The organism is Nocardiopsis rhodophaea (genome assembly GCF_039530945.1).
GTDB classification, from domain to species: Bacteria; Actinomycetota; Actinomycetes; order Streptosporangiales; family Streptosporangiaceae; genus Nocardiopsis_C; species Nocardiopsis_C rhodophaea.
In genome coordinates this window covers 1-57,671 of the sequence record NZ_BAAAPC010000021.1, presented here as the reverse complement: position 1 = coordinate 57,671, position 57,671 = coordinate 1, and the positions used below count along the sequence as shown (strand labels likewise).

Genomic DNA, 57,671 nt, shown 5'->3' with positions numbered 1-57,671 from the left:
GCTCCCTGCAGCCGCCAGCCACACGAGCCCGCCTCAAAATCCTTTCTGACCTGGAATTTTGAAATACTCCTCCCGGTTCGCCCACAGGACGGGACTGCGAACATACTTACTACACAAATGACTAAGACGTATGTATACTCACCACCGCAATCCAACCACGCCCCGTGGCCGTTAAGGCCAAAGCGAACAGCACGGCCGGACGTGCACAGCGGCCCGATTCGCCCAACCGGGCGCGCCCACATCGGAAATTGCACGCGCCCGATCCCCCAACTGATATTCTCCCGCGGTGCGAACAGAGATCATAAAACTCACGACATGGTCGACATTCTGCACCATATCCGTTCCATTGCGGGAACTTCAGGACAAGCACATACCCTGTCATAATCATCGAAGGTGGGATCTCTCGCGCGATCGTCGGTAGAACTGAGCGCCCCCGGTGTCCATGAGTTCCGCAATGAACAGGACCGTCTCATACCCCACACGGAGGCACGCCAGCCTTTCGCCCTGCAGCTGAGCGGTCTGTGCAAGCAGTTCAGCGACAAACTGGTGATGGACCACGCCGAACTTCGCGTCCCGGATCGCTGCGTCTTCGGGCTCGTCGGCCCCGAAGGGGCCGGGAAAACGACCCTGTGGTCGATGTCGGTCGGTCTACCGCCCGACCAGGGCGATGTCCGGATCTTCGGAATGGACATGTGGTCGGAACCCTCGCGTGCCAAGGCGGTGCTCGGGGCGTTGCCCGATGAGCCGTCGATTCCCGACCACTGGACCGGCCGGGACTGGCTGACCTCCGTCGCGATATGGAACGGGCTGGACCCGGTCAAGCTCGCGGTCCGCGCCGAGCAGCTGCTGGGCCTGTGGGACCTCACCGAGGCCGAGAGCACGCTCGTCCGGAAGTACTCCACCAGCCTGCGCAAGAAGATGGGGGCTGGTCGTCGCACTGCTGCCCAGTCCCCGACTGCTGATGCTCGACGACCCGTTCGTCGGCGTCGATGACGAGTCCGCCGAAATGATGCGGGACATCCTGCGCGCCTACGTGGCCGATGGCGGCACCGTGGTCCTGTCGACCGAGGCGGAGGACCTGGCCGAGGAGGCGTGCGACGACGCCGCGGTGATCGTCGACGGGCGGTTGGTCCCCGGCCGACCCTGACGAAGGGCGTGCCCACCGGCTGATGAGCACGCCCTGGTGTCGCGCGTGTGCGATCTCTTACGCGCCGATCGATCGTGTGTGAACGTCGTGCCTCGTGCGGCCGGAGGGACGCCGCACGACGGCCCCGTCTCAACTCGCGCAGTCGGCCATGAGCAGGGGGAGCTCGGTCGGCAGATCAGTGCGCCGGTTGACGTTGAGCTTGCGGTAGACCCGGGTCAGGTGCTGTTCGACGGTGCTCACCGTTATGAACAGCCTTCCCCCGATCTCCCTGTTGGTGTGGCCCAACGCCGCCAGGGCGGCCACCCGCCGCTCGGCGTCGCTCAGTATCGCGAACACCTCGGCCTCGGGCGACGACGCCTTGTCGCCGCCGACACCCTCGGGCCCCTCACTGGGGAGCAACCGCTGGCACAGTGCCTCGGCGTTGCAGCTCTTGGCGATCTGCTTGGCACGGCGCGCCATCAGCTGGGCGCGGGCGAACTCGCCGAGCTTGTGGTGAGCGTCGCTGAGGTCCGCGAGGGCCAGCGCGAGTTCGAGCCGGTCACCGCTCTCCTGAAGGCGCTCCACCGCCTCCTTGAGCATCGGCGCCCGCTTCTTGACGTCACTGGTGGCCGCGAGGACCCGCAGCGACATGCCCCGCACCCGCGGGTTCCCGGCCCCGGGCCGCCCCAGCTGCTCGACGACGAGTTTCCGCGCCGTGTCCGGCCGACCGAGGCGCAGGTACACCTTGGCGGACGCGCTTCGCCACGGCAGCAGTCCGGGGAGGTCGAGCTCCCACTCCCTGACCAGCGATCCGCAGGTCTGGAAGTCACCGAGCGCGGCGTGCAGCCGGTTGGAGGCCAGGTAGTAGTGGCCCCGAGCGTAGAGGTAGCGGGGCCAGAACCAGGTCTGCGTCATGTTCTCCGGCACGACCCGCCTGGTCAGCTCCTCAGCCTCGGTAAGCCGACCCATTGCGGTGGTCGCCTGGAGCAGGTGGGCCATCGGCGAGCCGACGACCACCCCCCAGCTCTGCGGAGACATGTCGGTCAGCGCCTGGCGGGCGTACCGCTCGGCCGCCGAGAGGTCTCCCTGGCGCAGCGCGATCCGCGCCCGCATGTCGGCGAGGACCGCTGACCACGCGTGCAGACCGCGGACCTTGGCCTCGTCCCCGAGCGTGACGCACCACTGCACGGCCTTGTCCAGCCGGTCGGCGTGGATGAAGACGAGCAGCGCCCCCAGAACGGATTCGAGAACGGTCTCGGACAGGCGGCAGCTCTGCAGCACCTGCTCGGCCCGGCCGATGGCGTCGTCGCTCCGTCCGTTGTTCATCACATCGGTGAGCGTGGCCTCCGTGCGCACTCCCCGATACCGTCCGACCGTCGTGCCGCCTCTCCCCTGGGCCAGGCGGTCCCGCGGTCCGGGCACCGCCCCCTGCTGCGCCGGACCGTTCGCCATGCAGAAGGGGGTGCCGTCGGCAGCCGGAAGCCGCGGGTGGCACAGCCGCAGCCAGTGCCGGGTGAGGTTGAGTTCCGCCTCCGTGCAGGTGTCGGCCTCGTGCTGTGCTCCCTGGAACCAGTCGAGCGTCTTGGCCGCCTCCACGCCCCGACCGTGCCAGAGCAGGTACCTGCCGAGCGCCATGACGTCGGCGCTCTCCAGGTGCCCTTGCTCGAACGCGGTGGTCAGAGGCTGGATCAGGCGGGCGACCGCCGAGGGGTTGACCCCCCACTGAACGCGTGCGAGCAGCGCCGTGATGACGGCCCGCCTGCGCTCGTCCCCGCAGGCCTGCGCGGCCAGGTCGAGACACCCGATAGCACGCTCCACCGCCCCCATGGCGAGCGCGTGCTTGGCGGCGTCGCGCAGCATCTCCGCCATCCAGTCCTCATCGACGCCACCCCCTGCGGTGATGAGGTGGTCGGCGATGTCGGCCGGATTCTCCCCTTCCTGGTACATCAGCCGCGCCGCACGCAGGTGCATGACCGCCCGGCCCTCGGGCGCCACGTCGCCGAGCACGGCGTCGCGGACCGCTGGGTGCCGAAACCGGACATCGTCGAGCAGGCCCGTCATGTTCAGCGCGGCCATGACCGGCTCGACCGAGGCCGCCTTCACCTTGAGCAGGCGGGCGACCGCGAACGTCGACGCCGACGGGCCGAGCAGCGCCACGGCCTGCGCGACTTCGAGCAGCCGCGGCTCCCAGCGGTGCAGGCAGGACAGGACCGCCTGGCGAAAGGACTCGCCTGTCACGAGGTCCGCCGCGCCGGCGCCACTGTCGGGCGCGGTGTTGTTGTGGTGGTCCTCGATCAGCCCGTGCAGAAGGACAAGGTTGCCGCCGCTGACCGCGTGGTAGACGGGGCACAGCCGTCGGGCGTCCTCGCCGCCCATGTGCTGCCGCAGCAGATCCTCGACGCCAGCGGGGGAGAGCGGCGCCAGCCGGATGCGGCCACAGTTGGGCTGCCGGGTGAGTTCCGCGTGGAACAACGGGTAGGCGGGTCGCGGCTGCTGCCATTCGCTGAGCACCATCATGGCTCGGCTCGATGTCAGCCGCCGTTGGATGTAGAGGAGGGCCTGCAAGCTCGGGCCATCCGCGTGGTGGACGTCGTCGACGCTCAGCACCACGGAACGCTCACGTGCGAAGTCGAGCAGCAGCGCGCACAGCCCGTGGGCGACGTGGGCGTGCCGCTGGCCCAGGGTGACCGGATCCGGTTCGTCAGCGGTGAAGCCCATCGGCTCCGGGCGCAGCAGGTGCTCCACCCGCTCTGCCATCCCGTGGGGAAGGACGGCGGAACGGAACAGCTGGCCCATCACGCCGAGCGGCAGAACGCGCTCCGCGCGTGAACCGGCTGCGCGGAGGACCAGGGCTCCCTGATCGGCGGCCTGCTCCTGAAAGGCGCTCACGAGTTCGCTCTTGCCGCTCGCCCCAGGACCGGTGACCAGCACGACCTGCCCTTTGCCGTTCACACTCTCGGTGAACAGTCGATTCAATGTCTCTAATTCACGTCTCCGCTCCGCCATCTGCATCCGCGTCACCGTCCTCTATTTGCGTCTCTGTATAAAAGGGTGAGTCGGTGAGACCCGGACCCCTCTCTGCCCCACGCCAACCTACCCGCGAGAGAAAGTGAAGTACAAGCGTCTAACTTTGCGACTCTCCGCATGCGGGTGTACACTATTCGGCACTATCGCCGTACCGGTCGGGTGTTTTCCGGTGGTATCGACTAAAGGGCAGCGGGAGCGCGACGAATGGCCACCCGAAGGACAGGCCACAGACTTCCCCCGGTCAACAAATCGCCCACTGAGGGCCGAAGCCGGATAACTGGCGGCCCCCTGAAACACGCGCTTCACACCACGTTCAGGGGCGCTTAATGATGTGAATCCATGGTACTCGAACAGCACACAGTCAGGGCAGCCGCCCCCGACCCGGACGCTGATCACCGGGGCGACCGACGTCTGGGCTGGCGAGGTGGCACGTAGGGCCAGGGCAGCGAGCGACCGGATTCACCCTGGCGTCACGCGATGGACCACGCAGCGTCCTTGACGGAACTCCACTCCTCCTCCAGCGCGCCGGATCCCGCGCTTTTCCATGATCATTTATGCTCGACGAGCCAGAAATGATCTTGGCGCCGCAGAATGTCAAAACGGACCGTTCACTGGAGGATGTGAACCCACGGTCAATGCTAAACGTCGTTCGACTCCACTCCGCCCCGCCCACGCGAGAAGAGGACGTAGGCGGCCCGAACACCGCCGCAGCCACATTCTGCAAGATGTTGAACCTGGGATAATGTCCGGACACGGCCATCCCGCAGACACGGCTACAGGAATTACACGAGTTCACCCCTCGGGGTTTTCGCTTTCGACGAAACGATCATTCCCCGTGAACTCAGGTCCCCATCAGAGCGTCGCACCAAAATCACCACCGGTGACCATTCCGCGCAGCGGTGGGCCGACCTCGCGCCCCGTTCCCGGTCAGCGCCTATTGCAGACCTTTCACCAGCACACCGTCTCAGTCCCGCACCGGTGACCGGCTCTCGATGTGATCGGTCATCACCTTCATCACCGCCGCGGCATGCGCGTTCAGGAAGAAGTGCCCACCCGGGTAGACGTGCAGGTCGAATCCGCCAGTGGTGTGGTCCGCCCACATGCGCGCCTCGTCAAGGGTCACCTGGGCGTCGTCATCGCCGGTCATGGCGATGATCGGGCAGCTCACATCCGGGCCCGGGGTGTAGCGGTAGGTCTCGGCGGCCCGGTAGTCGGCGCGAATGGCCGGCAGGATCATCCGCAGGATCTCCTCGTCCCCCAGCACCGCGGCGTCCGTCCCGCTCATCCGCTTCAACTCGGCGATGATCCGCTCATCGTCCGCGAGGTGGATCCGCTCATCCCGGAACGCCGTTGGCGCCCGCCGCCCCGACACGAACAGGGCGGTCGACCTGACGTCCTCCCGCTCCAGCCGCCGGGCGACCTCGAAGGCCAGCGATGCCCCCATACTGTGGCCGAACATGGCCACAGGGCGGTCGATCCAGGCGCGCAGTTCCGGCACGATCACGTCGGCCAGCTTCTCGATGTCATCGACACACGGCTCGGAACGCCGGTCCTGGCGCCCGGGGTACTGGATCGCGAGCACGTCGACCGCCGGGGACATCGCCTGGGAGACCGGGTGGAAGAACGTGGCCGATCCCCCCGCGTGCGGAAAGCAGATCAAACGCGTGCGGGCCTCCGGCGCCGGGTGGAATCTGCGGATCCACGCGCCGCTGCCTCCGCGTTCTCCTGACTGTGCCGCCTTCACTCCGGTTCCCTTCTGGCCGTGACCGGCCGTCGTCCGGCGTGCGCCACCGGATGTTCCTCCGCCCAGGCCCCGGGCGGGCAGTATCCGCGCCACTGGGTCCACCGCGCCGGCCGCGGAGCCGAATGCTGTGTGCTGGGCGTCCCGCCCCTGCTCCGCATGAGGGCCATAACCGCCACCGTGATCGCGGCGATCTCCTCGTCGTCCGGGGAGCCCCGGACGATCCGCATGAACGGGGCCTCCCGGCCCTCCTGTTCCGCGCCCATCAGACGGGCGGGTTGCCGTGCTTGCGGGCGGGCAGCGGTGCGTGCTTGGTGCGCAGCATCTCCAGGGCGTCGATGAGGGTCGCCCTGGTCAGCGCTGGGTCGATAACGTCGTCAACCAGACCGCGCTCGGCGGCGTAATAGGGGTGCATGAGCTCCTCGCGGTACTCCTTGATCCGCTGTTCCCGCGCCGTCTCGGGGTCGGGGGCGGCGGCGATCTCGCGGCGGAAGACGACGTTGGCCGCGCCGTCGGCGCCCATCACCGCGATCTCGTTGGTCGGCCAGGCGAACGACAGGTCGGACCCGATCGAGCGGGAGTCCATCACGATGTAGGCGCCGCCGTAGGCCTTGCGGACGATGAGCTGGATCCGCGGCACGGTGGCCGCGCAGTAGGCGTGCAGCAGCTTGGCGCCATGCCGGATGATGCCGCCGTGCTCCTGGTCCTTGCCGGGCATGAACCCGGGGACGTCGACCAGCGTCAGCAGGGGGATATTGAAGGCGTCGCAGACCTGGACGAAGCGCGCCCCCTTCTCCGAGGAGTGGATGTCGAGCACACCGGCCAGGGAGGCCGGCTGGTTGGCGACGATGCCCACCACGTGCCCGTCCATCCGGGCGAAGCCGCAGATGATGTTGGTGGCCCAGGACGCGTGCACCTCGAACAGGTCGCCGTCGTCGACGATCTCCTCGATCACCGCGCGCATGTCGTAGGAGCGGTTGGGGTCGGCCGGGACCAGGTCGAGCAGGGTGTCATTGCGCCGGTCGGCGGGATCGTCGCAGTGCACGGCGGGCGGAAGCTCGCGGTTGTTCTGCGGCAGCAGCGACAGCAGGTAGCGGACTTCCTCGATGCACTCCTTCTCGTCGTCGTAGATGAAGCCGCTCGCGCCCGAGACCGAGGCGTGCACCCGGGCGCCGCCGAGGTCCTCGTGGCTGATCTCCTCACCGGTCACCGACTGGACGACGTCGGGGCCGGTGATGTACATCTGCGCGGTGCCCTCGACCATGAACACAAAGTCGGTGAGTGACGGCGAGTAGGTGGCGCCGCCGGCGCACGGCCCGAGCATGACGCTGATCTGCGGGATGACGCCGGAGGCCTGGACATTGCGGCGGAAGATGCCGCCGTAGCCGGCCAGAGCGGTGACGCCCTCCTGGATCCGCGCCCCGGCGCCGTCGCTCAGGGCGACGAGGGGTGCCCCCGCCGACTCGGCCAGGTCCATGAGCTTGTGGATCTTCTCCGCGTGCGCCTCGCCCAGGGAGCCGCCGAAAATTCGGAAGTCGTGGGCATAGACGAAGACCTTGCGGCCGTGGACCAGTCCCCAGCCCGTCACGACACCGTCGGTGTAGGGGCGGCGGGCCTCCAGACCGAAGCCGGAGGCACGGTGGCGGCGGAACCGTTCGATCTCGCGGAAGGTGCCCTCGTCGAAGAGGAGATCGATCCGCTCGCGCACGGTCAGCTTGCCCTTGGCCCACTGTGCCTCGGTGGCCCGCAGTCCGGGGCCCTGGCGGGCAGCGTCGGCGAACTCGCTCAGTTCGGCCACACGCGCCCGCAGGTCAGGGGGTGACGCCGCGCTGTCCGTGGTCCCCGTTCCCCCGATGTCGTCAGCTTCTGTCAGGGTCATCCGCATCCTTCCGTTCGGTCAGGCGATTTCCACGCGACCCGGCCCGGCCGCGGCCGGCGCCTGCCCCCGCGCACCCGTACTCCGGGCCCCGTCCTGGGGGCGGACCGGGCCCGGACATACGTTCGGATAATCAAGCCAACATTCATTAAATCGAGAACTGGTCGAATGTCGCTACAGTTCTCATCCCCTAAGCTCGATGCACTTCCCCCTACTCGCGGCGCCGAGGCGACGACCTCGTGGATCATGCTCTCCCGAAAACGCGCCACTACTCCGCGTGCGTGGTTTCGGCGCGCAGCAATCCCGTCCGCAGCGCCGACTTATGGCCCGCGTCGGATGGCGCGAGCGGAGATGGGCGCTCATAGCGGAAGGCCGCCGGGCACCCATCGAACCGCTCCGGGGTCTGCGCGCCGATGAGGCCGTTGAGGGTGTCCAGTTTTCGTGTCACGACTTAACCATCGGGCACCCCCTTCGCCCTGTCCGCTACCTCCTCAGACACCGGACTCCATCATCTAGCGACGACACGCGAGGAATTCACGATTCTTCCTGGTGCACGGGGACGGTCACCCCCGTGTAGGCGTCGGCCTGTAGGGAGAACAACTGCCGATAGTGCCCGTTGGGGAGGGCCATGAGCTGCCAGTGCGTTCCCTCTTCGACCACCCGGCCGTGGTCGAGGACGTAAATGCGGTCGGCCATCCGCACCGAGGCGAGCCGGTGGGTGATGAGCAGGACGGTGCGCTCGGCCGCCGCGGAGTGCAGGGTGTCGAAGAGCCGATGCTCGGCGCGCGCGTCCAGGGCGGCGGTCGGTTCGTCGGCCACCACCAGGTCGGCATCCCGGTACAGGCCCCGGGCCGCGGCGATGCGCTGCTTCTGCCCGCCGGAGAGGTCGGCACCGTCGACGAACCGCTTGTCCAACAGCGTGTCCAGGCCGTGGGGAAGTTCGGCGACGACCTCGTCGGCGCCGCTCAGCTTCAACGCCCGTTGCAGCCGGGTGTCGTCGGACGATTCCTCCATGGTGATGTTGCGCCGCGCCGACAGCGGCCACTGTGTGTAGTCCTGGCTGATCAAACCGACGCGTGCGCGGTACTCCTCCGGAACGACGGTCGCCAGGTCGACCCCGTTCCACAGCACCGCGCCGCTCTGAGGCGTGTAGAGGCCGGACAGCAGCCGCGCCAGCGTGCTCTTGCCTGAACCGTTCTCCCCCACCAACGCGACCACCTCGCCCCGGCGGATCTCGATGTCCACGCCGCGCAGGGCCGGCTCGTCCGCCCCCGGGTAGGCGAACACGAGACCACGTGTGGACAGCACCTCCAGCGGCCCGGGTAGGGCGCGGCTGGCGGGCTCGGGGAAGCGGGTGCGCGCCTGTTCGCAGAACTCCAGGAAGTCGTAGAAGAACAGCCCGGACTCGTAACAGGCGTTGACGCTGGACAGCAGCTGGCTGAGTGAGGTCTGGCCCTGCCGGATGGCCAGGACCGCGGTTCCGGCGACCGACAACGGCGTAGCGCCGGTCACCAGCAGGCCGCCCAGAGCGGTGTAGGTGAGGCCCGTGGCCGCGCCGGAGACGGCGTCGCCGGTGGAGCGCACCAGGGCCTGGCGGCGGGCCACTCCGAGCAGGGCGTCGCGCACGTGGTCGGCGGTGGCCTTGTACTGGTCCAGGAGGAACGGGCGCATGTTGTAAGCGCGCAGTTCCGCGGCCGAGGAGCGGTCGGCGAGCAGGTCACCGATGATGACCTCGCGGCGCCGGGTGGTCGTCATCTCGCGCAGCTTGGCGTAGCGGATACGCGCCGCGCGCACCGCCGCCCAGCCGTCGGGCAGCACCGTCAGTATCAGCAGCGGGAGCAGGACGATGTGCAGAACGGACAGCACCCCGGCGACCGCGACCAGGCCGATCAGCGCCGTCAGGACGTCGACGGTGTGGATGACCATCCGCGCGACCTCGCGCGTGCCGCGGTCACGCGCGCGGTACATCGTGTCGGCGAAGTCCGAGTCGTCGAACGCCTCCAGCCGGATGCGGGAGGTCAGCCGGAAGAGTTCCAGCTCGACCGCGCGCTCGACCTGGGGCGCCAGCCGCGCCTGTGCCCACCCTCCGCCGGCGGCCAGCGCCCCGCGCGTCACCGCGGCCCCGGCCACCAGCAGCAGGGACGGCAGGGCCGCCCGCACCCGATCCGGGGTCGGCCCCGCGCTGAACAGCGACTCCAGCACCCCGGCCACCGCGATCAGCCCGAACGCGGTGAACACCCCGGCCGCCACGTTCAACCCCAGCGTCGCCGCGGTGTCGCGGGAGCTGGCCCGCCACGACCACCGCAGCGCCGTCACCACCAAGGCGGGCAGCCGTGCCGCGATCTGCCAGATCGAGGTGGATTCCAGTTCCTGGGCCCAGGGGCTGTAGCGGCTGGCCTTCACCTCCGGCAACGGTTCAGCGAAAGGCCGCGGTGCGGCGGCCGGACGGCGTCGGCGCCAGGGTCGCATCAAGCGCTCATCACCTCACAGGACTGACAGGGAGTTATGCGCCCCAGCTTGCGGGAGGATCCCATGACCGCGCCGTGGTTTCCCGAAATTTCGGGCACAGGGCCACGACCGCAATGCCGGTCGAATGCCGCCAGCACACGCGGCGTCCACCGAGTGGTCCCCAGGCGGCGCCGGGAAAGCGGATGACCCGGGCACGGGCAGCGGAGGGGGTTGACCGTCTCGCGCTCCCCGCCCGACGCGCTTTCGGCCACCGGAGAGTGTTCGATTTCGCCTGGAAGGATGGGGCGTCGCACACCTGGTCCCGGATGTCCTCGACGCGTGTGTCGCCTGGGAGGCCGTCGCGGTGACGGCGCGCCGCGACCGGCCGCCCGCCTTCCACCACCATCGCGACCGGGAACCGTTGGCAATCTGCCCGGGGAGTACGGCTAGGGCAGGGGATCGTCCTCAGGGGGGTCGTGGGTGGCATAGACCCAGGTCGACAGGGCCATCAGGCCAGCGACCGGCAGCCAGGCCGCGACGGTGGGCCAGAACGGGTCGTGCCCGTCGTCGGCCAGCGCCATCGCGCAGAAGACCCCGGCGAACGGCAGGGCCTCACTCAGCCCCAGCGTGGCCACCATCGCCCTGGTCGGCTCCCGGCGCCGCAGCAGCCGCCACAGGCACACGGCGGCCGCCATCAGCCCCGAGGGGGCGATGATGAGCGCGAAGGTCAGGGTCCGGTTGCGCATGTCGACCGGGAAATGCTCGGTGCGCTGGGACACGCCCTCGGTCGCGATCTCGGTCAGACGGCCCCGCCACACGGTGCCGGTGACCTTCTGGCCCCACTCCAGGCGCCTCAGCACTGGGCCGGGCTCGGAGGAGCGCGCCCTCCACCAGGAGCCGTCCTCGGCGGTGAGCGTCACACCCCCGGTTTCCCTCCTACCGCGGCCGACGACGATATCGGAGGCGGTGAACTCCTGGCGCCACAGGCAGTCGGCCGCCTCCTGGGGCGGGGAAGGGCAGGGGCGGGCCTGCTGGTAGGCGCGGTAGGCCCGGTCCCCGTCGGGCACATATGCGATCAGGAAGGAGGCGGTCAAGGCCAGCACTGCGAGGCAGAAGAGCAGGGCGAGGAGGGTGCCTGCGGTGCTGCGCAGGATCCGACTGGGCATAAGGGCGTGCATGTCGCGATTGTCCCAATTCGCGGGCGCTGTGGAGCGGCCTCCCGCCATCGCCCCGCAACGACAGGCCCGCCCCGGGCGACGGCCCGCGGGCGGGCCGGGACCCGGCCGCTCGGGTGGAGCTGCCCGCCTCCCCGTGGGATGACGAGGCTGCCGCCCGTGGTGAGGACCAACCCATCAGGGCCGACGGCCGCGGCGCCGACGCGTCCCGGTACGCTCCACATTTTCCGCCTGGCAGTGGCGGCCCTGCTCCGCGCCCCGCTGTCCGCCGCCGCCAAGATCGACGATGGGATGCGCTCAGGGCCGGATCGCCGACTTCAGTCGTAACGGAAAGTGGTTCTACCGGCCGACGCGGGGGCCGGTGGCGGTTTCTAGCGTGGAAGGGACGCTGAAATCGACTGAATGGGACTAAGTACCATGTTCACCGACGAGACCACCCTGCTCGCCAACACCGACCCGTGGGGGTCTGTGGCCGTTCTGACCCTGGTCGGTCTCGTCGTGGTGGCGTACTTCGCGTTCATCATCGCGGCTTTCCTCGGCAGCCTGACGTCGCGGCTTGAGGGCGGGATGAAGCTGGTGTGGGCGATCTTCATCATCTGCGCGCCGTTCCTCGGCGCCCTGTGCTGGTTCGCGATCGGCAGGAGGAACGCGGCCAACGTGGCGCGGCGGTGATGCCGCCTCGACCCGCCGCACCCCGGACGGCTCCGTCTTTCAACCGCCGACGCTGCAGTGCCGAGGGGCGTGCCACCTTCTTCGCAGCCATATGCAGCGACCGCGATCTGGCCCACGACGTCTGTGCCGTGCTTCAACCGCGTCGGGGCCGACGCCGTGGGCGCCCTACTTCACGCGCCGCCAACGCCTGAATCGCCGGGCACGCGGTCAGCGACGACGAAGGCGGACCGCGTGGAGGGCCCGCCAGCTAGCGTCGACCGCCCGCCCCTGACACAGGGGGCGCTGCGCGCGGAGGCTACTCGCCGCTGATATCGACGACCACGAGCCCCGTCTCGTCATACGTCCCGGTCAGCAGCGCCTTATCCATCTTCTGACCGGCCGGGACCTCGAACGGGATACGTAGCTCGAACGACTGCTGGGGGTTGGGCTCCTCATAGAGGGCGTCCTCTTCATCCAACGCATAGGCGGCATCCGAGTGGTAGGCGTACCGCGACCCGTCCGCGTCCATCACCTCTGAGGTATCAATGTCCACCGTCTGCGGTGCGTCCGAGGCGTTGGTGAACTCGACGTCCAGGATGAGGAACTCCCAGTCCTCATCGGCTTTCGCGTTGCTGTACGACCCGCTCACCGCGTCCTTGCGCTCGACGCCGGTGACCTTGATATCCCAGAACCCGTCCGAGGCGCTCTTACCGATCGCCACGGCCTCGGGCAGGTCTTCCTCGGTCGGTTCGTCCGCGAATTCCTCCGCGGGGACCTCCTCGTCCAGGCCCGCCTCGATATCGGCCGCGGCGTCGTTGAGACTGGCCGCCAGGTTGGCTTGGAACGCGTACCAGCCAACAGCGAACCCGGCGCCGAAGAACACGATGGCTCCCGCCACAGCGCCGATGATGAGCCTGCCGGTCCCTGTCATGGAGGTCTCCTAAATTCGGGGGATGAGGGGCGACGGTATCTCGGGAAGGCCGCGGTTGGCCCAAGCTCGGGTGAGGTGGCCGATGTCGGTCACCAGCGCAGCAGTGCTCCCGGTGGCGCGTCACGCCGTGATCGCCAGCTAGGAGGAGAAGGGGCGAGGCGGCCCACCATTCTTCGACTTCGCGTCGCTGGACCATTCGCTCGCGCCCAGGTCGTCGGAGGAGCCCACGTCCCCCCGGGGCACGGCAGGCCATGCCCGCGATGGCGACCGGTTCGCGGTCCCGCTGTTCAGCTTCGGCAATACGCTTGCGCGCCTCGCGCAGATCGGCTGTCGCCCGCTTCAGGTAATCGAGAAGTTTCTTCTTGTTATTGACCCACGCCACCGCACTGAATCAATCAGGTAAACCACGCGCCGATGTGTCGGAGCCGCGCCGCACACGAGGGCGGGGCGACCCCACCCACGGACCGAGTTCGCCTCTCGAATTCCCTGGTTCGGTTTCGCCCCAGCACCGTCGAGAAGATTCTGCGACCGTTGCCGTCATCACTGGCCTCCGCTTATCGAGCCACGCTGGAGAATTCACGGAAATCCACATCGAGGCACCGGAATATCCACTTGCACGCTACTGAGCGCCCCCGAGGGGTAGCCGCCCCGAGCTCGTCCCTCCTCCCCCTAGCGGCGGAACACCCCCGCGCCCGCTGCCGTGTTCACCCCGAATCATCCCCGTGACCTGATTGTTACCGTTGAGTAGCAGTGAAAACTCTACGTCGTGACTCGATCACTCGAAGCACGTACCGCCAGGTGGCGGCTTTCGGTTGTGCCGCCGACGATCTTGCCCTCCCCCGCAAGCGCCAACAGCGCCCGAAAAGCCCCTAGTTTCGGACGATTCAGCGCCTCCCGGATGGGTTACGCTCAAGATGACGGTTATACGCACGGCTAAGACGTAAGTACGTATAGCGTCGAGGGAGGTTCACTCGTGCGAAAGTGCGCGCACGGCGGCGGTACCGACGGCCTACGGGCCGACGTGCGGTTCCCTAGCGGACCGAACCGGCATGGACCTCCCGAGAGCCCCGGCCGGCGGTAGGAATGACGCGGCTTGCCCCCTTGCTGACACCGCGCAGGCTCTCCACTCCACCGTTCACCCGGTTTCCCCTCTCGTCTGAACGGTGCTGTGAGGGTCGCCGCCGGTCCGGTCGGTACCGGCGACTGTCCACTCGGTGAACGCGTGTGGCCGCGCAGGTCATCGACCATCGCGGGCACGCCGTCACACACCGGAGGCGTCCGTGCGGACTCCCTGCCCCAGAGCCCGACCGGGCGCCTCCGGCCCCTGATTCACTGTCCGCGGGGGGTCTCGCGAACCGGGCCCATGCCGACCCCGATTCTGCGCAGGCCGTTGGCCAGGTCACGCCCGCTGGGCGCCGATTGCGGGTCGATGAGCCACTGCGCCATCACGCCCATCAGCAGCGCTTGGAGAAGGGCACCGACCTCGGGCGGCGGCTTCCTCTCGCCGCCGGAATCCTGGTCGGGGAACCACGAGGCCATCGCCTCACGCACCGCCTGCTGGGAAGCAGCGAGAATTCTGCGGACTTCCGGGGCCCGTTCGATCTGCGCGAGCGCCTCGAAGTTGGCGATCCACAGCGACCTGTGCTCGTCGAACAGCTCGACGACGCGGCTCCACACCGTTTCGAAGCGATCCAAGGCGCCGGCCGCCGGGGCGAGTTCGACGAGCAGAGCCCGCTCCAACTCCTCATACCACTCTGTGCACGCTTGAATAAGCGCTTCGTTAAGTAACGCCTCTTTCGAGCCGAAGTGGTAGCCGATTGACGCCAGATTCGTGTCCGAAGCCGCCACGATGTCCCGCGCCGTTGTGCGCGCGTAGCCCTTTTCGTACAGGCAGTGTTTAGCGCCCGCGAGCAAGTCCCCACGATGTCCCATTTCAACATCGTATCCCGCTGGCTAGACAAACGTCTATTTTAAGTTCAACGATTCCACCGGCAACTTTGTGACCAGTTTCCGTCCGTTACCGGTAGGAGCGCTTAGCGTGACAGATCCCTGTTGCTCGCTGGCCTTCCCCGTTCGCTACGCGCACCCCTTGGGCACCGCGATTCCGGTGACGACCACGCCGTTGTCGATCATCCAGCGGCCTTCGAACCCGCCCAGCCGGCGGCCATCGACCACCGGCCCCTCCACCAGCAGGCGCGCCGAGAAGGTCCGCCCCTCGGGGGCGATGGCGATGTCGGCCTCCTCGAAACCCAGCCACATGCGCGCCAGTGGGAACCAGGCCTTGTACACCGACTCCTTGGCACTGAAGAGCAGCCGGTCCCAGAACACGCCCGGGTCTCCGGCGGCCAGATTCTTCAGCCGTACCCGCTCCTCCGGAAGGGCGATGGCCTCCAGGACACCGTCCGGAAGAGCGTCGTGCGGTTCGGCGTCGATCCCGATCGTTTCCACGTCGGCCGCGCGGGCGACCGCGGCGGCCCGGTATCCGGCACAGTGCGTCATACTGCCCACCGCGCCCTGCGGCCACCCGGGCGCGCCACGCTCGCCGGGCAGCAGGGGCGCGGGCGGAAAGCCGAGTGCGGCCAGGGCGTCGCGGGCACAGGCGCGGACCGTGGTGAACTCCCGGCGCCGCTTGTCCACGGCCCGGGTCAGCAGCGCCTCCTCCTCCGGAAAGAGGCGGGCGTCGACCCGGTCGTCGAAGGCCTCGACCCCGACCGCCCCGGAGGGCAGCAGCTCCCCGATCACGCGGTGCCCTCCTCCACCGGCAGGATCCGGCGCAGCCCGCCGTGGCCGCCCCGCGGCTTCCACTCGCGCGGGTAGCCGATCGAGACCTCTTCGAAGCGCACGCCGTCATGGACGGTCGTGCGCGGGATGTGCAGGTGTCCGTAGACCGCCGCCTCGGCGCGGAAGCGCACGTGCCAGTCGGCGGTGCGCTCGGTGCCGCACCACTGCGCGAACTCCGGGTAGCGCAGGATGCGCGTGGGTTCGCGGACCAGCGGCCAGTGGTTCACCAGGACGGTCCGCAGCTGTGGGTCGACCTGGCTGAGGCGCTGCTCGGTCGACTCGACCCGAGCGGCAGACCACGCCGTCCGGGTCGGGTAGGGGTCGGGGTGCAGCATCACCTCGTCCGTGCACACCACACCGGCGTCGTAGGCCTTGGCGAGGCTCTCCTCGGAGTTCGAGGTCCCCGGGGCGAGGAAGCTGTAGTCGTAGAGCACGAACAGGGGCGCGACCACGACCGGGCCGCCCGCGCCCTCCCAGACCGGGTAGGGGTCCTCCGGAGTGACGACGCCGAGGGAGCGGCAGATCTCCACCAGGTGCCGATAGCGGTGCTCTCCGCGCAGCCGGACGGCGTCCTCCCGGTGCGTCCACAGCTCGTGGTTTCCGGGGACCCAGATGACCTTGGCGAACCGTTCGCTGAGGGTCGCCAGCCCCCATTCGATATCGGCGCTGAGTTCACCCACGTCGCCGGCGACGATCAGCCAGTCCTCCGATGTCCGCGGGCGGAGCTCTTCCAGGACCTTTCGATTCTCCGGGTGCGCCACGTGCAGATCGCTGACCGCGAGCAGATTTCCGGAGTGCAAACGCGCTGAATTCACCCGATCCACCCTACGGAAGGGGTGATCGCGACGTCACCCCTATCTCCCGCTGATCCGCACCGAAAAACACCCGAAACCCCTCCAAAGTCCCTCCCGTAACATGGACCTCTCTGCCACAGTGGGGAGACAGGTCCGCGTGCGCTCGCGAACCCATCGCTGCGAGGGAAGTCGTCATGGAATTTCGGATGGTGGTGGAGATCCCGCAGGGATCGCGCAACAAGTACGAGATGGACCACGAGCGGGGCCGGATCCGGCTGGACCGCACCCTGTTCACCGCGACGCAGTACCCGGCCGACTACGGCTACATCCCCGACACGCTCGCCGAGGACGGCGACCCGCTGGACGCGATGGTCCCCCTGGACAAGCCGTCGTTCCCCGGGTGCGAGGTGCTGGTGCGGCCCGTGGCGGTGTTCTGGATGCGGGACGAGGGCGGTCCGGACGCCAAGATCCTGTGCATGCCGGCCCGCGACCCGCGCCTGGAGCACGTCCGCGACCTGCGCAACATCCCCGAGTTCCAGCTCAACGAGATCACCCACTTCTTCGAGATCTACAAGCTGCTGGAGCCCGGCAAGAGCTCGGAGGTCCGCGGTTGGCAGGATCGGGCGGCGGCGGAGGCCACGGTGCTCGACGCACAGCAGCGCGCGGCGCAGACCGCCTGAGGGCGTGCGTGGGGCGGGGGCGCCGCCTCGAAACCGAACACGGCTCGGTACCGTGGGCGGCAGCACACCGTACTCTGCGGTCGGTGAACCATTGCGCGGAACGGAGCTCTCCCATGCCTTCGTCGACCCCACCCGCCACACCCGACCTCGCCCGCGCCGCGTGGGCGGAAGTCGAGCCGATCCACACGCAGATCTACTTCACTCCCGAGGCGGCGCCCGCCTTCCACGGTGTCGGCCTGGAGTCGCTCCCCAGCATGTACTTCGCGTCGCGCGCGGCTCCGCTGGGGCCCGTCGGCCCGGAGGTGGTCGCCGCCACCTTCTACAACTTCAACCCCGAGGTGGTTCGCGGCTTCATCCCCGACGCCTGGTCGGTGGCCTCGCCGCAGACGGTGCTGCGCACCCGGCTGAAGGTCGCGGACGAGGCGTTGCGCCGGATGCTCGGCGCGCAGACGGTGGAGTCGCCGGAGCTCCGGGAGGCCGCGGACCTCGCCCGTACCGCGGCGGAGGCAGCCGCGCGGCACCTGCACGGCCGTCCGCTCTTCGCCGCCCACGCCGGGCTGCCCTGGCCCGACGAGCCGCACCTGGTGCTCTGGCACGCCGCGACGCTGATCCGCGAGTTCCGCGGCGACGGCCACATCGCCCTCCTGCTCGACGCCGAACTGGACGCCGTTGAGGCGCTGGTGAGCTACGCGGCGACGGGGATCTACCGGGCGCGCAGCCTGCGCAAGGGCCGGGGGTGGAGCGAGGAGACGTGGGACGCCGCCGTGGACCGGCTGGTCGACCGCGGCGTCGTCGCCGTCGGTGGCGAGGGCGCGCTGTCCCTGACCAAGGCCGGCCAGCGCCTGCGCGACGACCTGGAAGCGCGGACCGACGCCCTGTCGCTTCCCGCCTTCGAAACGCTCGGCGCCGACGGCTGCCGCCGCCTGGTCGAGCTGGCCTCCCCCTTCGCCGCGGCCATCCGCGCGGAGGGCATCCTGCCCGGTACCAGGAAGCGCGACTGAGCGGGCCCGCGGCCGACCGGAGGCGACCAGGGCGTCGGGGCGGCCGCGGCGACCGTACCTCAGCCCTGGTCCAGGGCCTCCTCGTCCAGGGCTTCCTCGGCCGCGGCTGCGGCGGCGGCGCGGTCCTCGGGGACCAGGCCGATGCGGGTGCGGCGGTCCAGGAGATCGGAGACGTCCAGCGCGCCCTCATGGCGGACCGCGAAGCGCAGCTCGGCCCGGCTGACCCCGTTGACGACCGGGGCGAGCAGGGCGGGGTCGCCCGCGGCCTCGTCGATGACGGCCGAGGCCTCCGTCCCGTAGCGGGCGATCAGGCGGCGCGACACCGGAATCCCGTCCAACGTGTTGCGGTCCGCGGCGCCGACCAGCGGAAGCTCCCTCGTTGTGCATGTTCCGGCCGCCAGAGCCGCGGTCCGCACGGCAGTGTCCACGGCCTCCTCGGCCATGTGCCGGTAGGTGGTGAGTTTGCCGCCGACGACGCTGATGACACCGTTATCGGAGGTCAGCACGGCGTGCTTGCGGGAGAGGTCGGCGCTGGAGTGGTCGCCGGTGTCGAGGAGGGGGCGCAGCCCGGCGTAGGCACCGATCACGTCGGAGCGCGAAAGCGGGGACGCGGCGACGCTGTTGACGACGTCGAGCAGGAACGCGATGTCGGATTCCGGCGGCTCGGGCACGTCGGGGAGGGGTCCCTCCACCGGCTCGTCGGTGAGTCCGACGAACGCCCGGCCGTCGCCTTGCGGGAGGACGAGGACGAACCGGTTGAAGCTGCCCGGCACCGGGATGGTGATGGCGGTTCGCGGGTGGCCCAGCGCTTCCTCGGGCACCACCAGGTGCGTGCCCCTGCTGGGGCGCATCCGGAGGCCGGGGACCACCTCGCCCGCATACACACCCGTCGCGTTGATCACCGCGCGTGCGCGCAGGTGCAGCCGCTCGCCGGTGAGGGTGTCGCGGAGAACCGCCCCGTCGCCCGCGGCCTCGTCGGCCGCGCAGCGGGTGATCACGCGGGCGCCGAGGCCGGCCGCCGTGCGGGCTAGGGCCACGACCAGTCGGGCGTCGTCGGTGAGCTGGCCGTCGAAGGAGAGGATGCCGCCGCGCAGCCCGGTCCCGCGTACGCCGGGCAGCAGCCGGGCCGTCTGGACGCGGCTGAGCCGCCGGGAGCGGGGCAGGGTGCGCTTGTCCGTCCCGGCCGCCACCCGCAGCAGGTCACCCATCCCCACCCCGGCACGGGTCACGGCGGCGTGGGCGGTGTCCAGGCCCTTATGCAGCGGCACCACCATGGGCATGGTCCGGACCAGGTGCGGGGCGGTCGCGCGCATCAGCACGTCGCGCTCGCGCGCGCTCTCGTAGGCGACACCGAACTGGGCCTTGGCGAGGTAGCGCAGCCCGCCGTGGACGAGCTTGGAGCTCCACCGGCTGGTGCCGAACGCGAGGTCGTGCCGGTCGACGAGGGCGACGCTGAGCCCGCGGGCGGCGGCGTCCAGTGCGGCCCCGGCACCGGTCACCCCGGCGCCGATAACCAGTACGTCCACGTTCGGAGCAGCGGCGAGCTCGTTGAGCTCGCGGGCACGCCGGGCCGCGTTGAGCGACGTCGATCGGATCATCGGTACAGCACCTCACCCTTCCTCATTGGCTGGTGGGTCGCCCCGGGGGGTCACTCGCGGGGCGGAGCGGAGGCGGTCGACGTCGCTGTCGCCGCGCCTTCTTCGGCAGTGGTGGTGGACATTGGCGCCAAGTAGCTGTTCAGCATCACGCGCACCTCGTTGACCAGCTGCTCCTCGGTCATCACGTCGGAGGTGAGACGGCGCGAGGTCGCCGTGTTCTGCACCGTCAGCAGGACTATGCGGGCCATGGCGTCGGGGTCGCCGCGGCGGATCGAGCCGTCGCGCTGGCCCGCCTCGACCTCCGGGCGCAGCAGTTCGAGCGCCGCCGACTGACCGGTGCCGAGGCGCTGGAAGGTGTAGGTGGCGAGGAGTTCCGGCTCGTTGTCGACGATCCGGGTGAACAGGGGGTGCGTCAGGAGGGCGCGAAGCACGCCCGCCGCCTGGATGACGACGTTGTCGCGGGCGGAGAGTTCGGCGCGGCCGACCTTGTGGGCGAGCAGTATCGCGCGCAGTTCCCGCGTGAGGAGGTCGGCGACGAGCGAGGTGACGTCGGGCCAGCGGCGATAGACGGTGGGGCGGCTCACGCCGGCTCGGCGGGCGACGTCGGTGAGCGTCGTACGGCGGATCCCGAACGCCTCCACGCAGGCGCGGGTCGCGTCGAGGACCTCATCCTGAACGTTACGTCTTGACGTCATGTGTAAAATTGTACTTCATGAGTACGAACCGCGCCGCAGAGATGTCCTGGTTCGCGTGGGGCGACCCCAAGCAGGCCGCACCGCTGTCTGAGCCCCTCCGGGACCTCATCGCGCAGACACTCGGGGCCGAACTGCGGGACCTGCCGCCCGTTGACGAGGCGGACGTGCGCCTGCCCTCCTCGGCCCTGGACGCCAGCGCGCGTGCCGCGTTGGAGGCCGCGGTGGGCGCGGAACACGTGCGGACCGACGCCCCGGCGCGGCTTCGGCACAGCGGCGGCAAGAGCACACCCGACCTGCTGCGCCGCCGCGCGGGTGACGCCGACCCCGCGCCCGACGCGGTGGTGCTGCCCGCCGACCACGACGAGGTCGTGGCCGTGTTGCGGGCCTGCGCCGAGCACCGCGTCGCCGTGGTCCCCTTCGGCGGCGGGACCAGCGTCGTCGGCGGGGTCGACGCGCTCCGCGGCGGCTTCGCGTCCGTGGTCTCACTCGACCTGCGCCGGCTGGACCAGCTGGTGTCCGTCGACGACGAGTCGATGACCGCGACGCTCCGGGCGGGCCTGCGCACACCCGCGGCCGAGGAGCTGCTGTCCGCGCACGGCTACACGCTCGGCCACCTGCCGCAGAGCTTCGAGTACGCCACGATCGGCGGGTACGCGGCGACGCGCTCCAGCGGCCAGGCGTCGGCGGGGTACGGGCGGTTCGACGACATGGTGATGGCGCTGAAGGCGGCCACGCCCCGCGGCACCCTGGACCTGGGCCGCGCCCCGGCGTCGGCCGCCGGGCCGGACCTTCGCCAGCTGCTGGTCGGCTCTGAGGGCACGTTCGGCGTGATCACGGAGGTGACGCTCCGGGTGCGCCCCCTCCCCGACGTCCAACACGACGAGGCGTGGTCCTTCCCCGACTACGCGACGGGCGCCGCCGCCCTCCAGCGACTCGCGCAGTCCACCCTCCGCCCCACCACCGCACGGCTGTCGGACGAGACCGAGACCTTCGTCAACGCCGCTCTGTCCGGCAAGGAGGCGGCCACCGGCTGCCTGGCGGTCGTGGGCTTCGACGGCACCGACGCCGGCGAGGTCGAGGCCCGCCGGGCGACGGTGACCCGGGTCCTCACCGACTGCGGTGGCACCCCGCTGGGCACAGAGCCGGTCGCCGACTGGCGGCACTCCCGCTTCCACGGCCCCTACCTGCGCGACACACTGCTGTCCGCGGGCGTCCTCAGCGAGACCCTGGAGACCGCCACCACCTGGTCGGGTGTGCTCCCGCTCTACAAGGCGGTCAACGCGGCCCTGAAGGAGGCGCTGGAGGGCCCCGAGGGCGGCGTGGTGACCATGTGCCACATCTCCCACACCTACCCGGCCGGGGCGTCCCTGTACTTCACCGTGGTGACGGCCGCTGGCGCCGACCCGCTGTCGCGCTGGGCCCGCGCCAAGCGGGCGGCCAGCAACGCGATCGCCGAGCACGGCGCGACGATCAGCCACCACCACGCGGTCGGCGCCGACCACCGCCCGTGGATGACGTCCGAGATCGGCCCGCTCGGCGCCGACATCCTCCGCGCGGTCAAGTCGGCTCTCGACCCGGTGGGCATCCTGAACCCCGGCAAGCTCATCCCGGACGCGGCAGGCGAGACCGGCGAAGACCCCAGGACCTGACGGGCTCCCCCACCATCACCTCACACCACCCGGCCGCTGCCGCCTCCGCCCTTCTCCTCTCCCCCTCTCCCGGCGGTGGCGGCCGGGGCCGTCTGTCTGCCGGGGCGTGTGCGGGGGCAGATGGTCGCGGGTCTGCCTGAGCGGCATCGGGACCGACGGCCCGGACGGCGGGGGCGACCGGGCCGTTCCGCCTACGCTTGCCTACCGTGCGCATCGAATACGCGAGTGAACAGGGCCAGGGTGCGGCCAATGAGGACCGGGTCGCCGCGGGGATGGACTGGGCGTTCGTCCTCGACGGGGCGACGGCGGCCCCGGGGGTCGACAGCGGGTGCCGGCACGGCGTCGGCTGGCTGGTCGACCGGCTGGCCTCGGCGCTCGCGGCGGAGTTGGGCGCCGAGCGCCGCGCTCCCCTGACCGACGTGCTCGCGGCGGCGATCGAGCGCACGCGGGCCGCCCACGGGGGCGACTGCGATCTGGAGAACCCCGACAGCCCGTCGAGCACCGTCGCCCTCGTGCGCCGTGGTGAGGCCGACACGCGCTCCGGTGGTTTCAGCCCGACGGACGTTCGCCTCGAATACCTGGTCCTCGCCGATTCCGCGGTGATCTTCGAGACCGAGGACGGTGGGGTGGCCGCCGTGTCCGACGACCGCCTCGACCATCTTCCCGGCGGGCGCCCCTACACGCGCGAACTGGTCCGCGCGTCGCGCAACGCGCGGGGTGGGTTCTGGGTGGCCGGGGCCCGGGTGGAGGCCGCCTCCGAGGCCGTCACCGGCACCGTCGCCACTGCCGGCGGCCGCTTCGCGCTGATGACCGACGGCTGCACCCGACTGGTGGAGTACTACGGCCACTCCTGGGAGCAGGTCTGGCTGTGCCTTCGCAAGGAGGGTCCCCACGCCCTTATCTCGTGGGTGCGGAACGAGGAGCGCCGCCACGGTGTGCCGCGCGGGAAGCGCCATGATGACGCCACGGCCCTGGTGGGCGGTTTCGGTGCCCCACGAGCGCGCCCCGGGTGACGGGCGTCATGCTACTGGCGGGTAGGATCGCTCTCGCCGCGTACCCCCTGACAAGGAGGCGACATGGCCGAGACGCCCGAGTGGGCCCGTGATCCCCAGAGCCAGGTACTGCGGGAGGAGCGGGACGGCGTCCTGCTGCTCACTCTGAATCGGCCTGCCAAGCTCAACGCCTGGAACCCCGTGATGGAGCAGCGGCTCTTCGACCTGATGGCGGAGGCCGACGACGACTCCGCCGTGCGCGTCATCGTGGTCACCGGGGCGGGGCGCGGGTTCTGCGCGGGGGCCGACATGGAGGCGCTGGCCTCCGTCGACACGGAGACCTTCAGGCACGGAGCGCGCCCACTGTCGTTTCCCACCGCACTGCGCAAGCCGGTGATCGCCGCCATCAACGGGCCGGTAGCCGGTGTCGGCCTGGTGGTGGCGCTCTTCGCCGATCTTCGTTTCGCCGCCGATGACGCCAAGTTCACCACGGCGTTCAGCCAACGGGGCCTGATCGCCGAGTACGGCATCGCCTGGCAGCTCCCCCAGCTCGTCGGGACGAGCCGCGCCCTGGACCTGCTGCTCTCGTCGCGCGTGGTGCGCGGCGCCGAGGCCGAGCGGATGGGGATGGTGGACCGGGCGCTGCCGAGCGATCAGGTGCTGGACGCCGCCCTGGAGTATGCCCGCGTTCTCGCCGCCACCTGCTCGCCCGCTTCGATGGCGTCGATCAAGGGGCAGGTCTACCGAGCGCTGGAGAGTAGTCTCGACGCGGCGACGGCTGAGGCCGACGCGCTTATGCCCCCGGTCTTCGACACCCCCGACTTCGCGGAGGGAGTCGCGAGCTACCAGGAGAAGCGCCCGCCAGAGTTCCGCGGCCTGCCGCCGCGCGGCTGACCACCCGACCCCATTCGTTGGCCGTGGGGATAATCGACCGAATACCGACGTCGATTATTCGGTCGATTATCCCCACGGCCAAGGACGACGTGCGCGACGGCCGGAGGCGGGGAGCGGCGGAGCGGGTGCCGACTCTTCCCACCCCTCGATAACCGCCCGTATATCACCCCCGTACAGCGCCCCTCCACTTGTTAAGGGGCCGTCAAGGTCGCCCCCTGCGCCCATAAGAGGTGCGTCAAGACCGCGAGACACGCCCGGTATGCCCGGTTCAATCGCTTCTGGCCCTACCAGTGGAGGCCCGAGGCGAAGAGCTTCCGCGGGAGATCAGCGAGCGCAGGGGCGAGGCCGCCGATGGGGTGAGCCTCAGCGGGGACGAGGCCCCTTCGTCACCGCGGGCGGCTGGGGAGGTGGACCCGCACATCCCGCCAACGTGCGCGGGGGCGCAGACACCGCGCGGCGCCGAGAACCGGGGAATGTCTGTGGAGGAGGCCGAAGAACGCGTCGCCGAGTACCGAGTACACCGTCGGCCGCGCCCTCGGCTTCATCGGCGCGCCGGGCGCGAAGGTGATCGGGATCAACATCAAGGTCAACACGGCCCTTGGAGGAGGCGAGCGGATGGCTTCCCGGGCAAGCCAGGCGCGTGAGCGCGGAGATGGACGCATGTCGGGGCATCCCCGCGCGCGCTCGGGCCCATGGCACCCATCGGACGCTGCGTCGGGGGAGCATCCATTTCCCCCGCGCCGTTCCGGCCTTTTGCGCAGAAAAGTCGGAAGATCGGACCAAAAGCCGCACAATGGAGATGTGCCACGTGGAAAACTGCGCATCTACCTGGGAGCCGCGCCCGGGGTCGGCAAGACCTATGCCGCCCTGAGCGAGGCCCGGCGGCGTGCCGGACGCGGCACCGACATCGTGGTCGGGTTCATCGAGGCGCACGGGCGGCAGAAGACCGCCGACCTGCTCGACGGCCTGGAGGTGCTGCCCCGGCGCACGATCAGCCACCGCGGGTCCACGTTCGATGAGCTCGATATCGACGCGCTTCTGGCCCGCGCCCCGAAGGTCGCGGTCGTCGACGAGCTGGCCCACACCAATGTCCCCGGCACGCGCAACCCCAAGCGCTGGCAGGACATCGACGAGCTGCTCGACGCCGGGATCGACGTCATCTCCACGGTGAATATCCAGCACCTGGAGTCGCTCAACGACGTCGTCGAGCAGATCACGGGTGTGCGGCAGCGCGAGACCATCCCCGACGAGATCGCCCGACGTGCCGACCAGATCGAGCTGTGCGACATGTCGCCGCACTCACTGCGCCGCCGCATGTCGCACGGCAACATCTACCCGGCGGAGAAGGTCGACGCCGCGCTGTCCAACTACTTCCGCGAGGGCAACCTCACCGCGCTGCGCGAACTGGCACTGCTGTGGGTCGCCGACCGGGTCGACGAGGGCCTCGCCCGCTACCGGGGCGAACACAAGATCCGGCAGACGTGGGAGGCGCGCGAGCGCGTCGTGGTCGCCCTGACCGGCGGGCCCGAGGGCGAGACGCTGATCCGCCGCGCCGCCCGGGTCGCCGCGCGCTCGCGCGGCGGGCAGCCGCAGCCGAGCCACCTGATGGCGGTCCACGTGGTGGGCAGCGACGGCCTCACCCAGATCCGGCCCGAGGCGCTGGCCTACCAGAAGCAGTTGCTCGCCCAGCTCGGGGGCACCTACCACCAGGTCATCGGGGACGACATCCCCACGGCGCTGCTGGAGTTCGCCCACGGGGTCAACGCCACCCAGATCGTGCTCGGCTCATCCCGCCGACGCAACTGGCAGTACATCTTCGGCCCCGGTGTGGGTGCGACGGTCGCGCGGGAGTCCGGCGACATCGACGTGCACATCGTGACTCACGAGGAGGTGGGGCGCGGCCGGGGACTGCTGCCGCCGCTGGCCGGGAGCCTGGGACGGCTCCGCCGGTTCTGGGGGTGGGTGGCCGGCGTGCTGGGCCCGGTGGTGCTCGCCGGGCTGCTGCACCTGCCGTTCCTCTCCGGGGTCGGTCTGCCCACCGAGATCCTGCTCTTCCTGTGCCTGACCGTGATCGCGGCGATGATCGGCGGCCTGTGGCCCGCGCTCGCCGCGGCGCTGTGGGGCAGCTTCCTCCTCAACGTCCTGTTCACGCCGCCGCTGTACCGGCTGACGATCACCGAGCCCGACAACATCATCGCGCTGATCATCTTCGTGGTGGTGGGGGCGCTCGTCGCGATCGTCGTCGACCTGGCCAAACGCCGCTCCTTCCAGGCCGCGCGCGCCCGGGCGGAGGCGAGCACGCTGAGCCTGCTCGCCGGGAGTGTCCTGGGTGGCCAGGAACCGCTGCCCGCGCTGCTGCAGCGGATCCGTGAAACCTTCGGGCAGCAGTCCGTGGCCCTGCTGGAGCAGTTGGACAGCAGCAGATGGCGGTGCGTGGAATCGGTGGGCGACACACCCTGCACGTCGCCCGACGACGCCGACGCGCTGGTGTCGGTCAGCGACTCTCTCGCACTGGCGCTGCGCGGGCACATGCTGCCCGCCGCCGACCGGAGGGTCCTGGGCGCCTTCGCCACCCACATCGGGATCGCGCTGGAACGCCAGCAGCTGGTCGGAGACGCGGCCGAGGCCCGGCGGCAGGCCGCCGGGAACAAGATCCGCACCGCGCTGCTCGCCGCCGTCTCCCACGACCTGCGGACGCCTCTGACCTCGATCAAGGCCAGCGTCTCCAGCCTGCGCTCGACCGATATCGAGCTGGACGAGGAGGACCGGTCGGAGCTGCTGGAGACCATCGAGGACTCCACCGACCGACTCAACGGCCTGGTCGGAAACCTGCTGGACATGAGCCGCCTGCAGACCGACACCGTGCGCCCCAAGATCCGCGCGGTCGGCCTGGAGGAGGTGGTCCCGGCGGCCCTGATCGGCCTGCCGTCCAACAGCGTGCGGGTGGACGTGCCCGACCACCTGCCGCGCGTGCGCGTCGACTCCGGTCTGCTGGAGCGGGCCGTGGCCAACGTCGTGCAGAACGCGGTGCGGTACAACCCCGCCGGGAAGGATCCCGTGCGGGTCGCCGCCAGCGCCCTGGGCGACAAGGTCGAGCTGCGGGTCGCCGACCACGGGCCAGGGGTCCCCGACGACTCCAAGGACCGGATCTTCGAGGCGTTCCAGCGCCTCGGCGACGCGCCCCGGGGCACGGGGGTCGGCCTCGGCCTCGCCGTGGCCAAGGGGTTCACCGAGGCCATGGACGGCACCCTGGTCGCCGAGGACACCCCCGGCGGCGGACTCACCATGGTCTTGACCTTCGCCAGCGCCGCGGCGGAGCCGGGGGGTAGCACCGCGGAGACGGGGGACGCTGCCTCCGGAGGACCGCCCGCGAATTCGAGGACGCCGTCCGGCACCGACACGAACAGAGTCACGGAAACCGAGGATGTGTGATGCGAATACTCGTCGTCGATGACGACGCGCAGATCATCCGGGCCATGCGGATCAACCTGCGGGCACGGGGCTATGAGGTGGAGACGGCCGGTGACGGGGCGTCGGCCCTGCGCATCGCGGCCAAGCAGCCGCCGGACGTCGTCCTGCTCGACCTGGGCCTGCCCGATATGGAGGGCGGGGACGTCATCGAGGGGCTGCGCGGGTGGACCTCGGTTCCGATCATCGTCCTCTCGGCGCGGCACTCGGCCAGTGAGAAGGTGCGTTCGCTCGACCAGGGCGCCGACGACTACGTCACCAAGCCGTTCGGGATGGACGAGCTCCTCGCCCGTATCCGCGCGGCCCAGCGCCGGTCGGTCCACGTCGAGGAGGCGCCGGTGGTCACCACTCCGGCGTTCACCGTGGACCTCGGCGCCAAGCGGGTGACGCGCGATGGCCGCGAGGTGCGGCTCACCCCCACCGAGTGGCACATCCTGGAGATCCTCGCCCGCAACGCGGGACGGCTGGTGAGCCAGCGCCAGCTCCTCCACGACGTGTGGGGGCCCGCTTACCAGAGCGAGACCAACTACCTGCGCGTCTACTTGGCCCAGCTCCGCCGCAAACTGGAGAAGGACCCCGCCCATCCTGAGCACCTCATCACCGAGGCGGGCATGGGGTACCGGTTCGAGAAGGACGGCTGACCGGCGCTGTCGTCCTCGGGGCCCGGGGGAGGGGTCCACCCGGCGGCCGTGTGCCTTCGCGTTCCCCCGATGGCCGGGGTGCTGGCGAGCGGACACGCCCGCCGGACGACCATTGCCAGGCGGGGCCGTCGGCAGCGCCGGGTGACGCGACGCGGGCGTCCCCTTACCTCTGCTCCCTCAGGAACTCCCGGCGGACTTTGTAGAGGTGGTCGGGGCTGTCGGTGAAGACACCGTCCACGCCCGTGCGCAGGACCGCGAGGTAGTAGCTGCGGTAGTCGCCGTAGGCCGTCGGGTTGTCGCCCTTCCGGTATCCGGCGGGGAGGAACGCGTTTTCGCTGCGCAGGGTCCAGGGCGTGACCAGCAGGTCGCGGTCGTGGGCGTCGGCGACCAGGGAGGTGGGCTCCCCGGCCCGGCCGTCGTCGCCGATCGGCAGCACCCAGCGCATGGTCGGGCCGATGGCGTCGGCGTAGGTGGCGATGTCGTCGAGCCCCTCCGGCGTGGTCAGGTGCCGCTGGTGGCCGCCGATGAGCTGGACGACCGGGATGTCCACCCGGTCGTTCAACTCGCGGGCGCTGTCCGGCTCGAAGGACTGGACGACGACCGGGGCGTCCTCGTCGCTGAGGCCACGCTCGTCGAGGACCTCGGCGAACATGCGCTCGGCGTCGATACCGATGGAGTCGAAGTACGCGCCGTGCTTGATCTCGGGGATGACCATGAGGTCGCGGCCGGTCGTCGCGGCGACGGCGTCGCGCAGGTCGAGAACCTCCTCGAAGGTGGGGATGTCGTACTTGCCGTCGTGGCGGGCGCTGCGCGGGCGGATGTCCGGGAGGCGTTCGACGGCGCGCAGGGTCTTGATCTCGGCGAGCGTGAAGTCCTCGGAGAACCATCCGGTGACCTGCTGACCGTCGATGGTCTTGGTGGTGCGGCGGTCGGCGAACTCCGGGTGGTCGGCGACGTCGGTGGTGTCGCTGAGCTCGTTCTCGTGCCGGGAGATCAGGTGGCCGTCGGAGGTGGGCACGAGGTCGGGTTCGATGACATCGGCGCGCATCCGCACAGCGAGGAGGTAGGAGGCCAGGGTGTGCTCGGGCCGGTAGGCGGAGGCGCCGCGGTGCGCGATGATCCAGGGAACCTCGACGATGGAATCCACCGGTCTCTCCTGCCGCGTCGCGTCGTGGGTTCCGGGTTCGGCGGCCGCGGGGGCGGCACCCGCCAGCAGGCCGAGAACGATCAGGGGTGTGGTCAGGGCGATCCGGCGCGAAGCCGACGCGTTGTGCCGCATGGGTCTCCTTGGGTCTCCGTTGTCGTCTCCGACGGTGCCCCGGGGGGCACGGCGCGCCCCCCGGGTGAACGGCAATGGCGTCGCAGTCTGGCGATCGACCGCGTCATGTCGATTCACCGGGTCTGAACGAAAACCCACGCGCCGTGGAAATGTCCACGCGGCGTCCGCTTGTGGACGGGTGCCGTGACACAGGTGCGGCACCCGTGATAAGCGACGGCCCGCCGTCCACGCGGGGGCGGCGAACCGCAGGCCGGGGGCGGACCGGCGCTGCTGGGGCCTTTTGGCACGTCAGCAGGCGCACAGGTCCATAAGCATCCGGAACTCGTCGGTGTCGGCGCGGCCCCGGTTGGCCAGGGCGACCGCGAAGATGGGGGCGCACGCCCTGCACCAGTCGAGAAGGCGGTCGGAGGGCACGCCGATGGCCGGAGCGAGGACGGCGATCCTGCGATCGACCTCCTCCAGGCTGGTGGACTTCCACAGGGGCCAGTCGATGGCGTCAGCGGCGGCGTCGCCGACGCAGGCGCGGGGGTCGACGGCGACGAGTCCGCGTTCGGCTCCACCGTCGAGGACGTTGCCGGGGTGCAGATCCCCGTGGAGCGGGACGACGTCGTCCTCGCCGTGGGCCAGGGCCCGCGCGCGGGCGTGACCGTGGTGGACCTGTGCGGCGGACACGACGTCGGCGGCGGCTCCCTCCTGGCGATACCGCTCCCACATGTCGAAGACGAAGTTGATCCGGCCGATGAGCGGGTGCAGCTCGCCCAGTTCGTCGCAGGAGACATCGGCCGAGTGCAGGTCGCTGATGAGCTTGCCGATGGTCTCCATGGACGGCACCACGCCGTTGAGAGCCACGGTGCGGCCCGTACCGATCGCCTCCAGCAGGACGGCGCCGCGCCCGGAGTCGACCTCCCAGACCGCCGGAACCCGGCCCGTGTGCTCCCAGAGCCGGAGGATGCGCGCCTCGGAGGAACCGAGCCGAGGGTCGGGAGAGATCTTCAATATGGCGGCACTGCCGTCGATGCGACGGCAGTGCACGACGACCGAGGTTCTGCCGTGCGGTGCTGGGCCCAGCACCGTCAGCTTCCATTCCGCCGCGAGGTCGTCCACCAGGTCGGGGAGGCCGGACAGCCAATCATCGGCCCTGCTACCGAATCTGCGCACCAGCCGCTCTCGCTGTTTGGCGTCGACTAGTTGCGCTGTGACGTCACTCATGCGTCCACCTTACGAATCGGCCCCGCCTGTGCCCCGGGAATCATGTTGCCTCTCTGCTACCACCGGGAAAACCCCGCACCCAGCCCTCACCGGCGGGGGGACATCACAGGGATCCCTACCCCGGTGGCCGTGGGTCATATACCCACCGGGGGCATTACCATGGCGACATGATCGCAACGGGGGACGACGATTCCGCGGGTTCGGGGTGGGCACGCCTCCTGTTGCTGACGCTCATCGTGCTGGGTGTGGGGGCCATGCACACGCTCGGCCACGTCCAGCTGGAGCGTTCCTCCTCCGCCCCGCAGGCGCCGTTTCTGTCCGCCGCGGCGTCCGGTCCGCTCTCCCCGGCCACCCCCGCCTCTGGCGACACCGCCGGGCGCGCCGACAGCAGTAGGCGCGCGGAGGTTAGCACGGTAACAGCGGGACCCCAGGTCACGACCGTCAACGGAGTCGACCACGACACCTCGCCGCGGTTGGATCCCACTGGCGTATGCGTGGGGGTCGAGGTACTCGTCCTCACGTTGGCGTGGGTCGCCATCGGCGCCTTCACCCGATGGCCCGGCCTGCACCCTCCCGCGAGGCCGTGGCCGTCGCGGACCATCGCGCAGGTCGACCCGCCCGCCGCTCCCCCATCGCTCGCGGCGCTCCAGGTGCTGCGGATCTAGATGCCCCAGGGGTGGGGGGCTTTTCCACGGCTCGCCACCCGGTATCGGACCGCCCACCTGGAGGACGACGCGATGGCTCGAATTCGCCATCGGCGTCAGCGTTGACGAGAGGACACACAATTGACCACGCCCAAGCGCGCTCTGCTCCTGCTTCCCCTGGCCCTGGCCGGGAGCGTGATCCTGGCAGCCTGCGGCGGTACCGGCGGCGATGATGACGCCGCTCCCGCCACCGCCACGGCCGCCGTCGACTACAACGACACCGACGCCCAGTTCGCGCGGATGATGATCCCGCACCACGAGCAGGCCGTGGAGATGTCGGAGCTGGCCGAGAAAAACCGGGCCGGGACCCAGGTCCGGGATCTCGCGGACAAGATCTCCGCCGCCCAGGGGCCGGAGATCGAAAAGCTCAAGGGCATGCTGAAGACCTGGGGAGAGAAGCCGCTGTCCGACGGCGAGGTGGCCGACGCCATGGACGGCATGATGACCCCGGACCAGATGGCCGATGTGAAGAAGGCCACGGGAGACGAGTTCGACAACCTGTACCTGGAGCTGATGGTCGAGCACCACGAGGGCGCGGTCGAAATGGCCCGCAAGGAGATCGACGACGGCGTCAACCCTGAGGCGATGCAGATGGCGGAGGACATCGTGGACGCCCAGGAGTCCGAGATCGCCTCGATGAAGGACATGCTCGGCGCCTCCGGCGCCAGCGGCGGCACGGCCGCCGGGGACCGCTGAGGACCACTGAGGCCCGCTGGGGGCGGCGACCGCTGACTCCCGTGGGGAAAAGGGGCACCGGCCACGCCGGTGCCCCTCCCTGCTTCTCCGCGCGTCACCCGACACCTCGGAATACCCGCGGCGATCGGGGTGTCCCGTTGACATATAGATACCCCCTAGGGGTATAAAAAGGGGGAGGAGCTACACGGAAGGAGCACGGCCGTGGCACCCGACGACGCCCAAGGGCACGCCCACCGCCGCGACACCGAGCAGCGGCGCCACCAGAGCCAGCAGGCACACCAGGGGCACGACACCCACGCGGGCCATGGCGGCAGCCACGGTGACCACGCGGCGGCCTTCCGCAACCGGTTCTGGTGGAGCCTGCTGCTCAGTGTCCCCGTGGTGCTGACCAGCCACATGATCGCCGGGTGGTTCGGTTACCACGTCCCCGATCCGCTCACGTGGATCCCGCCGGTCCTGGGCACCGTTGTGTACCTCTACGGCGGCTGGCCGTTCCTCAGCGGCGCCGTGTCCGAGCTCCGCTCCCGGCAGCCCGGGATGATGACGCTGGTGGCCATGGCCATCACGGTCGCCTTCGGGGCGAGCGCCATGAGCGCGCTCGGCTATGTCAGCGCGGAGCTCGACTTCTGGTGGGAGCTGGTGCTGCTGGTCACCATCATGCTGCTCGGGCACTGGCTGGAGATGCGGGCGCTCGGGCAGGCGTCCAGCGCGCTGGAGGCCCTTGCCTCGCTCCTGCCTGACACGGCGGAGCGCGTCGGGCCCGACGACACGATCGAGGAAGTGGACTCCGCCCGGCTCCAGCCCGGCGAGACCGTCCTGATCCGCTCCGGCAGCCGCGTCCCCGCCGACGGCACCATCACCGAGGGCACGGCGGCCATGGACGAGTCCATGATTACTGGGGAGTCGCGCACCGTCACCCGCGGAAGCGGGCACCGCGTCGTCGCCGGAACCGTCGCCACCGACTCCGCTGTGCGCGTGCGGGTGGACGCCGTCGGCGAGGACACCACCCTCGCCGGGATCCAGCGGCTGGTCGCCCAGGCCCAGGAGTCGCGCTCCCGCGCACAGGCGCTCGCCGACCGGGCGGCCGCGCTGCTGTTCTGGTTCGCGCTCGGCGTCGGTATCGCCACCTTCGCCGTCTGGTCGCTGCTCCTCGGCGACCCGAGCTCGGCCATCACCCGCACGGTCACCGTCCTGGTCATCGCCTGCCCGCACGCCCTCGGCCTCGCGATCCCGCTGGTCATCGCGATCTCCACGTCGATGTCGGCGCGGGCGGGGATCCTGGTCAAGGACCGGCTGGCGGTCGAACGCATGCGGATCGTCGACACGGTGCTGTTCGACAAGACCGGCACGCTCACCAAGGGCCGCCCGGCGGTCGCCGGTGTGGCGGCGGCCGGTGCGACCGAGGAGCGGGTGCTGGCCCTGGCCGGGGCCGCGGAGTCCGACTCCGAGCATCCGTTGGCACGGGCGATCGTGCGGGCCGCCGGAGAGCGGGGCGACCTGCCCCGCCCGACGGACTTCCGATCGCTGACCGGGCGGGGCGTCCAGGCCCACGTGGACGGCGCGTCGGTGTACGTCGGCGGCCCCGCGCTGATCACGGAGCTGGATCTGGACGAACCGGTGCCGCTGGAAGGCCCCACCAGCGGCTGGCGGGACCAGGGGGCGACCGTGCTGCACGTCATCCGCGACCACGAGGTCATCGGCGCGATCGCGCTGGCCGACGAGATCCGCCCGGAGTCGGAGGAGGCCGTGCGGCGGCTGCACGAGCAGGGGGTCCGGGTCGCGATGGTGACCGGCGACGCCCGCAACGTCGCCGATGCGGTGGCCACGCGGCTCGGGCTGGACGAGGTGTTCGCCGAAGTACTGCCGGACGAGAAGGACGGGGTCGTGCGCGACCTGCAACAGCGGGGGCACCGGGTGGCGATGGTCGGTGACGGGGTCAATGATGCCCCGGCCCTGGCCCGGTCCGACGTGGGCATCGCGATCGGGGCCGGGACCGATGTCGCGATCGAGTCGGCGGGCGTGGTGCTGGCCTCGGACGACCCGCGGGGGGTGCTGTCGGTCCGGAAGCTCTCGGGAGCCGGGTACCGGAAGATGCGGCAGAACCTGGCGTGGGCCGCGGGCTACAACGTCATCGCGGTGCCGCTGGCGGCCGGGGTACTGGCCCCGATCGGCTTCGTGCTGGCCCCCGCGGTCGGCGCGATCCTGATGAGCCTGTCCACCATCGTGGTGGCGCTCAACGCGCAGCTGCTGCGCCGTGTCGACCTCGCGGCCTGACGGCGACCGGGGCGGGCCGGGCCCCGTGTGGCCCGCCTCCCGCGTCCGCCGTCCCTCTCGCGGCCGTCCCCACACAGCGAGCGCGTCGATCACTCCCATGGGAACGACGCCGAGGGTCAAGGCACCGATGACGAGAAAGCGCCCTTCGGCCCTCAAGCCGCGTGCTGCGGCCGCGCGGCACGGACGGCGCGGCCCCCGCGGACGGGCGCTGACACGCGGGAGCGGGCCCCCTCACCTTTGGAAAAGGGGACCCGCTCCCGCGTGTCACCTGAACGTCAATCGGCCCTTCAGGCCGCCAGGCGGGCCTTGGCCGCGCGATGCTGGGCGAGCAGCGTGTCCACGACGAGCGACGAGGGCCAGAGAGGAGCTGTGAGGGAGACGTCGTCGAGGCGTCGCAGCCGGTCGCAGTCGGCGCCTTCGACCAGCCGCCAGGTGGCGATCGAGACGCGGCCGTGGCCGTTGCGCCGCAACCGCTCCACCGCGTCGGGCACCGAGGGGGCCCAGCCGTTGGTGTACCCCACCTGCACGGGGGCGCCCAGTCGGCGGCTGAGCATACGCGCCACGTCGGCCACCTCGTGGCGTTCCTCCTGGGCGCTGCCGCCGTCAGCGGCCAGCACCACACCGTCGCGCCGCGTCCACCCGGTTTCCATCAACCGGTTGGCGAGATCGGCGACGATCGACGGCACCGCTCCCAGCGGCGCGGTGGGGCACGCGTCGACGCGGTCGGCCAGGTTCAGCGTGGCCAGCTCGGCGAACATTTCCGCGCTGGCGTGGTCGCCGCCGGCGAGGAAGGCGGGAACCACAACGATCGGGCCGTCGAGAGCCCGCACGGTCTCGCTTACCTCTGGCCCGGATCCGAAAGCCGGGACCACCGGCGCCTCACCGCGATCGGCGACCGCTTCGGCAAGGTCGCAGAGGGCATCTCTTCGATGCGTGTCACGCGAGTCATCGGCAACGAGAACCATCGTTGGGACCATATCCGTCTCCTTACGAATCACCGACTATCGCCGGCCCGCTCCCCCCGACCATAGGGGCCGACGGTTTCTCATGAATAACCTCGTGTTACGCACGTGAAAACTGACGCCTGATCAGCGAAGGCAACCTCCTCGCAAAGAGGAGGGAAAGATCGCAAAGAGGGGGAGCACCAAAAGGCACTCAGGAGCGATTCGACACGGAGCACTGTCGCTCCGGCCTGCACTGACGCCCACGTGAAACCGAGGCCTCGCCACCAGGTCAGTTGATCCAGGGGGGATTTCCACCGTGATCCACACTCATTCTTCGCCGGCATCGTGATCTTCGGGAACAACAGCCGTGATCATCACCACATCCCGTAGTCACATGAATCTCGACCTCTCTGCAGAGCCCACAGAAGTACATGAATGGGCAATCAGATCTCAACATCCCTGGGAAATCAGCGATACCCGGTTCCGGAACGAATTAACGTGACGTAGGTCCCTCCCGAAAGGCGGCGGGGGAATTCCCGTGCAAATGCACTCGCGGCACGACCCCGGAAGTTTCCGGCCACCCTCGACCACACGCGACCCGCCTTTCCCCACACGCCCCCGAGAGGCGCGTGCGCACCCCTCGGGGCGCGACCATGCCGACTCCAATTAGCACCACTACCCAGCCCCTGTCAAGGGAGCAGCATCCCCATTTCATCCCACGTGACGACCTCCCTGACATGGGAAGACAGGATGCCAATCGGGGATGTTCACTTGCCATCGACTGCTCCACCTCTCAGACTTAGGGCCTGAGGAGCGGTGCTTCAACGCTCCTCCGACGGACACCGGACAGTGCCTTCCCCCGAGCACCTGTCTCCTACGGGCCGGGCAACCGGACCATTCGGGTGCCACCGGGTACCACGGCCCACAGGTGGACACACGGAGGAGCCAGCGAGAGCCAACCGGCGCGATCCGCGAGCCCCGAGCGCAATTCAGACTGGAGACCGTATGGCGATCCACCCCCGCGTGCAGGCCCTGGTGGAGGCGTTCCTCCACCACGCGGACCTTGAGGCACCCGGGCTCATCGAAGGGCTGTACCTGACCGGTTCGGTCGCCCTCGGCGACTTCCGCCCGCACGCGAGCGACGTCGACTTCGTCGCCGTGACCGCCCGCACCCTCACCGACTCCGACCGCGACGCTCTGCGCCGCGCGCACGCCCGCACCCGCACGCAGATCCGCCGCCCCCAGTTCAACGGCATCCACGTCACCTGGGACGACCTCACGGAGGACCCGATGTCGTGCGGTCCCGTCGCCTCCGTCCTCAACGGCAGATTCAGGCCCAAGGCCGCCGCCGATATCAACCCGGTCACCTGGCACGTTCTCGCCGAACGCGGCGTCACCGTGCGCGGTCCTGTCCCGGTGGAACTGGCCGTGTGGGACTCCCCCTCCAGCCTCCGCGACTGGTCCCTGGGCAACCTCGACGAGCAATGGCGCCGCTGGCGGGCCAAGGCCGGGCGCCTGGTGACACCGCGCGGCCTCGCGGTCCTGGGGTCGCTGGCCCCCTCCTGGAGCGTGCTGAGCGTCAGCCGCCTCCACTTCACCCTGAACACCGGGGAGATCACCTCCAAGTCCGGTGCCGGGATGTACGCGCTGCACGCCTTCCCCGACCGGTGGGACCGCATCGTCAACGAGTGCCTGCGGATCCGGCGCGGCAGCAGGATCCCCTCCATGTACGCCAACGCCCTGGCACGGCGGCGCGCCGCGCTCGATTACATCCAGATGGTGCTCGACGACGCGCTCGCCCCCCAGATGGCCTGACGGCAAGGGGACGCCGGGGGACACCGACCGCGCGGTGGACGGGGGAACGGCCGTGCGCCGTTCCGCCCGCTGCGCGGCTAATGTGTGACCCATGAGCAAGCGTCCCATCGTCTACTTCGGCGACCCGGTCCTCGTGACGCCGACGACCCCCATCACCACGTTCGACCGGCACACCGACGCACTCGTCCGCGACCTGCTCGACACCGTCGACGCTCCGGGACACGCGGGCGTGGCGGCCACGCAGATCGGTGTCGGGCGGCGCGCCTTCAGCTACAACGTCGAGGGCACCATCGGCTATGTGATCAACCCCGAGATCGTCGAGCTGTCGCAGGAGAGCCAGGAGGACAGCGAGGGCTGCCTGTCGGTCCCCGGGCTGTGGTTCCCGACCCGGCGCGCCACGCACGCCGTCGTCACCGGTGTCGACAAGCGCAATAACCCCGTCACCGTGCGGGGTTCCGGTCTCATGGCGCGCTGCCTCCAGCATGAGACGGATCACCTTGACGGGATGCTCTACCTCGACCGCCTGGACCGCGACACCCGCCGCGAGGCGATGCGGGAAGTCCGGCGGTCGGCCTGGTTCCTACGCGAGGAGCCGGCCGAACCCACCGCGCCGAAGCTGCCCAGCGCCTTCGGAGGAATGTCCTGATCACACGGGAATCAGCCGTCAATCCTCTACGATCACTAGGCAGCTGACAGCGGAGTCTCGTATCGTCTGCTGAAGCATCGCGTGGCCCACGGGCACCTCATCAAACCCTCGAACCGCCCACACCACAACCCCCGGGCGGGGCCACAGGTCCGTCCACGGAGCGACCCCTTGACTCGAATGCACAACAACTCCCCACGTCCTGCGCGCCGTCCGGTGCGGCTGCTCGCCGGAGTCGCCCTTACCGCGGCGGTGGCCCTCCTGACCCCCACGGCGTCCTACGCCGACCCCAAGGACGAGGAGCTCAGCCTCGAAGAGCTCAACGAGCGGGCCGAGAAGCTCGAAGACGAGTACGCGGGCGACCTCATCCAGTACGAGGACGCCAAGGACAACGCGGAAAAGGCGGAGAAGGCCCTGAAGAAGGCCGACGCCGATCTCGCGAAGGCGCGCGACGACGTCTCCGGCATCGCCGCAGCGCAGTACAAGGGCTCCGGTGTGGACCCGGTCGTGGAGGTCGTGCTGAGCCGCGAGCCCGACGGCATGCTGGACGACGCGGCGGTGATCAGCCAGATCGCGCAGACGCACAGCGGGCGCCTCAAGGACCTCAACGCGTTGAAGAAGAAGCGCGAGGAGGCGTCGAAAAAGGCCGAGAAGGAGCTCAAAGAGGCCAAGAAGGTCATCGACGGCCTGAACGAGCAGCGCGACGAGATCAAGAAGCGGATCGAGAAGTACAAGGAAGAGCGGGTCCCCAAGCCGCCGGCCGACGACAGCGCAGCAAGCGGCGGTGGCACCGGATCCGTCCCGGCGAGCGCCCGCGGCTGGGGCTTCGACGGCGCGACCCCGCGCATGGCCGCGATCCGCGACGAGATCATCGGCAGGTTCGGCGCTCCCTACCCGGTCGGCTGCCGCCGCAGCAGCAACGACGACCACGGCTCCGGCCAGGCCTGCGACTTCATGATGAGCGCCGGCGGCAGTTACCCCTCCTCTGCAAACCAGCAGAAGGGCCAGCAGATCGCCGAGTACGCCAAGAACCACGCCGGCCGCCTGGGCGTCAAATACGTCATCTGGGAGCAGAAGATCTGGGACTCCCGCAACCCGGGCGCCGGGTGGAAGCCGATGAACGACCGCGGCAGCGTCACCGAGAACCACTACGACCACGTGCACGTCTCGTCGTTCTGATCGACGGCGGGACCACCGTGGACGCTTTTGACGACACCCGCGAGGAGCGGGTGGGCCTCACAACGACGCTTTGGCGGCCCACCGGCCCCAAGGAGCTGGACCTCGTGCGCGCCTCCGGCTGGCGCACGTGGCCCCCGCGCCTTCCCGGGCAGCCGATCTTCTACCCCGTACTCACCGAGGAGTACGCGGTCCGGATCGCCCGCGACTGGAACGTGAAGCACGATGGCGCCGGATATGTGACCCGTTTCGAGATGGAGACCGAGTTTCTCCGGCGCTACCCGGTACGCCAGGCCGGCGGCCGCACGATTCTGGAACTGTGGGTCCCGGCCGACGAACTCACCGAGTTCAACGACCACATCGTGGGACGGATCGAGGTTGTTCGGGAGTTCCGCCCGCAAGAATGATGTCGGGCCGCGGCTATGCCGCGGCCCGCACGCCTGTGTGGGGTTCAGAGCCGTGTAGGGGCCAGGGTGGATCAGGGTTCCGATCCGACCCCATTCTCGGATCGGATCGGCGGCGTGTTCTCTTCGCCTCGTCTGCCGTTCCTCGCACCGTCTCAGACCAGCCCAGTCACACATACGTCTAAGTACGTGACGCTCCGCGCAGTCTTCATGACTCATTCAGCGGATCGCAATGGCCCACCTGGGCTATATCAGAAATGGGCCCAATGGGGCCTGTCGGCGCAGCTCGACGATCCGTAGTTTCGACCCCAGCGGTGAGGAGGGACACAGTAGGCCGAAATGAGCGGCCCGCGAAGTACCGGCTTCTGTTCGTGCTCCGCGAGTGGCACCGTCCGCCGAACTCTCTCCCTCCCCCGATGCCGACGACCGCGCCCGTCGGCAGTACCTACAAGACTCACATGCTGATCTTGGGAGTGGGGCAACATGTGGAATAGGGATTGGGCTGGTAGGGGTCTGTGCCGGGAGACGGACCCTGACGCCATGTTCGTCCAAGGAGCCGCCCAGAATCGGGCCAAGCTCATCTGCCGGGGGTGCCCGGTGCGCACCGAATGCCTGGCCGACGCGCTGGACAACCGCGTCGAGTTCGGTGTGTGGGGGGGCATGACCGAACGCGAGCGCCGGGCCCTGCTGCGCCGACGGCCGGATGTCGATTCGTGGCAGAACCTCCTTTCGAACGCGCGCGATGCCTACGAGCAGAACTCCGAAACGGAGCGGCAGCTTCTCGCCTAGTCGTCGTGGTGTGGAGGCCGTCCCCGGGAGTGGTGGGGACGGCCTCGCCTTATGAGCGATCCGCGCCGCCCAGCAGTTCAGATGCTACTCACACGTTCGTACGGGCCGCATGGTTTCTCGAAGAGACGGCCACACTCGGTCACGTGGCCGCCATTCCCGTGCCTCTACCGGGTCCGATTGGCGCCTCTCTGTCCGGTTACCGGCGGGCCATGGTCCGCGCTCCGACGTCAACGCCCCACGTCATCGGCCATGACGTCGGGCGAGTACCCTGGCGGGCGCCCGACCGGAAACAACGAGACGCGACACAAGAAGCCATTCATTGATCCTTGACCTCTCCGATGAATCCACGCCGCACGAGTTGCTTCACGCACTCACGCGAGGGTTCCAAACCCGCTCGATCCGTCCGCGTTCACTCGCGGAGTTCCGCGCCCTACTCGCGAAGGCCGCCGCACCGCCCCAGGAGATCCACTTCACCGGATGGGGCGAATTCCGCGCGCAATGCCCCGTTGGGGCCCGCGAACTCCGCGCGCTCATCGATGAGCACCGGGAACGGCACCCGGAGGCGATCGTCACCTATACGGACAGCCCCACCGAGATCAGGACGACCATCGACCTGAGCGGCGTGACCAGCGGACGCGACCTTCACCGGCTCCTCAAGCGGGAACTCGACTTCCCCGACATGTACGGCATGAACTGGGATGCCTTCTGGGATGCGATCACCGGCCTGGTCCAGCTCCCGGCCGCCATCCGGTTTGTCGGATGGCGCCATCTGGAGACGACCGTCCCCCGAGACGCCCGTATGCTGCGGCGAATCCTCGATGAGTACCTCGCTCGCACCGCCGGTGACCCGGAGCAACCCACCGTCTCCTACGAGGAGTGAAGCGCGGCCCGCGCCGAGCGCCGCGACAGCGGGTGTCATACATCGCGATCGCGCGTGTCAGCCGGTCTCCGACGGGTGGACCGCGGCCTGGTTAGCCGTGAGCCATTCGGCGATGCGTTCGGCTCTCCGCGGGGTGAGGGAGCGTTCGGCGTGGCCCATGCCCGGTTCGATCCACAGTTCCTTGGGGTGGCGGGCGGCGTCGTGGATGCGGTGGGCGTGGACGAGGGGAAAATAGCTGTCCCGGTCCCCGTGGACGACCAGGAGCGGGGCCGGGGCGACCCTGGGGGCGAGTTCGACCGGGTCCTGTGGCATGGGGTCCCACTCCTGGTCGGTGACCCGGACCTGGCGGGCGACGCGCAGGAACCAGCGTCCCAGCGGTCGCTCCACGCCGAAATGCAGCAGCCGCATCCGGGTGGTTCCCCGGTAGAACCACTGGCTGGGTCCGCTCACCGCGACGACCGCCGACACGCCGCCGAACAGTCCGGCGTGGCGCACGACGACGGCGGCTCCCATGGAGAAGCCGACGGTGGCGATGGCCGCGTAGCCGAGGCCCCGCAGGTGCTCGATGACCGCCTGCAGGTCGTCGACTTCGTGGTTGCCGACCGTGCTCGCTCCCGTCGAGGCGTAGTGGCCGCGGAAATCGAAGGTCATGACATCGCCCACCGGGAGCATCCGGGAGGCGATCATCTTGGTGTCGGGGCTGCGCCACGTGCCGGTGAATCCATTGGCGAGGACGACCGCCGTGTCGCGTGTCGCTCGCGCCTCTGCGCGAATCAGTACGGAATCGAGGCGGACCCCGTCAGGGGTGGTCAGCTGTTGACGCTCGGGGCGAGACCGTGGGGTGAATTCTGAAAGGGCGTCGGACACCCCACCATCCTGCATGATCGCCCATTCCCGAAGCACGGAAGGACGCACGTGTTTCCCCAGTAGGGAAGGCACTACTGGCGCGTCCGTCACCGCAGCGGAGACACGGGGTTCCGCTTCGTCCGCGCCCGCCCCGTCCGGGCGCCCGCGCCACGCCTCACCGGGACGACGCACCGCGCCGTCGCCGACCGCCGCCGGACCGGGCGGCCCGCCGAACAGCGCCCGGGTCGGCTGTCCGGCCGCGGCCGCGGTGGCCGCTCCTCCGGCCGGGGCCGCGGCCGCCACTCGTGCCTCCGCGGTCACCCGGGAAAAGCAGACCGCGGACGTCGATGAGGATGTGCAGCAGGATCGGGATGACCAGACTTCCCGTTCCCAGGTAGACGATCGTGAACAGCACACCGACCAGGCCGGGGCCGACCAGTCCCCACCACCCCTGGTAGAGGTGGGCGACCGCGAAGAGCACGCACGAGACGATCGCCGCCGCCCACACCGGCAGACCGAAGCTCACGCCGAGGGCGATGAACAGACCGCGGTAGAGCAGCTCCTCACCGATGCCCGCGGTCACGGCCAGGGCGCCGGCCAGCCGCCGCTCGGCGGCCGTGCGCGGGGTCAGGGCCTCGATCGCCTCGGCGCCGGGGGCCGGCATCGCGGGCCGCTGGGGGCCGGAGTACTCCGGGTAGCCCGGACCGTCCTCGGGACGGTGGTCGGAAGCGGAGTCGCGTCCAGCTGACGGGATTGGGCCGATGCCGTAGGGCGCGTCGTACCCGTACCCCGGGTCCGGCGCGTCACCGGCGGGGGCGTCGGGCTCGGAGGCCGCGGGACCGCGCCGCCGACCCCGCCCCTTGCCCTTCTTCCTCGCGCCGCCCTTGTTCCGGCTGATCAGCCAGATCACGGCCCCTGACACGGCGAAGCCGACGATGGCGGCGAGCAGCGGACCCCACTGGTCCGGCGCGCGCAGGCCGAGGTCGGCGAGGTTCAGTGAGGGCGAGAGCGCGAGGATCGCGACGACGAGCGTGATCCACAGCCACTGGATCGCGATGGTCAGGCCGTAGAACCGGACCAGCGCGCTGGATTCGGTCTCGCGACGGCGGCGTAGCCAGGCGTAGGCGTAGCGTCCCAGAACCGGCTCGCCAATGGCGGCGTACGCCACCAGAACGATCCCGAGGATCATCGCGACAAGACTGAATTGGGGAATGCTCTCGGACCACGGCACGGCCACAGCCTAAGAGATTGGGACGGCCGCCACGCCCATTCTGGTCATGCCGCTCTCGCGTTTTCCGGCGCCCCCGCACCCCCAGCCGCTTCGCCACCGCCACCGTACCCTGTGTTACCCCCCGTTTCCCCACCTGACCCCTTGTGATATCCGCCGTGAAAGGTGACGGTAGAGAGTGTCCCGCGTCACACTCGACGCGGACCGCCGGCGTCATCCGCATGGGAGCCGAAGGAAGAAGGTTGGGAAGCATGGCGGACAAATCCGGTCCAGCGACCACCGGCAGGGCACTCAAGGCCGATCGACCAACGGGCATACGCAACGTTGTGTTGGTCGGCCATTCCGGAGCCGGAAAGACGACGCTGATGGAGGCCCTGCTGCACGCCTCCGGCACCATTTCCCGAGCCGGGCGGGTCGAAGAGGGCACGACGGTCAGCGACTACGACGATGTGGAGATCAGGCAGAAGCGCTCGGTCAACCTCGCGGTGGCCCCGATCCGCTCGGGCAACGTGAAGGTGAACCTGCTGGACACACCCGGCTACGCCGACTTCGTGGGCGATCTGCGCGCCGGGCTGCGCGCGGCCGACGCCGCGCTGTTCGTCATCTCGGCCCTCGAAGGCGTCGACGGCCGCACCCGCCTGCTGTGGGACGAGTGCGCGGCCATCGGCATGCCGCGCGCCGTCGCGATCACCAAGATCGACCACCACCGCGCCGACTTCGCGGGCACCGTGCAGGAATGCCAGGCCGCCTTCGGCGACGGTGTCCTTCCCGCCTACGTCCCCGTGTACTCCGGTGAGGGCGACGCGCGCACCGTGCGGGGCCTGATGGGGTTGATCTCCCAGCGCTACTACGACCACTCCGGGCCGAAGCGGACCGAGAGCGAGCCGCCCGCGGATCTCGACGGCGAGATCGACGCCATGCGCGACGCGCTGATCGAGGGGGTGATCCAGGAGAGCGAGGACGAGACGCTCATGGATCGCTATATGGAGGGCGCCGAACTCGACCCCGAAATGCTCATCACCGATTTGGAGGCGGCCGTGGCCCGGGGCGGATTCCATCCCGTGCTCGCGATCTCCTCGACCCACGGCATCGGCATCCAGGAGCTGCTCGACGAGCTGCCCCGTTCCACCCCGTCGCCGGTCGAGCGGCCGCTCCCCGACGATGTGACCACCGTGGACGGCAAGCCCGTCACGGGGCTGAGCTGCGACCCCGACGGCCCGCTGCTGGCCGAGGTGGTCAAGACCGCCAGCGACCCCTACGTGGGCCGGGTCAGCCTGGTGCGCGTCTTCTCCGGCACGCTGCGCCCGGACGCCGTCGTCCATGTCTGCGGGCACGGCCTGGCCGACCGCGGGCACGACGACCACGACGTCGACGAGCGCATGGGCGCGCTGTCCATCCCGATGGGCAAGAACAACGAGCCGTGCGGCGAGGTCATCGCGGGCGACATCTGCGCGGTCGCCAAGCTCACCGGAGCCGAGACCGGCGACACGCTCTCCGACAAGGAGCGCCCGCTGCGCATGCCGCCCTGGTCGTTCCCCGAGCCGCTGCTCCCGGTGGCGGTGCGCGCCGCCGCCAAGAGCGACGAGGACAAGCTCTCCCAGGCGGTCTCCCGACTGTCGCAGGAAGACCTGACCCTGCGCGTCGAGGTCAACCCGGAGACCCACCAGATGGTGCTGTGGTGCACGGGCGAGGCCCACCTGGACGTGGCGCTCGACCGCCTGCGCGAACGCTACGGTGTCCGCGTCGAAACCGACGAGGTGCGCATCCCGCTCCGGGAGACCTTCGCGGTCCCGGCCCAGGGGATGGGCCGCAATGTCAAGCAGAGCGGCGGGCACGGCGAGTACGGCATCTGCAAGATCGAGGTGGAGCCGCTGCCGTCGGGGTCAGGGCTGGAGTTCGTCGACAAGATCGTCGGCGGTGTGGTGCCGCGCCAGTTCATCCCCTCGGTGGAGAAGGGCGTGCGCTCCCAGATGGAACACGGCGTGAAGTCGGGCTACCCGCTGGTGGACATCCGGGTCACCCTGTACGACGGCAAGGCGCACTCGGTGGACTCCTCCGACATGGCGTTCCAGAAGGCGGGGCGGTTGGCGCTGAAGAACGCGGCCGAGCACGCGAAGACGTCGATGCTCGAACCCGTGGACGAGGTGACAGTGCTGGTCGCCGATGAGTACATGGGGGCGGTGATGAGCGACCTGTCGGCCCGCCGGGGCCGGGTCATCGGGACCGAGGCCGTGGAGAACGGGCGCACCCTGATCCGCGCCGAGGTGCCCCAGCTGGAGATCACCCGCTACGCCATCGACCTGCGCTCCATCTCGCACGGCACCGGCTCGTTCAACCGCCGCTACCTGCGGCACGAGCCCCTGCCGCCGCAGCTCGCGGAGAAGTTCCGGGAGGAGGAGCACGCCAGCGCGTAATCAGGGGGCGGCGACGCACCGCGCACGCGCACGCCGGCGGCCGTCACAGCACGCGGCCGGGGCGGGACCGGTCGCGCAGAGCGTGGAACCGCCACGTGTTCACCGGATGGCTGGACAGGAGGTTCGCCAGCATCACAAAGAAGCCCTGGTCGGTACCGGCCCGGTCGGCGATGTCCGCGAAGTCGACGTGACGGTACAGGTACTTGCCGGCGGCGAGGACCCGCAGCCCTTCCACGCCCTCCGGGCAGAACGCGTAGGCGTGGTTGTCGGCGGTGTATTCCTGGGCGCGGTTGAGCGTCATCCCGATCCCCGGGATGACGTTGGCGACCGACACCCCGAACTGCCGCCAGTAGGAGGCGTGCCCGGCCGCGATGTGGCCGACCTCGTGGCCGATGACGAAGCGGAGCGCGTCGGGGTCCCGGAGTCGGCCGCCGATTTCGAACAGGTCACTGGTGATGGCGACGTACCGGCGAAAGCCGTGGCCGGAGGCGAACGCGTTGAGCCGCCCGTTGCCGAGCACCACGTAGGCGTCGGGGACGCGCGGCAGCCCGAGCTCCCGCGCGGCGTCGACCACCATGCGGTGCGCCTCGGGGAACTGGTTCTCGGAGATGCGCACCCCGTCGGATCGCTGCCGGGCATAGAGGATCCCGCGCGCGAAGAAGACCGCTCCCGGCACGCTGAGCAGAAGCAGCGGCTGGCCGCCGTCCCCGCCGAGCGACCGGTTCACGGCCCCCACGACCGCCAGCACGGTGACCGCCACACATATCCCCAGGAACAGGTTCTCTCGCGGATGTCGCAAATCCCGTCGGCGACGCCGATTTCCCCACGAGACCCACCCCATCCGCCCATTGTGGTGGCGGAACATCGGTACCGTCCTCCGCGGTGGCGATCGCGAGGGCAGGGGGCCGGTGTGGCACCGGCCCCCTGGCGGCCCTCCGAGGGCAACGACGACCGCGCCGCTGTGTGTCCTGTCCTGAGGGGGCGGGAACGCGGAGGGCGTGCGGGCCGATTCCGCTCGGTGCCGGTGACCCCGGGCCGCGAACCGCCGGGCCGGGGCCGGGACCGCACCCTCCGGGCGCGCTGAAAAGCCGGATGTCCCCACGGCCGTCGGGCCGAGGAGACATCCGCGGGCGGGAATTTTGGGGTTCAGAGCCGGAAGGGAGGATCCTCGCGCGGCGGGTCCTGGCCGGGCTCGGGCGGCTGCTCGTAGGGCCGCGGATCGTAGGCGTCACCGGGGGCCGGGCGGCCGTCCGGCACGTAGGTGCCCGGGATGTAGGGTGTCGCGCCCGGAGGGGGCGGAGGCGCGGAGATCGGCGCGCCCTCGGGCGGCGGAGCCGCCACGGGGTCGCCCTGCGGCGGTGCCGGGGACAAGTCGGGGTCCTCGTCGGGCATCGGCTCCGCCATGTCCCCTTGCCGGGTGGATTCCTCCACGTCCTGGTAGGTCCGGTCCTCGCCGGTCTCCTCACGCAGCGCGTCCACGTCCGCCGAACGCGTGGACGCACCGGTGTTCTCGCGGGGCACGCCGCCATCGGTACCCCCCTCAAGGCCGGATTCCGACGCGAAGGGCGCAACGTGCGGTTCGGACGGTTCCGGCGCCGCCGCGGCGGCGGTCGGGAGGGACGGCTCGGCGAGGGGCGCGCCGTCCGGAACGACGTGCGGCTGTGCGCCGTCGATCTGGAACGCCCGCTGCCCCCCGGTCGGCACGGCGTCCTCCGCCCGGCCGAGATAGGTGAGGGCGCCGATGGTCAGCGCGGCCAGTCCGGCCCGCAGCGTGGGCTCGCGGTCCGGGGCGAAGAACGGCGAGTGGTTGCTCGGCACCCCCGCCAGCTTCTCGTAGGGGGTGTCGCCCGGCGCCGCCGCCCACACGTCGTGCGGGGTCGAGCCGACGAACCAGTAGACGTAGGGGATCGGCTCCGGGTCACCGGGCAGCCCGAAGACGCCGAAGTCCTCGCTGCCGGTCACCGGCTCGGGCAGGTCGATGACGTAGCCGTCACCGAAGTACGCGCGGTGCGCGGCGGCGACGTCGCGGGTGTGGTCGGGGTCGTTCGCCGTCACCCCGGCCGCCTGCATCACGGTGATCTCGGGCTCCCGCGGCGCGCCCGACGCCATGGCCTCGGCCCGCACGATGCGCTCGATCGCCGCGCGCAGCCGATCGGCCACGGCCCCGTTCAACGCGCGGGTGTTGATCTCCAGGTACGCCTCATCGGGGATGATGTTGCACTTCGTCCCGGCACGCACCATGCCGACCGTCACGACCGCCATCTCGCTCGGGCTGATCTCCCGCGCGACGACCGTCTGCAACCGGGTGATGATGTTCGCGGCCAGCACCACCGGGTCGACGGCGGCGTCGGGCCGCGAGGCGTGTCCGCCGGTTCCGAAGACGCGCACGCCGATCGCCTCGCTGGCGGCCATGAGGACACCCTCCCGGTGGGTGACCATCCCGGCCGGCTGCGGGCCGATGTGCTGGCCCAGCACGACGTCGGGGCGCCCGAACCGGGGGTACAGGCCGTCGGCCACCATGGCGGCCGCGCCGTCGATCGTCTCCTCCGCCGGCTGGGCGACGACCATCAGCGTGCCCCGCCAGTGGTCGCGCGCCTCGGCGAGCAGGTCGGCGGCGCCCACGAGGCACGCGGTGTGCGCGTCGTGGCCGCAGGCGTGCATGACCGGGACCTCGTTGCCGTCGGCATCGGTCCCGCGTGCGGTGCTCGCGTAGGGCAGCCCGGTCTTCTCCTCCATGGGCAGCGCGTCCATGTCGGCGCGCAGCATGACCGTCGGACCGTCGCCGTTGCGGAGGAGGCCGATGACACCCGTGCCACCGATGCCCGTGTGGACCTCGAATCCGGAACGGGTGAGCCACTCGGCCACCGAATTCGCGGTCCGGTACTCGGCGTGCGAGAGCTCCGGGTTCTTGTGCAGGTCGACGTAGAACCCTTCCACCAGAGGAAAGATCTCCTCGACGAGTCGCATGACCACACCGCCGTGTTGGGCGACGCGTTGTGGATCGACCGCTCGCGGCACTGCTTCCACCGCCTTCTTCCATCGGTTCGGCAGGCGGCCGGGGGGTGTCCGGCCACGTCACCGGCGGACGTCCGCCGCGCTGATTCTCTCGCTCGCCCTGGCGAATCTCAAACTCCCGCCATGCCGCCCCATTGCGCCCGCCATGCCGGGAAACGCCCGATTCACGGCCCGCGGAAACTGAGAGAACCCTGAGCAATCACCCAGCTTTCCCCCGCCCACGGCGGCCGCCAACTAGCGTTATCCCTTGCGGGGAGAAGCAACCGGGGGTGGACGGTCGTAGCCGCCCCAATGCCCGCCAGAGCGGCATCCATCACCGATGACGCGCGACAGATCACCTCAGGACATGGCCTGATTCGCCCGGTAACGGTAATGTCCCGTCTCAGGGCTCACAGCGAATTCTCAGGCTTCGGCCATCGGCCCCGACACCCACACCGTCCTGCCCATTGCGAGGGCAGCGGCACGCCCCCCGCTCCGTGCCGAGGAGGACCGGTGGCCACGCACGTGCCCGGCACGTCCCCACAGCCCCGATATCCGGTGACTTGGAGACACACCAGTGGCCTCAACCTCGACACGCCCGTCCGAACTCGACGCACACATCGCCGACCCGCCCCGGGAGCGGCCGCCGGGTCCACGGCCGCCCAAACGCGACGCCCTGCTCGACAACGCGAAGTTCCTGCTGATCCTGCTGGTGGTCATCGGCCACGTCATCGAGCCGACCACCGACACCCGCGAGGCCAACACGGTCTACTTCTGGATCTACCTCTTCCACATGCCTGCGTTCGCCCTGATCAGCGGGTATCTGTCGCGGTCGTTCGACGGTTCCGCGCGGCGCATCGACCGCCTGCTGACGACGGTCGCGGCGCCCTACCTCATCTTCTGGGGAATCTACGCGGTGCAGTCCCTCACCGCCGAGCGCGGCCTACCCGACGGTCCGCTCGAACCCCTGTGGCTGACCTGGTTCCTTGCCGCGCTGTTCGTGTGGCGGCTGACGGTGCCGCTGTGGAAGCGGCTCCGCTGGCCGTTCACCGTCGCGATCGCGATCTCGCTGTTCGGCGGCCTCGCCGTGACCGGTGACGCGCTCGGCATCTCCCGGATCATCAGCCTGCTGCCGTTCTTCGTCGGTGGCCTGCTCCTGGAGAAGCGCCACTTCGACCTGCTCACAACCACCTGGGTGCGGGTCTCCAGCGCCGCGCTCATGGTCGCGACGTTCATCCTGTGCTACGTCTACCTGGAGCAGGTGAGCCGGGAGTGGGTCTACTGGCGGGAGAGCCTGGCCGACCGCGACGTCGACATCCTGCCGGTGGGGCTGCCCGGCCGCGTCCTCTTCCTGGTGCTCGCATTCGCGCTTACCGCGGCGCTGCTGTCCCTCACGCCGCGCCGCACCACCCGGTTCACCGGGCTGGGCGCGCTCACCATGTACGTCTTCCTGCTGCACGGCCTGGTGATCCGGATCGCCGACCAGTTCGGCTGGTACGAGTACTCCAACGCGGTGTTCGGCCCGCACGGTTCCTTCGCGGTCAACTTCCTGGTGTCGATCCCCATCACGCTGGCGCTGTGCTCCCCGTGGGTGCGGAGGGCCACCCGATGGGCCGTGGAGCCCGCGGCCGAGTGGTCCCTACGCCGGGATGACAGGGCGACCGGTTCCGAAACCCAGGCCGGACTACTGTCCGGAACCACGCGCTCCCGGGCGCGCGCCGCCTCCTGACCCAACGGGGCCCCTCCATGGCGAAAGGCCGCGTGGATTCCACGCGGCCTTCTCCTCGATCCGACGGTCGCACCGGACGCCGCGGGCCTCCCCGAGGCGGCGCCTCGGCGGTCAGCCCTGCAGCTTCGCCAGCTCCCTGGTGAAGTCGCGGGTGGCCAGCCACAGCTTGTAGACGATGATGACCTCGAAGGCCGCGAGCCCGAGGCAGGCGAGGACGGCCACCGGGATGACGAGGCTGCTCAGCGGCGCCACCAGTGAGATGAGCGCGGTCAGCGGCGCGACGACGCAGACGAACATCTCGAACTCGATTCCGCTGAACAGGTGGGGGCGGACCCGGCTGCGCAGCAAGGCGTCGCGTACCCGCTCGTACCACGCGAACTTCCGGCTGAACCCCTGGTGCACGTCGATGATCTTGGCCCCGGCCGGGTGGGCGCCGGAGCGCACCTCATCGGCCTTGAGCTGGGGGTTATCCCGCAGCACCTCCTCCATGAAGACGACCGGGGCGCCCTCGCGGTCCTCCGAGCCGTCCTGGGGGGTCTCGGCCGTCTCGGTGCTCTCCGGATCGTCGACCGCGCCGTCCACGGGCCGGCCCTCGGCGGCGGCGCGCAGCTTCTCCCGCATCGCCTGCCGGGTCTTGGCCACCTGCCCCCCGTTGAGGTAACGGAACAGGTCGAGGAAGATCACCACCGGTGCCAGGATCAGGTAGGCGGCCTCACCCGTGGCCGCCCACTGGCCGACCAGCAGCGCCAGCATGCAGCCGAAGAAGCGGATGCGGTCGAAAACGAAGTCCACCCACGCCCCGAAGACCGAGCCGTTGCCCTTCAGCCGGGCGATCTTGCCATCCATGCAGTCGAGCACGAAGCTCAGGTGGAACAGCAGCGCGCCGAGCACCAGCCACGGCCAGTCGGCGAGCGCGAAGCACACGGCGGAGCCCAGCCCCAGCACGCCCGCGCCGAACGTGATCTGGTTCGGCGTGATGTTCGTGCGGTTGGCGGTCCACACCACCAGCCGGGATGCCAGCGGGTCGACAAGGAAGACCGTCCACCAGGCATCGCGGCTCTTGTATGTGCGCTCACGGACGTCCGCGAGTGTGAAGCTCGTCATGTCATCTCCTGCGGAACTCCCATCCGGTGCCGCGTGTCGAATTTCGACGACGCAGGGTGGTCGCTCACGGTCCACAAGGAGGGGAGGGTAAGGGTGTCAGCCGACGATCATTCCAGACGACGTGTCACCTGGGCTAATCGGTGCGGCAATAATGGGTAGGTAAGAGGGGGTTCGACCAGGTATCCACTCATTCGAGTGGAACTTGGCACCGTCCGCCCCGAACGGCATCGACCGAGGTAGCAGGCGTGCACTTTCTGAACAACCAGGTTCCCGACCATGACCTGACCTACAGTGACGTGTTCATGGTCCCCCGGCGGTCGGCCGTGGGATCCCGGCTGGACGTGGATCTCGCCTCGCACGACGGCACTGGCACGACCATCCCCATCGTAGTCGCGAACATGACCGCGGTGGCGGGCCGTCGCATGGCCGAGACAATCGCCCGCCGCGGCGGGATCGCCGTCATCCCGCAGGACATCCCGATCGACGTCGTGGCCGAGGTCATCAGCTGGACCAAGCAGCGTGACCTGGTCATCGACACCCCGATCACGCTCCGCCCGGACAACACCGTCGGCGACGCGCTGAACCTGTTGCCCAAACGGGCGCACGACGCCGTCATCGTCATCGACGACCAGCGGCACCCGGTCGGCGTGGTCACCGAGGACGACTGCCTGGGCGTCGACCGTTTCACCCAGCTGCACGAGGTGATGGCCACCGATCTGCTGACGATCCCGGCGGGCACCGACCCGAAGGAGGCCTTCGGAACGCTGCACGACTTCCGGCACCACCTGGCGCCGGTGGTCGACCCCGAGGGCGCGCTGGTCGGTGTGTCCACCCGCACCGGAGCGCTGCGCTCCACCATCTACCAGCCGGCGCTGGACGCCAATGGGCGGCTGCGCGTCGCCGCCGCCATCGGCATCAACGGCGACGTGGCGGGCAAGGCCAAGGAGCTGCTGGAGGCCGGGACCGACGCCCTGGTCATCGACACCGCACACGGCCACCAGGAGAAGATGATCAGCGCGCTGGGCAAGGTGCGCGCGCTGGATCCGCAGGTGCCGATCGTGGCCGGCAACGTCGTTACCGCCGAGGGCACCCGCGACCTCATCGAGGCCGGAGCCGACATCGTCAAGGTCGGCGTGGGGCCGGGCGCCATGTGCACCACGCGGATGATGACGGCGGTGGGCCGCCCGCAGTTCTCGGCCGTTCTGGAGTGCGCTGCGGCAGCGCACGAGCTGGGCAAGTCGGTGTGGGCCGACGGCGGCGTGCGGCACCCCCGCGACGTCGCTCTGGCGCTGGCCGCCGGTGCGTCCAACGTGATGATCGGCTCCTGGTTCGCCGGGACCTACGAGTCCCCGGGCGACGTCATGCGCGACGCGCAGGGCCGCCTGTACAAGGAGAGCTTCGGCATGGCGTCGGCCCGCGCCGTCAAGCTGCGGACCTCGGAGGACTCCCCGTTCGAGCGCGCGCGCAAGGCGCTGTTCGAGGAGGGCATCTCTTCTGGGCGGATGTACCTCGACGCCGAGCGTCCGAGCGTGGAGGACCTGCTGGACGACATCATCGCGGGCGTACGCAGCTCGATGACCTACGCCGGCGCGACGACGCTCCAGGAGTTCCACGAGCGCGCCACCGTTGGTGTGCAGAGCGCCGCCGGCTACAGCGAGGGCAAGCCGACGCCGAGCGGCTGGTAGTCCGGCTCGGTCACAACAGAGGTTCGCGAAGAACCGAGACCGCCACGGCCGGGCGCGGGAGAATGCGCGTCCGGCCGACATTCCCGCGGAGGGGAGTCCCCAGTCGATCTCGGGGGCTCCCCTCCCGCGTTCCCGGTGACGTGGACGGCCGCACCGGGTGCGCAGCGACCCCGCGCACGGAGCCTGCGGGAACGGCTCAGATAGCCGAGTGTGCGGCGGTCTCGCAGATCACGACCGGGATCGTCCGGTCGGTCCAGGACTGGTAGGCGTCGTAGTCGGGGTAGAGCTCGACCAGCCGCGGCCACAGTTCGGCCCGCTCCTGTTCATCGGCGACCCGCGCACGCATCCGGCGCATGCGGCCACCGGTCTGCACCACAACGGTGGGTTCCGCCAGGAGGTTGCGGAACCACATCGGGTTGCGCGCCCTGCCGACCTGGGAGGCGACCAGGATGACGCGCTCGCCCTCGGGCGCGGGGTCGCTCAGGTAGAGCAGCGGCGTGGTGCGCAGTCGGCCGCTCTTGCGCCCCCGGGTCGTCAGCAGGCATATGGGGACTCCGGACGGGGAGCCGCTGCGGGCGGGGAACGTGCCGCCGATGTACCCGTCGGTGGCCCGATAGACGAACGTGTTCACGCGCGACAGGACCTTCAGGATCCGCGTCGTGAGCGGTGAGTCGAGCGCGGGCGGACGCTGACGGGGCATAGCGGGACTCCTCCGTGGTCAGGGGGATAGCTCTTGACGCTATGACGCCTCTGCCTGCCAGGGGAACACATCCCGCGGAATTGGCCGATTCCAGCCATCTCCCGCGCTTGCGCACGATCGCCATTGGCCCACTCCCCTCCCTACAGGCAGTGCTGTGTCGCACCTTACGTTTGCGGGCGCCACGATCACGGTCTCAGGCGTACTATTTTTGAACTGACTAGTCAGTTCAAAAACGTTAAGGGGACTGGGGATGCGTTGGGCCACAGGAGCCAGAGTCGAAGCCGAACACCTCGCACTACACACCCGCCAAGGCACCGTCTACAGCGACATCACCTTCACCGCCAGCCCCGGCACCATCACCACCTTCCACGGCGAATCCGGCACCGGCCGCACCGCCCTCCTGCTCACCCTCGCCGCCCGCATGACCCCCACCCACGGCACCCTCACCATCGACGGCCACCCCCACCCCCGCAAAGCCCGCACCATCCGCCAAATCACCGCCCTCGGCCTCACCGACGGCGTCAACGACCTCGACGACCGCCTCCGCGTCCAAGAACACCTCAACGAACGCCACTACCTCCGCCTACGCCCCGCCAACCGCGCCCTCACCAACGCCGCCCTCACCAACGCCGGCCTCGCCGACCTCGACACCACCCGCCTCACCACCGACCTCACCACCAACGAAAAACGCCGCCTGGGCATCGCCCTCGCCCTCATCGACGAACCCCGCCTCCTCCTCGTCGACAACCTCGACCACGGCCTCTCCCCCACCCACCAAACCCACCTCTACGACACCCTCACCCACCTCGCCGACCACGGCCTGACCATCATCACCACCACAACCGACACCACCCACACCCCCACCAACACCACCCTCATCCCCCTCACCCGGCCAGAGGACGAGGGCCCGCCACCCCCGCTACCCCAGGGGCGGCACCGGCGGCTGAGCATGGGCGGACTGTTCGGCCGGGGCGGCAACGCGGTCGGCCGTGACAGGTCCGAAACAAGCACCGACGACACGACGACGATGACGAAGGAGACCAAGGCGTGAAGCTCCCGAAGGTCCGGATACTGCCGGCACTGCGGCTCGGCGGGCTCTCGGTGCGGTCGTTCTTCCGCTCGCCCCTGCCCGTTGCCGCGCTGGTCGCGCTGGCCCTGATCCCCCTGCTGTACTCGGGGCTCTACCTGTGGTCGTTCTGGGACCCGTTCGGCAACATGAAGAACCTGCCGGTCGCCCTGGTCAACGAGGACGAGCCGGTCACCGTGGACGGCGAGGAGACCCACGCCGGGCAGGACATCACCGACGAGCTGCTGGAAGGCGGCGACCTCGACTGGCGCCTCGTGGACGCCGACGAGGCCGCGTCCGGCGTCGCCGACGGCCGCTACTACGTCTCGCTCACCATCCCCGAGGACTTCAGCGCCAACCTCGCCTCCCCCTCCGAGGACGACGACGAGCCGGTGCCCGCGATGCTGGAGGCGCACTACAACGACGCCAACAGCTACATCGTCCGCCAGCTCATGAAGTCGGCCTTCAAGGAGATCCAGTCCGCGGCGGGCAAGAACGCCACCGGCGAGTACCTCGACTCCATGTTCCTGGGCTTCAACGAGATCCACGGCAAGACCGAGGAGGCGGCCGACGGCGCCGGGCAGCTGGCCGACGGCACCGACGACGCCAAGGACGGCTCGGGCAAGCTCTACACCAACCTCGGCGATGCCAAGGACGGCTCCGCACAGCTACGCAGGGGTATCGGTGACCTCTACGACGGCTCCAAGAAGCTCGCCGAGGGCGCCACCACCGCCTCCAGCCAGGTGTCGAAGAAGGCCGACAAGCTCAACGAGGCCGCCGACGCGTGGGTCCCGGTAATCAAGGAGAAGGCACCGAAGGTCAAGAAGGGGGCCGACAAGGTCAAGACAGCGGCCGACGCGGTCAGCGACCTGGCCGAAACCGCGGCCTCATCCGACGCCGAGGTCCCCGCGACGCTGCCCAAGCCGGGAGCGGACGGACTGAAGAATCCCTCCGACTTCCAGTCCTACCTCGACGCCAACCCCGACCTGCAGCAGAACAACCCCGAGCTCTACCAGCTCCTCGCCGACGGCAAGAAGTTCGCCGAGGGCGCTGCGGACGCCGGGGCCGGCGGAAGCAACGCGTCCGGTGGCGCTGGGGGTTCCGGCGATACCGTCCTGATCGGCAAGGACAAGCTCGACAAGCTGAAGAAGGAGGCCGACAAGGTTAGCAAGGAGGCCGCCGAGGCCTCCGATGCCGCCAGCAAGGCATCCGAGCTCGCGGACGATGCCGACGACAAGCTCAAGGAGGTCGACGACCTCGACAAGGGTCTTGCCGAGCTGGCCAAGGGCAACCGGGACATGCGCGACGGCCTGAAGAAGGCGCACAAGGGGATCAAGGACCTCGACGACGGGATCGGCAAGCTGCACTCGGGCGCCGGTGACCTGGACGACGGGATCGGCAAGATCAAGGACGGGCAGCACGAGCTCGCCGACGGCCTGGAGGACGGCGTCGAGTCGATCCCCACATTCGACGACGACAAGCGCGACACCAACGGCGACATGATGAGCAAGCCCGTGCGGCTCAGCTCCAGCGTCGCCAACGAGGCGCCGCAGTACGGCACCGGCTTCGCCCCCTTCTTCGTCGCCCTGTCGCTGTGGGTCGGCGCGATGATGACGTTCATGGTGCTGCCCGCGGTATCCAAGCGCGGTCTGGCGGGCACGGCGCCCTCATGGCGGGTCGCGCTGGCCGGGTGGCTGCCGCCGGTGGCGATCGGCATCGCCCAGGTCGCGGTGATGATGTCGACGCTGCACCTGACGCTCGGCCTGGACGCGGTGTACTGGGGCGGCGTGATCGGGCTGCTTGTGCTGACGGTCGCCTCCTACAGCGCGGTGGTCCAGTGGGCGTCCGTCCGGTTCGGGACGGCCGGGCGGATCGTTTCGCTGATCCTGCTGATGCTGCAGCTCACCTCGGCGGGCGGCACCTATCCGATCGAGACCAGCCCCGGCTTCTTCCAGGCCATCGCCCCCTACCTGCCGATGAGCCACGTGGTGCAGGCGCTGCGCATCCTCATCAGCGGCGGCGACATGGGGGCTGTCTGGACCGCCTGCGGGGTGCTGACCGCCTACCTCGTCGGGGCGCTGCTGCTGACCTGGCTCGCGGTGTCGCGCAAGCGCGTCTGGACCATGAAGGACCTCTATCCGGCACTGAAAGTCTGACCCTTCAAGCGGGGTCGCGCCGCGTGTACGGCGCGGCCCCAGACGGGAGTACCGATAATGGGTACCCGGCTTCATCCCCCAGCCCCGCAGGAGCGGCCCATGAGCTCACGGCGTGAGGCGACCCGCCACCGCCTGTTCGAAGCGGCGATCACGCTGATCTCCGAACAGGGCTTCGGCGCCACATCGGTGGACCAGATCGCTGAACGCGCCGGAGTCGCGAAGGGTACGGTCTACTACAACTTCTCCGGCAAGGCCGAGCTGTACACGGCGCTCATGGAGTGGGGTGTCCAGCGGCTCTCCGACCACCTGAGCGCGGCGGTGGTGGGGCCGCCGCGCGAGGCGCTGTCCAGCGTGCTCCGCACCGAGCTGGAGTTCATCGGCACCCACGAGTCGCTGGCGCGGCTCCTGATGGCGGAGGCGTGGCGGACCCGCCAGACCTGGTACGACACCGTCCGCCAGATTAGGGCGGGGGCCATCGGCGTCATCTCCGGCCTGTTGGAGGACCTGGTGGAGGCGGGCGAGCTGCCCGACGACCTCGATATCGGTGTGGCGGGTTCGGCGCTGTTCGGGATGGTGCTGACCGTCGCCCTGGACTGGCGCACCCTGCAGCCCGATCGCCCGTTGGAGGAAATCCACGCGACGCTGATCCGACTGGTGGACGGCTTCCTCACGCGATAGGGACCGGGCCGCGTAACCGCGGCCGCCTTCCCCGCCCCTCCGCCCGCATACGCGCGAAAGGCCGTGGCTCGGTACCGAGCCACGGCCTTT

General features: G+C 69.8%; 47 protein-coding genes and 1 pseudogene. 25 read left to right on the top strand and 23 right to left on the bottom strand.

Translation table 11 applies throughout. The features are described from left to right. Positions 1–393 precede the first annotated feature (393 nt). Together ABD259_RS21085 and ABD259_RS21080 are read left to right on the top strand one after the other, a co-directional pair. Entirely contained in the window at positions 394–993 is a 600-nt protein-coding gene (locus ABD259_RS21085; protein ID WP_344105322.1) for an ATP-binding cassette domain-containing protein, read from the top strand. Then, the gene (locus ABD259_RS21080) at positions 962–1,147 is read left to right on the top strand and encodes a P-loop NTPase family protein (protein ID WP_344105324.1); all 186 of its coding nucleotides are present in this window, start codon (positions 962–964) and stop codon (positions 1,145–1,147) included. Before ABD259_RS21085 ends, ABD259_RS21080 begins: the two co-directional genes overlap by 32 nt. Positions 1,148–1,276: 129 nt before the next feature. Here ABD259_RS21080 and ABD259_RS21075 read toward each other — a convergent pair whose 3' ends face one another. From ABD259_RS21075 to ABD259_RS21050, 7 genes are all read right to left on the bottom strand, one after another. Next, positions 1,277–4,132, bottom strand: coding sequence for a helix-turn-helix transcriptional regulator (locus ABD259_RS21075; protein WP_344164845.1), 2,856 nt, complete (start codon positions 4,130–4,132; stop codon positions 1,277–1,279). A gap of 985 nt (positions 4,133–5,117) precedes the next feature. Further along, the gene (locus tag ABD259_RS21070) at positions 5,118–5,897 is read right to left on the bottom strand and encodes a thioesterase II family protein (RefSeq protein ID WP_344105329.1); all 780 of its coding nucleotides are present in this window, start codon (positions 5,895–5,897) and stop codon (positions 5,118–5,120) included. Continuing rightward, positions 5,894–6,124, bottom strand: a complete 231-nt coding sequence (locus ABD259_RS25945; RefSeq protein WP_425573554.1) for an acyl-CoA carboxylase subunit epsilon — start codon at positions 6,122–6,124, stop codon at positions 5,894–5,896. The genes ABD259_RS21070 and ABD259_RS25945 overlap by 4 nt, the downstream gene beginning before the upstream one ends. Before the next feature lie 35 nt (positions 6,125–6,159). After that, positions 6,160–7,773, bottom strand: a complete 1,614-nt coding sequence (locus tag ABD259_RS21065; protein WP_344105334.1) for an acyl-CoA carboxylase subunit beta — start codon at positions 7,771–7,773, stop codon at positions 6,160–6,162. Between the two features lie 265 nt (positions 7,774–8,038). Then, the gene (locus tag ABD259_RS21060; RefSeq protein WP_344105336.1) at positions 8,039–8,218 is read right to left on the bottom strand and encodes a hypothetical protein; all 180 of its coding nucleotides are present in this window, start codon (positions 8,216–8,218) and stop codon (positions 8,039–8,041) included. A gap of 86 nt (positions 8,219–8,304) precedes the next feature. Further along, complete coding sequence (locus tag ABD259_RS21055; RefSeq protein WP_344164842.1) at positions 8,305–10,173, bottom strand: ABC transporter ATP-binding protein; 1,869 nt, start codon at positions 10,171–10,173, stop codon at positions 8,305–8,307. A gap of 491 nt (positions 10,174–10,664) precedes the next feature. After that, positions 10,665–11,396, bottom strand: a complete 732-nt coding sequence (locus ABD259_RS21050) for a hypothetical protein (RefSeq protein WP_344164782.1) — start codon at positions 11,394–11,396, stop codon at positions 10,665–10,667. Positions 11,397–11,795: 399 nt separating this feature from the next. Between ABD259_RS21050 and ABD259_RS21045 the strand changes: the two genes are divergently transcribed. Then, entirely contained in the window at positions 11,796–12,065 is a 270-nt protein-coding gene (locus tag ABD259_RS21045; RefSeq protein WP_344164779.1) for a PLD nuclease N-terminal domain-containing protein, read from the top strand. 295 nt (positions 12,066–12,360) lie between these two features. On the opposite strand, the gene ABD259_RS21040 is transcribed toward ABD259_RS21045, so the two are convergent. The 5 genes and pseudogenes from ABD259_RS21040 to ABD259_RS21025 form a co-directional block, all read right to left on the bottom strand. After that, a complete protein-coding gene (locus ABD259_RS21040; RefSeq protein ID WP_344105342.1) occupies positions 12,361–12,975 on the bottom strand; it encodes a DUF4352 domain-containing protein in 615 nt (204 codons plus the stop codon). 295 nt (positions 12,976–13,270) lie between these two features. Further along, positions 13,271–13,357 (bottom strand): annotated as a pseudogene (locus ABD259_RS25940) (polyketide synthase docking domain-containing protein); the annotation flags it as partial. 947 nt (positions 13,358–14,304) lie between these two features. Continuing rightward, a complete protein-coding gene (locus ABD259_RS21035; RefSeq protein ID WP_344164776.1) occupies positions 14,305–14,889 on the bottom strand; it encodes a TetR/AcrR family transcriptional regulator in 585 nt (194 codons plus the stop codon). 162 nt (positions 14,890–15,051) lie between these two features. Beyond that, positions 15,052–15,717: a 4'-phosphopantetheinyl transferase family protein gene (locus ABD259_RS21030; RefSeq protein WP_344105348.1), complete on the bottom strand. Its 666-nt coding sequence runs from the start codon at positions 15,715–15,717 to the stop codon at positions 15,052–15,054. Continuing rightward, entirely contained in the window at positions 15,714–16,571 is an 858-nt protein-coding gene (locus tag ABD259_RS21025) for a metallophosphoesterase family protein (protein WP_344105350.1), read from the bottom strand. The genes ABD259_RS21030 and ABD259_RS21025 overlap by 4 nt, the downstream gene beginning before the upstream one ends. A gap of 173 nt (positions 16,572–16,744) precedes the next feature. Between ABD259_RS21025 and ABD259_RS21020 the strand changes: the two genes are divergently transcribed. Further along, positions 16,745–17,230, top strand: coding sequence for an inorganic diphosphatase (locus tag ABD259_RS21020; RefSeq protein WP_344105352.1), 486 nt, complete (start codon positions 16,745–16,747; stop codon positions 17,228–17,230). Between the two features lie 113 nt (positions 17,231–17,343). Next, positions 17,344–18,231 carry an SCO6745 family protein gene (locus ABD259_RS21015; protein ID WP_344105354.1) on the top strand — a complete coding sequence of 296 codons (888 nt, stop codon included), beginning with the start codon at positions 17,344–17,346 and terminating at the stop codon, positions 18,229–18,231. Positions 18,232–18,290: 59 nt separating this feature from the next. Here the strand turns inward: ABD259_RS21015 and ABD259_RS21010 are convergent, their stop codons facing one another. Continuing rightward, the gene (locus ABD259_RS21010; RefSeq protein WP_344105356.1) at positions 18,291–19,829 is read right to left on the bottom strand and encodes a glycerol-3-phosphate dehydrogenase/oxidase; all 1,539 of its coding nucleotides are present in this window, start codon (positions 19,827–19,829) and stop codon (positions 18,291–18,293) included. 50 nt (positions 19,830–19,879) lie between these two features. After that, positions 19,880–20,524, bottom strand: a complete 645-nt coding sequence (locus ABD259_RS21005) for a TetR/AcrR family transcriptional regulator (RefSeq protein WP_344105358.1) — start codon at positions 20,522–20,524, stop codon at positions 19,880–19,882. 17 nt (positions 20,525–20,541) lie between these two features. Between ABD259_RS21005 and ABD259_RS21000 the strand changes: the two genes are divergently transcribed. The 5 genes from ABD259_RS21000 to ABD259_RS20980 all read left to right on the top strand — a co-directional run bounded on the left by ABD259_RS21000 (position 20,542) and on the right by ABD259_RS20980 (position 28,168). Continuing rightward, positions 20,542–22,173, top strand: a complete 1,632-nt coding sequence (locus ABD259_RS21000; protein WP_344105360.1) for an FAD-binding oxidoreductase — start codon at positions 20,542–20,544, stop codon at positions 22,171–22,173. A 206-nt stretch (positions 22,174–22,379) separates the two neighbouring features. After that, positions 22,380–23,186: a protein phosphatase 2C domain-containing protein gene (locus ABD259_RS20995; protein WP_344105362.1), complete on the top strand. Its 807-nt coding sequence runs from the start codon at positions 22,380–22,382 to the stop codon at positions 23,184–23,186. Positions 23,187–23,249: 63 nt separating this feature from the next. Next, on the top strand, positions 23,250–24,059 hold the full coding sequence (locus ABD259_RS20990; protein ID WP_344105364.1) for an enoyl-CoA hydratase-related protein: 810 nt from the start codon (positions 23,250–23,252) through the stop codon (positions 24,057–24,059). Positions 24,060–24,860: 801 nt separating this feature from the next. Continuing rightward, on the top strand, positions 24,861–27,491 hold the full coding sequence (locus tag ABD259_RS20985) for a DUF4118 domain-containing protein (protein WP_344164773.1): 2,631 nt from the start codon (positions 24,861–24,863) through the stop codon (positions 27,489–27,491). After that, entirely contained in the window at positions 27,491–28,168 is a 678-nt protein-coding gene (locus tag ABD259_RS20980) for a response regulator (protein ID WP_344105368.1), read from the top strand. Before ABD259_RS20985 ends, ABD259_RS20980 begins: the two co-directional genes overlap by 1 nt. Before the next feature lie 163 nt (positions 28,169–28,331). On the opposite strand, the gene ABD259_RS20975 is transcribed toward ABD259_RS20980, so the two are convergent. Together ABD259_RS20975 and ABD259_RS20970 are read right to left on the bottom strand one after the other, a co-directional pair. Continuing rightward, positions 28,332–29,447 carry a glycerophosphodiester phosphodiesterase family protein gene (locus ABD259_RS20975; protein ID WP_344164770.1) on the bottom strand — a complete coding sequence of 372 codons (1,116 nt, stop codon included), beginning with the start codon at positions 29,445–29,447 and terminating at the stop codon, positions 28,332–28,334. Positions 29,448–29,735: 288 nt separating this feature from the next. Beyond that, positions 29,736–30,656: an aminoglycoside phosphotransferase family protein gene (locus ABD259_RS20970; protein ID WP_344105372.1), complete on the bottom strand. Its 921-nt coding sequence runs from the start codon at positions 30,654–30,656 to the stop codon at positions 29,736–29,738. A 167-nt stretch (positions 30,657–30,823) separates the two neighbouring features. On the opposite strand from ABD259_RS20970, the gene ABD259_RS20965 reads away from it, so the two are divergent. The 3 genes from ABD259_RS20965 (at position 30,824) to ABD259_RS20955 (ending at position 34,330) form a co-directional block, all read left to right on the top strand. Next, on the top strand, positions 30,824–31,321 hold the full coding sequence (locus tag ABD259_RS20965; RefSeq protein WP_344105374.1) for a hypothetical protein: 498 nt from the start codon (positions 30,824–30,826) through the stop codon (positions 31,319–31,321). A gap of 120 nt (positions 31,322–31,441) precedes the next feature. Beyond that, the gene (locus ABD259_RS20960; protein ID WP_344105376.1) at positions 31,442–32,056 is read left to right on the top strand and encodes a DUF305 domain-containing protein; all 615 of its coding nucleotides are present in this window, start codon (positions 31,442–31,444) and stop codon (positions 32,054–32,056) included. Between the two features lie 201 nt (positions 32,057–32,257). Beyond that, complete coding sequence (locus tag ABD259_RS20955; protein ID WP_344105378.1) at positions 32,258–34,330, top strand: heavy metal translocating P-type ATPase; 2,073 nt, start codon at positions 32,258–32,260, stop codon at positions 34,328–34,330. A 287-nt stretch (positions 34,331–34,617) separates the two neighbouring features. Here the strand turns inward: ABD259_RS20955 and ABD259_RS20950 are convergent, their stop codons facing one another. Continuing rightward, on the bottom strand, positions 34,618–35,307 hold the full coding sequence (locus tag ABD259_RS20950; RefSeq protein ID WP_344105380.1) for a sirohydrochlorin chelatase: 690 nt from the start codon (positions 35,305–35,307) through the stop codon (positions 34,618–34,620). Between the two features lie 972 nt (positions 35,308–36,279). Here ABD259_RS20950 and ABD259_RS20945 point away from each other — a divergent pair. The 6 genes from ABD259_RS20945 to ABD259_RS20920 all read left to right on the top strand — a co-directional run bounded on the left by ABD259_RS20945 (position 36,280) and on the right by ABD259_RS20920 (position 40,981). Next, positions 36,280–37,089 carry a nucleotidyltransferase domain-containing protein gene (locus ABD259_RS20945; protein WP_344105382.1) on the top strand — a complete coding sequence of 270 codons (810 nt, stop codon included), beginning with the start codon at positions 36,280–36,282 and terminating at the stop codon, positions 37,087–37,089. Between the two features lie 91 nt (positions 37,090–37,180). Continuing rightward, positions 37,181–37,735, top strand: coding sequence for a peptide deformylase (gene def, locus ABD259_RS20940; protein ID WP_344105384.1), 555 nt, complete (start codon positions 37,181–37,183; stop codon positions 37,733–37,735). Between the two features lie 177 nt (positions 37,736–37,912). Beyond that, on the top strand, positions 37,913–38,911 hold the full coding sequence (locus ABD259_RS20935; RefSeq protein ID WP_344105435.1) for a coiled-coil domain-containing protein: 999 nt from the start codon (positions 37,913–37,915) through the stop codon (positions 38,909–38,911). 50 nt (positions 38,912–38,961) lie between these two features. After that, entirely contained in the window at positions 38,962–39,315 is a 354-nt protein-coding gene (locus tag ABD259_RS20930; RefSeq protein WP_344105437.1) for an ADP-ribosylation/crystallin J1, read from the top strand. A gap of 480 nt (positions 39,316–39,795) precedes the next feature. Further along, positions 39,796–40,101 carry a WhiB family transcriptional regulator gene (locus tag ABD259_RS20925; protein ID WP_344105386.1) on the top strand — a complete coding sequence of 102 codons (306 nt, stop codon included), beginning with the start codon at positions 39,796–39,798 and terminating at the stop codon, positions 40,099–40,101. Between the two features lie 319 nt (positions 40,102–40,420). Beyond that, positions 40,421–40,981 (top strand): barstar family protein, encoded by a 561-nt coding sequence (locus ABD259_RS20920; protein ID WP_344164767.1) that lies wholly within the window; start codon positions 40,421–40,423, stop codon positions 40,979–40,981. Positions 40,982–41,038: 57 nt separating this feature from the next. On the opposite strand, the gene ABD259_RS20915 is transcribed toward ABD259_RS20920, so the two are convergent. Further along, positions 41,039–41,848: an alpha/beta hydrolase gene (locus tag ABD259_RS20915; protein ID WP_344105391.1), complete on the bottom strand. Its 810-nt coding sequence runs from the start codon at positions 41,846–41,848 to the stop codon at positions 41,039–41,041. A 154-nt stretch (positions 41,849–42,002) separates the two neighbouring features. Next, positions 42,003–43,058 (bottom strand): CPBP family glutamic-type intramembrane protease, encoded by a 1,056-nt coding sequence (locus ABD259_RS20910; protein WP_344105393.1) that lies wholly within the window; start codon positions 43,056–43,058, stop codon positions 42,003–42,005. 248 nt (positions 43,059–43,306) lie between these two features. Here ABD259_RS20910 and ABD259_RS20905 point away from each other — a divergent pair, with 248 nt between their 5' ends. After that, positions 43,307–45,469 (top strand): elongation factor G-like protein EF-G2, encoded by a 2,163-nt coding sequence (locus ABD259_RS20905; protein WP_344105396.1) that lies wholly within the window; start codon positions 43,307–43,309, stop codon positions 45,467–45,469. A 43-nt stretch (positions 45,470–45,512) separates the two neighbouring features. On the opposite strand, the gene ABD259_RS20900 is transcribed toward ABD259_RS20905, so the two are convergent. Continuing rightward, positions 45,513–46,310, bottom strand: coding sequence for a M48 family metallopeptidase (locus ABD259_RS20900; protein ID WP_344105439.1), 798 nt, complete (start codon positions 46,308–46,310; stop codon positions 45,513–45,515). Positions 46,311–46,615: 305 nt separating this feature from the next. After that, positions 46,616–48,496, bottom strand: a complete 1,881-nt coding sequence (locus ABD259_RS20895; RefSeq protein ID WP_344105399.1) for an amidohydrolase — start codon at positions 48,494–48,496, stop codon at positions 46,616–46,618. Between the two features lie 544 nt (positions 48,497–49,040). On the opposite strand from ABD259_RS20895, the gene ABD259_RS20890 reads away from it, so the two are divergent. Next, positions 49,041–50,192, top strand: coding sequence for an acyltransferase family protein (locus tag ABD259_RS20890; protein WP_344105401.1), 1,152 nt, complete (start codon positions 49,041–49,043; stop codon positions 50,190–50,192). A 111-nt stretch (positions 50,193–50,303) separates the two neighbouring features. Here ABD259_RS20890 and ABD259_RS20885 read toward each other — a convergent pair whose 3' ends face one another. Further along, entirely contained in the window at positions 50,304–51,296 is a 993-nt protein-coding gene (locus tag ABD259_RS20885) for a CDP-alcohol phosphatidyltransferase family protein (protein ID WP_344164764.1), read from the bottom strand. Positions 51,297–51,541: 245 nt separating this feature from the next. Here ABD259_RS20885 and ABD259_RS20880 point away from each other — a divergent pair, with 245 nt between their 5' ends. Next, a complete protein-coding gene (locus ABD259_RS20880; protein ID WP_344164761.1) occupies positions 51,542–52,981 on the top strand; it encodes a GuaB1 family IMP dehydrogenase-related protein in 1,440 nt (479 codons plus the stop codon). A gap of 196 nt (positions 52,982–53,177) precedes the next feature. Here ABD259_RS20880 and ABD259_RS20875 read toward each other — a convergent pair whose 3' ends face one another. Further along, positions 53,178–53,681, bottom strand: coding sequence for a nitroreductase family deazaflavin-dependent oxidoreductase (locus ABD259_RS20875; RefSeq protein ID WP_344105407.1), 504 nt, complete (start codon positions 53,679–53,681; stop codon positions 53,178–53,180). Positions 53,682–53,931: 250 nt separating this feature from the next. Between ABD259_RS20875 and ABD259_RS20870 the strand changes: the two genes are divergently transcribed. From ABD259_RS20870 to ABD259_RS20860, 3 genes are all read left to right on the top strand, one after another. Beyond that, positions 53,932–54,732: an ATP-binding cassette domain-containing protein gene (locus ABD259_RS20870; protein ID WP_344164759.1), complete on the top strand. Its 801-nt coding sequence runs from the start codon at positions 53,932–53,934 to the stop codon at positions 54,730–54,732. Continuing rightward, a complete protein-coding gene (locus ABD259_RS20865) occupies positions 54,729–56,903 on the top strand; it encodes a YhgE/Pip family protein (protein WP_344105411.1) in 2,175 nt (724 codons plus the stop codon). Before ABD259_RS20870 ends, ABD259_RS20865 begins: the two co-directional genes overlap by 4 nt. Before the next feature lie 99 nt (positions 56,904–57,002). Continuing rightward, positions 57,003–57,581, top strand: coding sequence for a TetR/AcrR family transcriptional regulator (locus ABD259_RS20860; protein ID WP_344105413.1), 579 nt, complete (start codon positions 57,003–57,005; stop codon positions 57,579–57,581). The last annotated feature ends 90 nt before the right edge of the window (positions 57,582–57,671 follow it).

Excerpts from the sequence above, each read along its gene's own strand:
- ABD259_RS21010 (WP_344105356.1), bottom strand. The coding sequence starts at position 19,829 with ATGATCCGATCGACGTCGCTCAACGCGGCCCGGCGTGCCCGCGAGCTC.
- ABD259_RS20970 (WP_344105372.1), bottom strand. The coding sequence starts at position 30,656 with ATGAGTGACGTCACAGCGCAACTAGTCGACGCCAAACAGCGAGAGCGG.
- ABD259_RS20885 (WP_344164764.1), bottom strand. The coding sequence starts at position 51,296 with ATGACGAGCTTCACACTCGCGGACGTCCGTGAGCGCACATACAAGAGC.
- ABD259_RS21075 (WP_344164845.1), bottom strand. The coding sequence starts at position 4,132 with ATGGCGGAGCGGAGACGTGAATTAGAGACATTGAATCGACTGTTCACC.
- ABD259_RS20860 (WP_344105413.1), top strand. The coding sequence starts at position 57,003 with ATGAGCTCACGGCGTGAGGCGACCCGCCACCGCCTGTTCGAAGCGGCG.
- ABD259_RS21045 (WP_344164779.1), top strand. The coding sequence starts at position 11,796 with ATGGGACTAAGTACCATGTTCACCGACGAGACCACCCTGCTCGCCAAC.
- ABD259_RS20900 (WP_344105439.1), bottom strand. The coding sequence starts at position 46,310 with ATGGGGTGGGTCTCGTGGGGAAATCGGCGTCGCCGACGGGATTTGCGA.
- ABD259_RS20990 (WP_344105364.1), top strand. The coding sequence starts at position 23,250 with ATGGCCGAGACGCCCGAGTGGGCCCGTGATCCCCAGAGCCAGGTACTG.
- ABD259_RS20905 (WP_344105396.1), top strand. The coding sequence starts at position 43,307 with ATGGCGGACAAATCCGGTCCAGCGACCACCGGCAGGGCACTCAAGGCC.
- ABD259_RS20980 (WP_344105368.1), top strand. The coding sequence starts at position 27,491 with ATGCGAATACTCGTCGTCGATGACGACGCGCAGATCATCCGGGCCATG.
- ABD259_RS20975 (WP_344164770.1), bottom strand. The coding sequence starts at position 29,447 with ATGCGGCACAACGCGTCGGCTTCGCGCCGGATCGCCCTGACCACACCC.
- ABD259_RS21005 (WP_344105358.1), bottom strand. The coding sequence starts at position 20,524 with ATGACGTCAAGACGTAACGTTCAGGATGAGGTCCTCGACGCGACCCGC.
- ABD259_RS20945 (WP_344105382.1), top strand. The coding sequence starts at position 36,280 with ATGGCGATCCACCCCCGCGTGCAGGCCCTGGTGGAGGCGTTCCTCCAC.
- ABD259_RS21000 (WP_344105360.1), top strand. The coding sequence starts at position 20,542 with ATGAGTACGAACCGCGCCGCAGAGATGTCCTGGTTCGCGTGGGGCGAC.
- ABD259_RS21040 (WP_344105342.1), bottom strand. The coding sequence starts at position 12,975 with ATGACAGGGACCGGCAGGCTCATCATCGGCGCTGTGGCGGGAGCCATC.
- ABD259_RS20875 (WP_344105407.1), bottom strand. The coding sequence starts at position 53,681 with ATGCCCCGTCAGCGTCCGCCCGCGCTCGACTCACCGCTCACGACGCGG.
- ABD259_RS25945 (WP_425573554.1), bottom strand. The coding sequence starts at position 6,124 with ATGCGGATCGTCCGGGGCTCCCCGGACGACGAGGAGATCGCCGCGATC.
- ABD259_RS21020 (WP_344105352.1), top strand. The coding sequence starts at position 16,745 with ATGGAATTTCGGATGGTGGTGGAGATCCCGCAGGGATCGCGCAACAAG.
- ABD259_RS20925 (WP_344105386.1), top strand. The coding sequence starts at position 39,796 with ATGTGGAATAGGGATTGGGCTGGTAGGGGTCTGTGCCGGGAGACGGAC.
- ABD259_RS21065 (WP_344105334.1), bottom strand. The coding sequence starts at position 7,773 with ATGACCCTGACAGAAGCTGACGACATCGGGGGAACGGGGACCACGGAC.
- ABD259_RS21080 (WP_344105324.1), top strand. The coding sequence starts at position 962 with ATGCTCGACGACCCGTTCGTCGGCGTCGATGACGAGTCCGCCGAAATG.
- ABD259_RS20870 (WP_344164759.1), top strand. The coding sequence starts at position 53,932 with ATGCGTTGGGCCACAGGAGCCAGAGTCGAAGCCGAACACCTCGCACTA.
- ABD259_RS20950 (WP_344105380.1), bottom strand. The coding sequence starts at position 35,307 with ATGGTCCCAACGATGGTTCTCGTTGCCGATGACTCGCGTGACACGCAT.
- ABD259_RS20965 (WP_344105374.1), top strand. The coding sequence starts at position 30,824 with ATGATCGCAACGGGGGACGACGATTCCGCGGGTTCGGGGTGGGCACGC.
- ABD259_RS21050 (WP_344164782.1), bottom strand. The coding sequence starts at position 11,396 with ATGCACGCCCTTATGCCCAGTCGGATCCTGCGCAGCACCGCAGGCACC.
- ABD259_RS21015 (WP_344105354.1), top strand. The coding sequence starts at position 17,344 with ATGCCTTCGTCGACCCCACCCGCCACACCCGACCTCGCCCGCGCCGCG.
- ABD259_RS20935 (WP_344105435.1), top strand. The coding sequence starts at position 37,913 with ATGCACAACAACTCCCCACGTCCTGCGCGCCGTCCGGTGCGGCTGCTC.
- def (WP_344105384.1), top strand. The coding sequence starts at position 37,181 with ATGAGCAAGCGTCCCATCGTCTACTTCGGCGACCCGGTCCTCGTGACG.